The sequence below is a fragment of the Psychrobacter sp. YGAH215 genome (genome assembly GCF_007280595.1).
Classification (GTDB): Bacteria; Pseudomonadota; Gammaproteobacteria; order Pseudomonadales; family Moraxellaceae; genus Psychrobacter; species Psychrobacter faecalis.
This window is the reverse complement of the sequence record NZ_VKLR01000008.1, coordinates 1-57671: the sequence shown is the minus strand read 5'-3', so window position 1 is coordinate 57671 and position 57671 is coordinate 1. Positions and strand designations below refer to the sequence as shown.

Sequence of the window (57671 nt, the reverse complement as noted above, 5' to 3'; positions counted from 1 at the left end):
ACTTATTGAATGCTTGTAGTTTTTTATTTTTATATACAGACGAGGTTTGTATATTTATACATAGGGTTAAATGATGGCAATCGACGTAGTGGTCAATCAGCGGCATCTACAAATCCAGCTCAAACAGTTGGAAACAGTGTGGCATACGGTAATCAATGGCTATAATTTGAGTCAAGCAGCTACCGTGCTGCATACCAGCCAATCGAGTCTATCAAAGCATATCGCGGCACTTGAGAACCAGCTTAAAACCGAAGTGTTCGTGCGCCAAGGCAAACGTCTAACAGGGCTGACGACCATGGGCACGGCACTCATGCCGCATATCGAATCTATCTTTGCTGAAATCCGGACCATCGAAAACCTCAGTTTGGATTTTAATAATCCCAATATTGGCACACTGACCATTGCGACCACCCATACGCAAGCGCGTTATGTATTGCCAAAAGTGGTCAAAGAATTTAAAGATCGTTTCCCTAAAGTTAATTTAATCCTGCAACAAGCGGATCCCGAGACCATCGCGCAGATGGTTATTCGTGGGCAGGCGGATATCGGCATTGCGACCGAATCCTTGTTGCACAATGATTATCTACGCTGCTACCGTTATTACGACTGGACGCATCGGGTTATTGTACCGAGCGACCATGAGCTGGCGGGTTTAGAATCGATTGATTTGCCAACCCTTGCCAGCTACCCGATTGTCACTTATCACGGCGGCTTTACGGGACGCGGCGCGATTGACAAAACCTTTAGCGACGCAGGACTTGAGCCTGATATTGTACTCGCAGCTCTTGATGCCGACGTAATTAGCACTTATGTTGGACTGGGATTGGGCATTGGTATTATCGCTGAAATGGCATTTGAGCCAAGCCATTATCATAATTTAACCGCCATTCCTGTCGATCATTTTGGACGTTTTACCAGTTGGATGGCGGTACGTGATGATGCAGAAATCCGTCAATACGGACGCGCCTTTATGGAACTATGCCAAAAGCAATTTAGTCAGTAGCTTTGAATGTAGTGAGTAGCTTTTTAAAACTCAGCACTTAGGCAATGAATAATAACTTCAAGCATTCTGCTTAATCATGATTTCTTTGATAAATACAAATGGCACCGTTCTCAATAGATAGCGGTGTTTTTTTGCTCTTATACATGCTGCGAACTATTACGATTTGTTATTATTTTAAGGGCTGACCTTTATATTCTCTATAACTGCCTCATCATATGAGCTATTGAATCATCAGCCTGCTTTTTATTCCTGATATTTAAAAACTAACTATAAAAACGTCGTTGCAAGGCGACCGCATAAAAATAGGTGAATCATGAGCAACACAATTCCATTATCATTTTTAGACTTAGCACCCGTTCCCGAAGGCAAAACCATTGCTGAAGGCATTGCCCAAACCGTTGCTATCGCGCAGCAAGCAGAAAAATCTGGCTTCAACCGCTATTGGATGGCCGAGCATCACAATATGCCGGGTATCGCTAGTGCGGCGACGTCGGTGCTGTTATCGCACATCGGTAGCCAAACCAAGCGCATACGCATCGGGGCTGGTGGCGTTATGCTGCCCAACCATGCACCGCTTATCATTGCTGAGCAGTTTGGTACCTTGCAGGCGTTATACGGTGACCGTATCGATTTAGGTTTAGGCCGCGCACCAGGTACCGATGGTGCAACATTTCAGGCGCTGCGCCGTCAAATGCAAGATGCCGATCGTTTCCCGCAAGACGTCCAAGAGCTTATGTATTTCTTAGGTGATGGCACCGATGACAGTCCTGTGCAATCATTCCCAGGGGCGAAATCTAATATTCCTATTTGGATACTGGGCTCGTCTCTTTTTGGCGCCACTCTAGCAGCGCATTTAGGCCTACCCTATGTGTTTGCCTCGCATTTTGCGCCGCAGATGATGGCACAAGCGATTAATGCCTATCGCGAACAGTTTAAACCATCAGCGCATCTAGATAAGCCTTATGTAATGCTGGCGGCTAACCTGCTACTGGCTGACGACGATGCAACGGCGCATTATCACTTTACCTCAGCGCAGCAAAGCTTTGTCCGCTTGCGCCGTGGTGAGCGTGGACAAATGCCTATGCCAACTCATGATATGGACAGCATCTGGAGCCCTGCGGAAAAAATGATGGTAGACAACGCTTTATCGGTGTCATTTGTTGGTTCTGTCGAAACGGTCAAACCAAAACTGGCAGAATTTATCGCAAAGTATCAACCAGATGAGCTGATTGTCACTGCCAACGTTTACGATCAAGCAGCGCGTCTGCGTTCACTGGAACTTACATCTGAGTTAAACTTGTTTACTTTACAATAACCCGCGCCGCTTGCATAATTATTGATAAACCTTAAGGAGATTATGGTCATGGAACCTTCTGCCTTTATCGGCTCATCAATATTTTTATACATCGTCGCTTTTATTGTGGTCTTGATTATTGGCGGTTATTTGACGTATCGTGTTAGCCCTAAACGCAAACATCGCCGCGTGAATAATCATGATAAAGACAATGTGAGATAACGACAATAAATCTTAAAAGTCCCCTTTTCTAATTTAAAAAGGGGACTTTTTTATAACGACTGTTTTTATTTTTATTAAAAGCGAAAGCATTTCTCATATACCTAACATTATTATCGATGCTATATCCACCCTAATCCGCGTAATATCGCCGCACCAATCGCCATACCAAACATTGCCACCACGGTGGTAAATGCTAAAATATTGGCCGCCAATATATCATTACCGCCCATGGCTTTCGCCATCACATAACTGGCCGCCGCCGTCGGTGACGCCACCATCAAAAACAGCACACCCATATGCACGCCTGATAAGCCAAAACCCAATCCGACTGCGATAGCGATTATAGGCGCAATCACAATACGTCCAATACTGGCTTGCATGGATAAACCTGACGGATGCAACATCGACTTTAAATCAATACTTGCACCCGCGCAAATCAGCGCCAATGGCAATGCCACCGCAGCTAGTAAATCGCCAGTGGTATGAATGACGCCGCTAATAGGCGGCAGCGGCAGGGCTTTATAAGCAAAAGCTGCGACCAAGGCGATAATCAACGGATTGGTAAACAGTTTTTTGACAATCATTATGCTACGACTGACCCATGTATCGTCGGCGCTTTTGGACACCCGACTTAAGGTAATGACCGCTAAGATATTAAATAATATCGTCACCACGCCCATATAGACGGCACCAATACTTAAACCCTGCTCTCCATAAGCGTTGGCGACGGTTGCCAGACCGATAATCGCCATATTACTGCGAAAGATACCTTGTACAAACACCCCTTGGTCGGCAGGCTTATCGACAAAAGCCTTGGCATAAATCTCTGCGCCTATAAACAAAATAAAGGTCACAACAATACCAGCAATGATTAAAGTCATTTGTTTGGCATAATCGACCTCGCTATCAACCACGCTAAAAAACAGTAAGCACGGTAAACAATAATTAAAGACAAAGCTGGATGCTTGATCGATAAAAGCTTGGCTTGCCTCACCGCGCCTTTGCATAAAAAAACCCAACCACATCAAAACAAGGTTGGGCAATACGATGGTAATGGCAAAAATAATAGCAGCGGTCATAAATAAGCTCAGGTTATGAATATATCCAAAGCTATATTGTTAAATAAACAGCAATGGTGAGTAGGTATTTTAAAATGGGTTAGCTTGGATAACGGAAAGCTATTTTATTATAGTGTATATAACGCCGCTATTGCTGCTTTGAATACGAGGGCGTGTTCTCAATTCAATCGATATATATCTAAATGGGCTAAAAATGGTTAAAACTTTAAAATGAAAACACGCCTAATCAGACTTTTTCACCCACTTGCCGTCCGAGTTTTTCTCATAACTGTTTTCGACAGCGGCCCATGCGGTAGCAAACCAGCGTGATTCATCGTCATATTGTTTACTGGCGCTATTGAATGCGGCCAAAAAGATTTCTTGCGCGTGCTTAGGCAGATTATCTTTTACCGAATCGGGTAATTCAGACAATTTATCGTAAGGCATATCATTACTCCTTGCTAATTATTTTTCTTTTATCCTACTCTTAAACGAGCACGTCTTAAATTATCAAGTTTTAAATCAGGAAACTGTTTTGAAATTGTTAAGGTATTTGCCATAAAGAAGCCCGTAACGCTTTGTCATTACGGGCTTCTTTTATAAACACAGTTTAAAGCTTTAAGATTTGCTAAACCATTATTATGAGTTTAACGCTGCTTGGGCTTTTTTCTGCTTCTTGACGGTCATCGCCAATAGCTGAATGGCGGCAGGCGTGACCCCGCTGATGCGTCCCGCTTGGGCAAGCGTGGCAGGACGAATTTGCGCCAGCTTTTGCACAATCTCATTGGACAATCCCGACACCACACTATAATCAAAATCCATTGGCAAGGCAGTATTTTCCAAACGCTTCATCTGATCGATATCTTCTTGCTGACGGTCAATATAGCCGGCGTATTTAACAGAAATCTCAATCTGCTCACCGACTTGGCTATCAACCTCTGAACCAGTAATCGCCGCGATATCAGTAAAATGTATTTGCGGACGTTTTAATAAATCATACGCAGTCGATTCTTTAGACAGCACCTCGCCTGTCTGCGCCGTGACTTGCTGACCTAAAGCATTAGCAGGAGTTGCCCAAATATCTTTAAGACGCGAGGTTTCGGTAGCAACGGCTTCCATTTTTTCTTGATAAGCCTGCCAGCGCACATCATCTACCAAACCAAGCTTGCGACCAGTCTCAGTCAAACGCTGATCAGCATTGTCTTCACGCAGTAGCAAACGATATTCGGCGCGGCTGGTAAACATACGATATGGCTCAGTGGTACCATGCGTAATCAAGTCATCGACCAGTACGCCAAGATAGGCTTCATCGCGGCGCGGCGTCCAAATATCAAATTCACTGTTTTCACAGGTGATCAATGCCGCATTAGTGCCGGCTAATAAACCTTGGACGCCCGCCTCTTCGTAGCCTGTTGTACCATTGATTTGACCGGCAAAGTATAAGCGGTCGATTGACTTGGTCTCAAGCGTTGGTTTTAGGTTCTGCGGATCAAAATAATCATACTCAATCGCATAGCCGGGACGCGTGATGTGTGCGTTCTCTAGACCCTTCATACTATGGATAAAGTCTAATTGCACATCAAACGGCAAGCTGGTTGAGATACCGTTTGGATATAGCTCATGCGTGGTCAAACCTTCTGGCTCAATAAAGATTTGATGGCTGTCTTTATCGGCAAAACGGTGAATCTTGTCTTCAATTGATGGACAATAACGCGGCCCAACGCCTTCGATTTTGCCTGAGAACATCGGTGAGCGGTCTAGGTTTTCACGGATAATGTCATGGGTGCGCGCATTGGTATGGGTGATATAGCAATTGACCTGTTCAGGATGCATGGACACATCGCCCATATAGCTCATCACCGGCAGCGGTGTATCGCCTGGCTGCACTGTCATCACGCTAAAGTCAACGCTACGCGCATCAATACGTGCTGGTGTACCGGTCTTTAGGCGACCCACCGGTAATTTCAATTCGCGTAAACGATCTGCAAGCTTGATAGAAGGCTGATCGCCTGCGCGTCCGCCTTTTGAATTCTCCAAACCAATATGAATGACACCGCCTAAAAACGTTCCTGAAGTCAGCACCACAGTTTGGGTGTTAAAAACAATCCCCGTTGCCGTCACAACAGCGGTCGCGCGACCATTTTCGACTAAGATATCATCTGCTGCTTGTTGGAATATATCAAGATTTGGCTGATTTTCTAACGTATGACGAATGGCGGCTTTATAAAGAATGCGATCCGCTTGCGCACGCGTGGCACGCACGGCAGCACCTTTACGACTATTAAGCACTCGAAACTGGATACCAGATTTGTCAGTCGCCAGTGCCATCGCACCGCCAAGCGCATCAATCTCACGTACCAAATGCGACTTACCAATACCACCAATCGCAGGGTTACAGCTCATCTGCCCTAGCGTTTCAATGTTATGCGTCAAGAGTAACGTTTGCGCACCCATACGTGCGGCCGCCAAAGCTGCTTCTGTGCCAGCATGACCGCCGCCGATCACTACCACGCCGTAATTTTTTGGGTATTGCATGTATGCCTCACTTGACTCTCGACGCAACCGTGAGCGTGATGCTATGTCAAATAGCATGGCTGCCGGTCAATAAGCGTCAGTCGAATTTAAAAAAGAGATAACGACTCAGATGAGCCATTAAAGATAGGTAAAATAGCCGGTAATTATAACAATTTTTTACCGTTTAAAAAACGTTATACGAAAAACTATTTAAATTAACTGCTATTGCCATTAATCATAAAGGTGCATCAATAAAAGCTTGATAAACCTCGAATGGATTTATTTACCAGGGCTGAGCGGTACAATACGGTCAGCCTGCCCACTTGCCAGCATATGGTGGCTGCCGTAAGCTTCTGGGTTAATCTGCAAATAGGCATTCATCTGCCCAATAGCGTCGCCGTCATTGGTCGCCAAGATTTGCTCTTTAATCATCTCAACTGGCGGCAATGGCAAGTTTTTTAGCAAGGCCAAACGCTGAGCGTTATCACCCTTTAGCACAACCATCTCAATAAGTTGCCGCGCATCGATGGGTAAATCAGGGGTGTTTTGTGCCAATAATGCCAAATGATAAGCACCAGCTGCATCTTGATCCGCGACGATACGCTGCTCAATGGCAATATAAGTCGCTTCAGTTGCGCCGCCTGCTACGCTAAGCTGATGGATACATTTAAGGGCAGAATTTGGCTCATTGCCCGCCATATCGATTAAACGGGTTGATTCGTTTTTTAAATACTCGCGGCGTTTTTCGATAGCCGCTTGTTCAGCCGCCTCCTGCTGCTCCGTTAATTCTGTATTTGGTAATTCGGTGTTTGCTAAGTGATTACTCATATAACTCTCGCTTTTAGGCAAAATATATTTATCTTGGACACTATATGGGGCTAAAAGCGATAAAAACAATAAATTGCATAGACAATAAAAAACCCGAATAGCCTTTCTTCATGAAGAGAAATGGCTATTCAGGTTTACTTTGCTGCAATTTCTAAATGATTTATTGAGGCTTATTAACTGCCCAATAAAAACGCTTAACCATTAAGCAGCTGGGCTATTGGCTTCAACCAAAGGTTTTAGCTCGCCTGATTGGTACATTTGCAAAATGATGTCTGAACCGCCCATCAATTCACCGTCAATCCATAATTGCGGGAACGTTGGCCAATTAGCAATCTTCGGTAACGTAGCACGAATTTCTGGGTTTTCTAGAATATTAACATAAGCAAACGGGCGGCCAATTTGGGTCAAAACCTCAATCGACTTAGCAGAAAAACCACACTGTGGAAACTGCGGTGTGCCTTTCATATAAAGGATGACTTTATTGTCTTTGATTTGATCACGAATCAGCTGTTCAACATCGTTTGCAGCAGTATTTGGGGTTTGCTCACTCATAAAAGCTCCTATTTATTAAAACTATTATCAAAAAAAGATAGGTCACGCTAAATTTGGCCTGTGGCTGCTACATGGGGCGATTGCCGTTTATTGCAACCATCATGACTCACTACTAAGCCATTAGGGATTAAACATTAGGCATATTAGCATCTGAAACGTTAACATCAGAAATAGTATTGCTAGCCATATTGTCGTCAGACATCATCATATTTGGTACCAATAATACCACGGCATTGGCCATGATACCCTCTTGGCGACCGGTAAAGCCCAGTTTTTCAGTCGTTGTGGCTTTAATGCTGACATTACTCACAGCTGTTTGCAAGTCACTGGCGATATTTTCGCGCATCGCCAAATTATAGGGTGCCAATTTTGGGCGCTCACACATCACCGTGATATCAGCATTGCCTAAAGTATAACCGGCAGCTTGGACTTTACCATACACATAACGGAGTAGGACGCGCGAATCCAAGCCGGCGTGCGCCGCATCGGTATCTGGAAAATGCTGCCCAATATCCCCAAGTGCCAATGCGCCAAGCAGCGCGTCAGCAAGCGCATGGAGCACCACATCGCCATCAGAATGTGCCAGCAAACTATGGGTATGCTCTATCGGCACGCCCGCCAGTATCACGTATTGCTGCTGCTCGCCCGTATTATGAAACGCATGGACATCGATACCTTGACCAATTTTTATCATTATTATTCCAAGTGAATTACTAAGTGAATGAAGAGTGATTAAAATAATTTAGAACCGCTATCTAAATTTCTAAAGCGCTTTTAGACAACATGAGCGTGCATAGCTCGCCACCGCTTACGATTAACTGTTATAATATGACGCTTATTTTATCACAATACCCAGTCCAAAATACCCCGTCCAAAAAATGAGATGACCTTATCCGCTGACTAAGTCTATCACTCTTAGTCTTTTTATCGATGAATAGGGGCATTTTATACTTTGGGTAAGGTATAAATTGTTGAGCAATTCTATGTCAGCCACGCCAAACACCTCAAGTCTACCCGTTTCAGACGCTTTTAGCATCCATCGTCCTTTGACGCTTGCCAATATTGACAATCCTAGCAGCAAGCACGTCATCGTTGGTATGTCAGGCGGCGTCGACTCTTCCGTATCGGCCGTTTTGCTTCAGCAAGCAGGCTTTAAAGTGGAAGGTCTGTTTATGAAGAACTGGGAAGAAGATGACGGCACCGAATACTGTACGGCGATGGACGACCTAGCAGATGCGCAAGCGGTATGTGACAAAATCGGTATCAAGCTGCACACCGCCAACTTTGCAATGGAATATTGGGATCGCGTTTTTGAGCATTTCTTAGCAGAGTACAAAGCTGGACGCACCCCAAATCCAGATATTTTATGCAATAAAGAAATCAAATTTAAAGCGTTCTTAGATTATGCGTTGACCCTCGGTGCTGATTATATTGCCACTGGTCACTATACGCGCCGCAGCGTGAACTATGAAAATAACAACGGTGAAACCGTCGCCCAGCTCTTGTGTGGACTAGATAATAATAAAGACCAAAGCTACTTCTTACATGCGGTCGGCGGCGATAAAATCGCTAAGACGCTATTCCCGGTAGGCGAGCTTGAAAAACCAGTCGTGCGTCAAATCGCTGAAGAACATGACTTGGCGACGGCTAAAAAGAAAGATTCTACTGGTATTTGCTTCATTGGTGAGCGCCGTTTTAAAGACTTTTTACAACAGTACTTGCCAGCACAAAAAGGCGATATCGTCACCGACGACGGTCATGTGATAGGTCAGCATGATGGCTTGATGTATTATACTTTAGGTCAGCGCGGCGGCATCGGTATCGGTGGCGTCAAAGACCGTCCAGAAGAGCCTTGGTTTGTACTAGCAAAAGATTTGGCTAAAAACCGTTTGATCGTCGGTCAAGGTCATGAGCATCCGATGCTGATGAGTAATGAGCTACAAGCTTATAAGCTTGACTGGGTCGAAGGCTTGCCGCCTGCCAATATTTTTAGCACGGAAGGCTTACGCTGTATGGCAAAATCTCGCTATCGTCAGCCCGATCAGGCCTGCCGTGTTTACGCGCTAAATGATGATGGCAGTGAAGTCCGTGTGGTATTTGATGAGCCGCAACGAGCCGTTACGCCTGGTCAATCAGCGGTATTTTATATCGATGAGGTGTGTCTTGGTGGCGGTGTGATTGCCGCTATCGATGCGCCTTGTGGGTTTTGATTTTAAATAACTTTCAACCTTTCTTCATTTTTGCTTATTTTTAACACTTTTACTCCTGTTACTTTTGACAACTATTTGAGGCATCACTATGACTCCACTTACCGCACTCTCTCCAATCGATGGCCGTTACGCATCTAAAGCCGACAGCTTGCGTCCTTATCTATCTGAATTTGGTCTGATTAAAGCTCGCGTTACCGTCGAGATTCGCTGGTTACAGTCATTGGCAGATAATAGCGCAATTGGTGAGTTGGCAGCGTTTGATGCTGATACCAATGCCTTTTTAAACAGCATCGTTGACGACTTTAGCGAAGCGGACGCGCAAACGATTAAAGATATCGAAGCGACGACCAACCATGATGTCAAAGCGGTTGAATACTTTATCAAAGACAAATTCCGTGGTAATCAGCAGTTAGAAGACAGCTTGGAGTTTATTCATTTCGCTTGTACCAGTGAAGATATCAACAACTTGTCATACGCATTGATGCTAAAAGACAGCCGCGAGATTGTGGTTGCAAAAATGCAGCAAGTGACCGATAGCATTGTTGATTTGGCGATTACTCATGCTGACCAGCCAATGCTATCACGCACGCACGGTCAAACTGCAAGTCCAACGACTTTGGGCAAAGAGATGGCAAACGTCGCTTATCGCTTAGCCCGCCAAATCAAACAAATCGGTCAAGTTGAGCTACTCGGTAAAATCAATGGCGCGGTTGGTAACTATAACGCGCACTTTTCAGCCTATCCTGATGTTGATTGGCAAGCACACGCTGAGCAGTTTATTGACCAGCACCTAGAGCTAACCTTTAACCCTTACACCACTCAAATCGAGCCGCATGACTATATCGCTGAATTGTTCGATGCGGTCAAACGTTTTAATACTATATTAATCGATTTTAACCGTGATATTTGGCAATATATTAGCTTAGGCTATTTTAAACAGCGCCTAAAAGATGGTGAAGTCGGCTCTTCTACCATGCCGCATAAAGTCAACCCCATTGATTTTGAAAACTCAGAAGGTAACTTGGGTGTGGCGAATGCAATGCTCGCTCATTTGGGTGAAAAGCTACCGATTTCACGTATGCAGCGCGATTTATCAGACTCGACTGTACTGCGTAATATCGGTGTTGGCTTAGCGCAAAGTATGATTGCTTATGATGCGTGCCTAAAAGGCGTTGGTAAACTTGAATTGAATGCACAGCGTTTAAATGACGACTTAGATAACGCGCAAGAAGTATTGGCTGAGCCGATTCAAACGGTCATGCGTCGTTACCGCGTTGAGAACCCGTACGAAAAACTCAAAGCCTTAACCCGCGGCAATGCCATGACGCGTGAGGCCATGCTAACTTTCGTTGAAAGCGATGAATTATCTGCGGTTTCAGATAGCGATAAAGCGCGCCTACGTGAGCTGACGCCTGCGACTTATACTGGTAATGCCGCTGAGCAAGCTCGCACGATTAAAGACTGGATTGCTAAGCTTTAATCTCTGATCAAGCTTGAAGTAGCTAGCGGACATATTTTGAAATAGATATAAATGAGTAGGACTGCCTATTCATTTATATTAAGAAAAACATTAACCTTACCTAATATTACTTGTCTTAAAAGACAGTTAGTTAATGGGTAAGGTTTTATTTTTTATCTTTTTTATCATCGTCATCACTGTCGCCCGGTATGATGGCTTTACCGACCGCCACTGTGCCTTTGACCACGCCTTTGGTGGTTTTATAAGCGATTTTAGCTGGCACGGTCACAACCTTGTGCACACAAGCTTGTAATAAAAATACGCTGGCGATAATAACGATAAAATGTAATTTTTTCATAAACTTCCTACGATTGATGAGGTGTTCTGACAGCAACTATTCATACGGTAATACTCGCTATCAGCTAGGCGATAATCATAAACTATTAAAACTTTCCTATAAAGCATCTCTTGTTATTTCTCTTATACCCATTTTTAGACATGGATTTATCAATGACCACAATTCCTCTTTGCTTGCCCGACTCTATCACGCCTGAGCAATTTTTAAGTGAATATTGGCAAAAAAGACCGCTCCTTATTAAGCAAGGCTTACCGCAGCTAATTGGCATGTTTGAGCCAGACGATATGCTTGGTCTTGCTATTGAAGAAGACGCGGCTGCACGCCTGCTCACCCAAGCCGCTACTAAGCAAGACGGCCTAGCGCAATGGCAACTTAAAAAAAGTCCCTTAACTGAAAGCGATTTTGACAATTTACCTGAACAATGGACGGTACTGGTACAAAACCTTGAACAATGGTCGCCTGAGCTCGGACAATTGTGGCAAGCGTTTGATTTTATCCCGCAGTGGCAACGCGACGATATCATGGTGTCTTATGCGCCAAAAGGCGGCTCAGTCGGCAAGCATTATGATGATTACGATGTGTTTTTAGCGCAAGGCTACGGTCAGCGTCGTTGGCAGCTTGGCAAATTTTGTGATAAAAACACTGAGTTTGTCGCCGATGAGCCGATTAGATTGTTCGATGATATGGGCGAGATTATTTTTGATGAGATATTAGAAGCGGGCGACGTACTTTATGTGCCGCCGAAATTATCACACTTTGGCGTCGCGCAAAATGATTGCCTAACCTTCTCTTTTGGTTGTCGTCGTCCGAATTTGATGCAAATCATCGACAGTCTGGCTGATATTGCTACCAACGACAGCGATTTATTTATTCCAATGCTACTGCCACAAACACTACAAGCGTCGGGTGAATTGACAGCAAGCAGTATCGAGGCGATTAAAGACCAGCTCTTACAAATGCTCCAATCTGAGCGCGGCAACGATATCATTCGTCAAGCAGTATCCGAAGTTGTTAGTAAACGCCAGTATGATGCGCTGGTACCAGAAGAAACGCTAGATACTGATGAGTTGATGCAGGCCCTATCAGATGGCGCAACGCTACAAGCCGACTATAGCAATCGTTTGCTTTATAGCCAAACCAATGATGGCGTGACGCTATATGCCAACGGTCAGCGCCTTGATGGTTTGGATGCGGATGTGGCCGCTGTGCTAATGCGTTTGGCCAATGGTAAGCATTTACAAAGTCAAGATGTTAAAAATATTGACCCAGATGATTTAAGCGAATGGTTAGAGAATGGTTGGGTGTGGCTACAATATCCCGAATGATACGGTAGCCATAACCACTCAATAATTATGAGTGTTGTTGAAAAATTCACCTTGAAATAAGCTGGCTATTTGTCAGCTTATTTTATATTACCCCTTTTTTATACCACGCCTTTTTTATAACGGCTCATGCCAGCAATGACTGTTTCTTCAATCACTCTATCGTCGCCAAGCATCATCAGCACAAATAACTGCTCATCGTGTAATTTTGTCTGCATCATACGGCGCGCGAGTAGCTCTGTCGCGCCCATGTCTATTATTACAAAATCCGCTTCTTTATCAGGCATAAAGTTACCGATTTTATCGTCTAATAATAGCGACTGCGCGTTACCCAAAGTAATCTGATACAAGCCTTGATGCGCGGATAATGGGTTGTTTTGTAATTGTTGCACTTTATAAGCTTCCGATAACGTCGTCAGCATCGACAAACTGGTTCCTGCCCCTACATCGGTGGCGATACTAACGCCGGTATAACGTAAAGTCTTAGATAAATTAAACAAACCACTACCCAAAAATAAATTGGACGTTGGACAATGGGCAATTTGCGTCCCAGTATCACGCAGCACCTCATACTCTGATGCTTCAAGATAAATACCATGAGCTAAAGTAGTTCGCCTTCCCAGTAACCCCAAATCATGATAAACGTCGAGATAGCCCGTATGTTTGGGATAAAGCTCACGTACAAAGGCAATTTCAGCCAGGTTTTCGGCCAGATGCGTTTGCAGATATACACTCTCATAGCTGCGATATAACTCACCAGCCATTTGCAGCTGTTTTGGCGTCGATGTGATGGCAAATCTTGGCGTAATCGCCACATGTTGACGACCGTGCTCGTGCCATTTGTCAATAATATTTTGCGAATCGCGGATACCTTTCTCAGTCGGTACACACAAATGCTCGGGCGCATTTTGATCCATCAGTACATTACCGGTAATCATGCGCGTATTTAGGCGAGTACTTTCTTCAAAAAACGCTTCAACAGACTCAGGATGACTGGTCGAAAACACCAAAGCGCTGGTCGTACCATTGGCAAGCAGCTGGTTTAAAAAGAACTTTGAGGTATCATGCGCAACCTGTGGGTCACTAAAATTGGCTTCGGTGACAAAGGTGTAATTGTTGAGCCAATCAAGCAATTGCTCACCAAAGGCGGCAATCATATCTATCTGCGGATAATGCACATGAGTGTCAATAAAGCCTGGCATGATTAGCTTGTCTTGATAATCGTGAATCTCTACGGGCGCTTTGCTCTGTTGTGCGCTACTACTAGCATATCGCGCCATAATCACATTTTTACTGCCATAGTCTAGCACGTGACCGCTCACATCATCGACGACCAAAGCACCTTCGGCAATATACTCAGGATAAACATTAATACCTGCGATTACAGGGCGCAATATGACATTTTTATCAACCACTGGTAGTGTGGCATCATTGGCATGCGTATCATTAGTGCTTGTATCACTGCTGTTGGTGCTTTTTTCTCTCTTAGCCAGATTGTCTTCGGTTAGATAATGCAGCAGTCGTGCTTGATAAATATGTATGGTCATAAAGGCGTCTCACCTAAATAGAGTAAAAGGCAATAAAGTTTTACTGATAAATGTTAATTAGAAATAATATTTATGCTTGGTGATACAGCTGCAAAATTTGACTGGCGATAGATACCGCAACGGCCATTGGTTCTTTACCGCCAATCTCAAGGCCAATTGGCATCGTTACCTTATCAACGACTTTTTCGCTATAACCGCGCTGCAGCAACTTTTCTTTAAAGCGCTTGGCTTTGGTTGCCGAGCTGATACAGCCGACATAAGGCCGCGCACTGCTTTCCTTTAATGCAGTCTTTGAATCAGTAGCTAGCAAACAATCTAAAGCCGCGCGCACCAAGTCAAAATCAAGACTGTGATCATGAGTCATGACTAAAATAAAATATTGCGTACCTTTATTTGTAGATAGTCTGCGAGCGCCATTGGTCAAAAATGGACGGATAAAATCAACCGGATCGTCGTCAATATGCACACGAATATGCGCTGGTAATTGGTCATTTACCTGTCCGTCCACTGTGCCAGATTCAGCGCTCAGATAACGCTCAAACATCTCAGGACGACTGTCTATCCAGTCCACTTGGCAAGGCAGCTCAGCCAATATGCTCATTAATGCGGTAGCTACGTGTCCGCCCCCAAAAACCAATAGCGACATCGGTGGTGTTAAGTGAAAGCATTCAAACATCACCGTCACGCTACCACCGCAGCATTGTGCTAACTTAGCGCCCAATGGATAATGTTTGCTGTAAACTGCTTCACGGCGTACCGCTTGTGCTTTTGCAGACCTGCCTGCTTTTAATGGTTGAGAGGAAGCTTTCGAATTATTTGGCTCAAGCTCGCCATTTAATAGTTGCCGCGCTGTTAGCGTTACATCATGCTCTAAACTCCCACCGCCCAATGTATCGCAGCAGTCATCGAGCGTGACAATCATTTTAGATTGTAGATCGCGAGGTGCCGAACCATTGACGGCAACGACCGTCGCTAATACATGGGCAACCCCCTGCTGCTGATATTGCGCCAGTCCCTTATACCATTTCGTTGGTGGCATTGGCGTGATAAGTGACTTATTCACTATGAGCTGGTCCACGAGCCGTTGAGACGTTAGGGTTTTCTATCGCCTCAGGCTCTTCATCAAACAATTGACCTTCAGACGCAGGCGGTGTCGTGTCTGTCGCATGCGGTACTTGCTGCGGCAGTACGCGATCGTCATCAATGCCGCAGTCATCGTCAGCTGGCGTTAAGCTTTCAATAGTTTCGGTATCTGGTTTAGAAGCGATTTCCCACGCTTGCCCTTGTAGACGCATGACGGCTTTTAGTACGGCCTCTGGCGTCGCTGGCATGGTCAGCTCTGGATTTTTCTTATAATTACCCAAGCTTGCGATGGCATTATTAATCGCACACCAAACGCTCGCTGCTAACATAAACGGTGGCTCACCAACGGCTTTAGAATTATAAATAGTCTGCTCTTCATTTTTACGATCAAACAGTTTGACGCGCCATTGTTTAGGCAAATCATGTGCCGTAGGAATTTTATAATTAGCGGGGCTGTTAGAAGCAAGCTTGCCTTTTTTATCCCAAATAAGCTCCTCAGTGGTCAGCCAGCCCATACCTTGCACAAAGCCTCCTTCAATCTGACCAATATCAACTGCAGGATTAATCGATTGTCCGACATCGTGCAAGATATCGCAGCGCAGCACTTTGTACTCTCCTGTTAAAGTGTCAATCTCAACTTCTGCGCAGGCAGCGCCCAAGGCAAAGTAAAAAAATGGTCGACCCCACGCTTTTGAGCGGTCATAAAATATCTTGGGCGTTTTGTAATAGCCAGTCGAAGACAAACTAATACGGTGCTGATAAGCGAGCAAGACAAAATCTGCAAAGGTAAGCACTTCTTTAGTGCCGATATGAACGTGATTGCGCTCAAAACGGACATCTTCGGCATTGACTTTAAAATGCTCAGAGGCAAACTTAAGCAAACGATTTTTAATGGTTATACAGGCATTTTGCGCCGCTTTCCCATTCATATCCGTACCCGATGAGGCAGCCGTCGGCGAGGTGTTTGGCACTTTATCGGTACGGGTAGCGGTTGCTTTGACGGTATCCAAATCAACATCGAACTCGTTGGCGACGATTTGGGCAATTTTAATATATAACCCTTGACCCATCTCGGTGCCGCCATGATTGACTTGAATCGTGCCATCGGTATAAATAAGTACCAAAGCGCCAGCTTGATTGAGGGTTTGCACGGTAAATGAGATACCGAATTTCACTGGCGTTAACGCTAGACCCCAGCGTTTATCATTGCCTTCAGCTTCAGCCTTTTTATTTGCTTCGATAATTTGCTGACGGCGCTTATCGTAATCGCTATCCTGTGCGAGCGTCCGCATGATAGTCCCCAAATCAAAATGCTCAATCGGCTGACCGTAATGGGTGCTTTGACCGTTTTGATATAAGTTTGCTAGACGTACCTGCAACGGATCTCTGCCTAACGTATAAGCAATGTGATCCATCATATATTCAGCGGTTAGCAAACCTTGTGGCCCACCAAAACCGCGATAAGCAGTGTTAGATACCGTATGGGTCTTGCAGCGGTGACCTGCTATCTGCGCGGCCGGATAATAGTAAGCATTATCACAATGAAACATCGCCCGATCGACAATAGCATCGGACAAATCAGGCGAATAGCCACATAGTCCTGCTAGCTGCATATCGACTCCAAGTATCTGTCCGTCTTCATTGACGCCGACCTCATAGCGATTGGAAAACTCGTGCCGTTTACCAGTCACCACCATGTCATCTTGTCGATCTAAGCGCATACTGACTGGCATATTTTGGCGCTTAGCCACGATAGCGCACAGGCACGCCCACGCCGCAGCTTGGGTTTCTTTACCGCCAAAGCCGCCGCCCATTCTACGCACAATGGTAGTCACCGCATGAAATGGCAGGTCCACTACTTCAGCGACCAGTTGCTGCACTTCGCTTGGATGCTGCGACGACGTATAAACTTCAAGACCGCCATCATCACAAGGCACAACGTAAGATACCTGCCCCTCAAGATAAAAATGCTCTTGCCCAAGCATATGAATATGCCCTGCAATACGCGTCGGTGCTGATTTTAGCTCAGCTTGCGTATCACCGCGCTGCATAAAGTGGCTTGGCCGTACAAACTGCTCTTGCTCTAATGCGTCATCGATAGTCAATATGGCTGCTAATGGCTCATATTCTATTAGCGCATTCAGCACTGCCTTTTTGGCGGCACGGTGACTGGTTGCAACGACTGCAAATAAGGTTTGACCGACGTATTCGGTGACTTTATCTGCCATTAATGGATCGCCATCGAACACTGGGCCGATATCAGTCTTAGCAGGCAAATCCTGAAACGTAATGACATCGACCACCCCATCGGCCGCCCATACTGCACTCAAATCCATATGCACGATACGGGCATGGGCATGAGTGCTTTTACCAATCGCTAAATGCAGGGTGTTTTGCGGTTTTAGCATGTCATCGACGTAAGTGGCCGTTCCCATCACATGGCTGATAGCACTGTCATGTTTGACTCCCGTACCGATTTTATTTTTTGGCGGGCGCTGTCGGCGTATACTATAACTGTCAAATAGTGAAGAATGATGGCTCATAGTGTCTCTTCCTTGTATTCTTTACAAATGGCGATAAACGTTAAGCGCTCGCAGGTTGTATATCTGCGACCAATTGCTTACCGCATTTAATCATTAAGCGCTGCACGACATGCATACGATACTCACGACTGGCTCTAACGTCCGTCATAGGCGAGACATCTAACGCCAACTTTTGCGCTGCCGCCTCAAAACTGGCAACCTCAACAGATTGCCCAACCAGCATTTCCTGACAATTCGTCGCTAATAAAGGAATCGCCGCCATACCGCCCAGACCGAATTTTGCATTTTTAATCGTCAACCCATCTGCTACCAAATCGATTCTTGCTGCCAATAAACAAGCAGAAATGTCGTCTTCATAACGCTTACTTACCTTATGAACATATAAATACTGATGGTCTTGCAACAGCGGAATATGCAGGGCGACGATATAACTACCAGTGCGCAGTTTGGTCTTTTTATAATCCAAGAAAAATGCCTGTAAAGGTATAATCTCATCAATATAACCATTTTTATTAGCATCGCTACCATCAATAGCTGCGCAATGACGCAAATGAATTTGCGCATCTAGTGCCAATAAAACCGGGGGCAAATCGCCAATCGGTGAAGCATTAGCGACGTTACCGCCAATGGTGCCCATATTGCGAATTTGCGGCGAGGCAATGCGTTCAAATAAATGAGCAAAACTTGGAAAATACTCTTCAAGGACAGGTAGCAGTTGCTGATAACTCATGCCCGCGCCCAATATTAAAGATGGTACTGCCGATTTCATTTCGCTATTAACCTTGTCGCTGTTAACTTTATCGACATTAACTCTAGATTTCTCATCAGTATGTTGATGTAAGTCTTGTAGCGACCAAGTTTTTAGCGCCTCAACCGCTGACAGTTGCACAATCACTTCATGATCGACCAGGTGCTGGGTCACGCTTAACCCCAAATCAGTACCACCTGCCCAAATGGTTGCGTTTGGATACGCGGCTAACACCTGATTGAGCTCGTCAATGGACTGCGGAATAAAAAGTTTACGTGATGCTTGAGTGAGTGCAGGCGTGATAGTATTGCTAGCAGCGTGTTTGCTGTTTGCCATTGCATCGGTTGCCAGCTTTATCGTTAAATCTTTAGCAATGATTTGCCCAGCATCGCGCTGTTTGCCAATTTTGCCCATCGCTAAACCCGCATCGATAATAGGACGATAACCGGTACAGCGGCACAGATTTCCGGATATAGCAGCGACAATATCATCGTAACTAAGATCGTCCGACGCCGAACCTGCTGCCAGTTGCAGACGATGGTTTTCATAAGTACTCGCAAGCGTCATGACAAATCCAGGCGTACAAAAGCCGCACTGCGAGCCGTGACAATCAACCATGGCTTGCTGAGCTGGGTGCAATAAGGCGCGATCTGGGTGATTGGCGGGATTATCGGCGATATAAGCGGCCGTCATCAGATGATGACCATCCATCAATGACAGTAGCGTGATACAAGCATTAAGGGTATAAAAAGGTGCTTGCATAGATTGGTCTGCGTCATGAGCAGGCAAGCGCTGCGCCATGATGGTACACGCGCCGCAGTCGCCACTCGCGCAGCCTTCTTTGGTATCGGTTTGCTTTTCGTGCAGACGCAGATACTCAAGAACGGTGGTGTTCGGGTTTAGATCAGTGACTTGTTTGTACTGACCGTTCAAATAAAAACGAATCATAGCAACGCTCGGCTGTCAGAATAAAAGGCAGATAAAAACCATAGTTTTATCTGAATCGAATATAAAATGTTAACAATCAATATCTGCAAAGGTCAGGCGTCACTACGACACCGCCCTAAGGTAGTATTCAATTATCATGTTAATAAAATTTATACGATGACGATCATCATACCTACATCAATACTGATAGTTATACGGGTATTGAATAAGCTGACTGCCTATCTGACTACTGACTTGCTCAGGCTTAATCGGTTTGCGGTTTGAACTTTTTAATTCACCAATCATCTATGCGTCAATTAAAAAGCGGTCATAAAGGTCGGGTATAGGTAAAGGTAAAGCTAACTACCCTATCGAAAAAACGGAGAATATAAGCATGGGTCACACTCCTTTTTAGCTTAAAGTACCTCAACATTCCGTGTTGAAGCTGTCTATTAGCATTCAATGAATAAATGCTGACTAAACGGTTAACTTATACTAGCATTAACTTTATTTAACTTACAACTCAAAAAAGCACATTATTTTGTTTAATAATTCAAAAACTTTTTAATACTATATATTTTTAGCCAACCTTTTTGATTAATTTTATCCTTAATTTTTCATAAAACAATAAAAAACGGTCAGTAATCATTTCCCAAATTGCTTGGAAAATGGCTACTGACCGCCGCTTATACAATACTAGTTTTTTTATTTAGCTTTACAGCACTTACTCAGTGCCAAGCTCGAGCAAGCTGGCATTACCGCCAATCGCTGTGGTATTAATGGTCCTTACCCGCTCAGTGACAAAGCGGTACAGATAATCGGGCGTTAGCATCTCTGACATCCCCTCCATATCAGTGACTGCAATAACTTGCGTCAAGATACCATCGGTCTTAGCAAGCTCTTGGCTGATGGCTTGCACTTCGCTTTGGTTACCAGCGACCGCGACTTGCGCCAATCGATCGATATATAGCAGTGTAATGGTTTGCGAATCATTGGCAACGCTTAATACATCATCACTGATGCCAGTGTCATGCAATATTTTTGCCGCTTCAATACACATCTCGCTCTGACTTGGACAATGCAGTATCACCTCGTTGCCAGTCAGTAAAGCTGCGACCAGCTGACCAAGTACCGCCATCGCGCGAGCAGATTCGCCGCCGATAACCATGGTTTTGCCGCGAGCAGTCACGTACAAGTCATTGGACTCACCTGTTGCGCCCGTCATACGCTGCACGTCATCGAGCATCGGCGCGGCATTTAATAAATGGGTAAATAAACGCTTGGCTTTATTGGCGTCACCAGTAAGCAAAGCCAATTTAGCAACAGCTGCTTGCAGATAAGTTGCTCGCTCTACCGCGCTTAATAACCGCCAAGCTTCACAAACTTGGGCATGATTCTTTTTAAATTCATTCGCCATCTTGCTACTCCTTATGCGATTTGGGTTTGGGTTTCAGTGCTATTATTTTCTACCGCCGTGTTCGACTCAGTACACAGCTGCATCAGACGCGCAACGTAATGCGGCCCGCCAGCTTTTGGACCCGTGCCAGACAGACCACAACCACCAAACGGCTGCACGTTAACGACGGCACCGATTTGGTTGCGGTTAATGTAAGTGTTGCCGACAAAGGCACGGCGCTCGATATGCTCGGCGATATTTTCAATACGGCTGTGGATACCCAAGGTCAAACCAAAACCTGTGCTATTAATCGCATCAATAAGCTTATTCAAGTCGCGCGCTTGATAACGTAGCACATGCAATATCGGACCAAAGTGCTCACCGCCAATCACATCGATACTTTTCACCTCAATCGCGGTTGGCAAAACAAAGGTAGAGCGCTCTTCGCTAACCACTGAGCTTGCGCTCATCGGCGTCTGCGCCAAGATCGTCGCCGTTGGTTCAGCCGCCATACGTTCGATATGCGCGTCCAGACTTTGCTTGGCATCAGCATCAATTACTGGGCCGACGTCGGTTGCGGCATACAATGGATTGCCGACGACCAATTCAGCCATCGTTCCTTGTAACAGCTCGATTAAATTGTCCGCCACTTCTTCTTGCACACATAAAATACGACACGCAGAACAGCGTTGACCTGCCGAACCAAAGGCAGATAATACCGCATCTTTAACCACTTGCTCGGGCAATGCGGTTGAATCGACAACCATGGCATTCTGACCGCCGGTTTCGGCTATCAATACTGGCAACTCACCACTGATTTGCTGATGCAGGCTCTGATTGATATGCTGCGCCGTTTGGGTTGAACCGGTGAAAATAACGCCTGCAATATTATCGGCAGCGGTCAACGTGCCGCCAACTTCGCCAGCGCCAACAACAAACTGCAAAGCGTCTACCGGCACGCCAGCTTGATACATCAGCTGCACAGCAAAATGCGCGATTAAGCTGGTTTGCTCGGCAGGCTTGGCGACTACAGTATTACCTGCGGCAAGCGCCGCCATGATTTGACCAGTATAAATTGCCAAAGGAAAATTCCACGGGCTGATACAAACAAAGGTGCCCCGCGGCTTATACACTTGACGTGATTGCTTGCCTGCTAAGTCGGTAAACTCATAAACCTTGGCGTCGAGACGTTCTGCTTCATCGGCATAAAAACGGCAAAAATCAACCGCTTCTTTGATTTCATCAATGCCGTCTTGCATGGTTTTACCCGCTTCGATTTGGCAAAGCGCCATCAATTCGGCATAATTTTCTTCATACAAGTCCGCCACTTTACGCAAAATAGCCGCGCGCTTGGCAGCAGGTACGGCTCGCCATACGCTTTGACCTGCAATGGCAGCATCAATGGCTTGCTGCGCAATATCAGCATTGGCGTAGGCGACTTCACCGGCGATGACTTCATGGTTCCAAGGCGCGCGTACGGTTTGCGACTCAAGTTTTTCAGAATTGCCATCGACTTTATCTGCATCAACTGCTTTGCCGTTAATGATAGAAGTTGCCGACCAAGTTTTATGCAAATGGCTATCGATAGCGGCTTTAAATAGTAGCCACTGCGACTCTACAAAGATATTAGGGCCAAAACTGGCTCGGCGCGCGCCATAGATATCTAATGGCAACGGAATATCAGGATTGTGCAAAGTAGCATTGCTCAATAACTTATCGTATGGGTGCACGGTGAGCTTATCAATGGGATAAGACTTATCTAACAGCTGATGCACAAACGAGCTATTGGCACCGTTTTCTAGTAAGCGGCGTACCAAGTACGGTAGCAAGTCTTTATGAGCGCCAACAGGTGCATAAATACGCACGGGGATTTTGTAAGCTTGCAGAATATGGTCATAAAGCGCATCGCCCATGCCATGAAGACGCTGGAACTCAAACTCTCTGTGCGCGCTCATGGTCATCACTGAAGCAAGCGTGTGCGCATTATGGGTAGCAAACTGTGGCCAAATCAAACCGCGCAAATGCTCTGACAATAAGAAGCGCGCACAGGCAAGATAAGCGGTGTCTGTGCCTTCTTTACGGGTCCAGACCGGATAGCCGGACAGTCCCTTTTGCTGGGCCAGTTTGATTTCAGTATCCCAATACGCGCCTTTGACCAGACGTACTGGAATACGGTCACCGACTTCAGTTGCCAAACGCGCAAGCCACGTCAAAACGGCAATCGCACGTTTAGAGTAACCTTGTACCACCAACCCTAAGCCATCCCAACCGGCGGTTAAGTTATCACGGTAAAGAGACTCAAACAGCTTTAAAGAAATCTCAAGGCGGTCTGCTTCTTCAGCATCGATACTGATATCGACATTGACCTCACGGGCCGCTTCAATCAATAACAAGCAACGCTGACGCAGTAGTCCCATCACTTGCGCTTCTTGCGTCGCTTCATAACGCGGGTGCAATGCCGATAGCTTAATAGACACTGACGGCTTTGGCATACCTTCTTTTACCTTAATGTTAGCCGTCGCTTTAATCGCATGCAGGTAATCGTTAAAGTATTTTTCCGCATCTTTATGGGTAATCGCCGCCTCACCTAGCATATCAAACGAATAGGTATAGCCTTTATTACGATAAGGCTGGCTGTTTTTGTTGGCGCCCTCGATGTTGGCGCCAAGTACAAACTGATGCCCCATAATGCGCATGGCTTTTTGCATGGCACTACGAATGACCGGCTCGCCCATTTTTTTGGTCATACGGTCCAAAAACCCAGCAGCGGTAGTATCACGATCAATACTGACAACGCGGCCCGTCATCATCATGCCCCACGTCGAGGCATTGACCATAAAACCGTTGTCATTTTTGATGTGTTTTTTCCAGTCAGCGACGCTCATTTTGTCGTGGATAAGCGCATCAGCGGTATAATTGTCTGGCACTCGAATCAAGGCTTCTGCCAAACTCATGAGCAAAATACCTTCTTGGGTATCAAGGCTATATTCAAGCAATAATGAATCAACCATTTTTACGGCTTTGCCATCATTACGCACATGCTCGACCAATTGACGAGTTTGCGTAGCAGCCCCTTCACGCTCGGCATCTGTTGGTTTGGCGAGCGGCAACAAGTCCGTCAACCAGCGCTCCTCGTCCACACTATATAAAGGAGAAATACGGGAGAAAAGCTCGTTCGACGATTGACTGAGATAAGCGGGCTTCAATATATCGAGCGGATTAAATAAAATCGGCTCTTGCGGGGTAAATTGGTCTACTGGGTTCATAACAACTCCATAACTATCGTCTAAAAACCATAATAAATGGTGCGGTGGGAGCTTTGATTGCTAAAGATATAGCGGCAATTATTGTCAAACGTTCTTAAAACTTCACCCCTACTATTCTTGATAACAAACATTTTTGCTATCGAATAGTGGATAAATAATGACAACTATAGAAATAAGCCAATTAGCAATAAACAAAAGACCAAACAGCGCCATTATAAAACGAGAAAATCCAGCATAGGCTGGAAACGGTCAAGTAGGTCGTTTTAGTGTTAAACGGGCTACGTTAACAATATAAAGGCAACAACAAACAGCTAAGCGGCATTAGTGCCTTCTTCTTGTTAGTAGTGAAAGGAGGTGATGCTCAAAGACAAGTGACGTTTCATAGAGGTTTGCGTTCATAAAATCTAACATTTATAACATCTGAGTTTTATGGAAACTTAAAGCCTAATAAACACTTATCTGTCATCTTATAGAGTACTAATTCACTGTAAGAAAAACCTCTACGGCGTTGATTGAGGTGATGCGCTTAACCTCGACATGGTAGCATGAAAAAAATTTTCCAACTAACGAATTTACCTATTTTAACCAAACAAAATACTGTTTAAAAACAAATGGTTATTAACCACTTATTAGAAATGACGCTTTAGTTATAAATTTATATTTACTATGGCTAATTAATCGTTTTTGAATCAATGGCTTGTCTTTATTTATTTCAGCCATTTAATTTAAACCCATACAGAATATGAGCGAATCAATAACGTAATCATTTTATTTAGTGCTGAAGATAGCGGTTTATAGTATTTATTTTTACGCATAAAAAACCCTTCTCATTTAAAATAAGAAGGGTTTAATGAGCAAAGCTGAGCATTTATCAAATGACTAAAAATGACTGCAATTTAAATTACAATCTTAGATAAACACAATCTTCGCAAGTAACACGGCCGTTAATATCCAAACAGGAATACTCACGTCAGAGAACTTACCGGCGACGACTTTAATAGCAGCAAAGGTAATAAATCCAAGCGCGATACCATCAGCGATTGAGTAAGTTAATGGCGTAAACAACAACACAACGACAACGGGCGCCGCCTCTGTTAGATCTAACCAATCAACATCTTTTAGAGTACCCATCATCAGTACAGCGACATAAAAAATAGCGCCTGCTGTTGCATAGCCTGGAATCATACCAGCAAGTGGAGCAAAAAACATACTTAATAAGAATAGCACCCCGACCGTCACAGCGACTAATCCAGTACGTCCTCCGGCTGCAATACCTGACACACTCTCAACAAAGCTGGTGGTCGATGAAGTACCTAGTAGCGTACCCGCAACCGTGGCGCTCGAATCTGCCAGTAGCGCTTTGCCCATATTAGGTATTTTGCCATCCTTACCAATTAAGCCTGCTTGACTGGTCGTTGCAATCAACGTACCAGCGGTATCGAATAAATCGACGAATAAAAAAGCAAAAATAACACTAATCATCGCTACGTCAAATGCACCAGCAATATCAAGCTGCATCAGCGTTGGCGCTATCGGTGGCGGTGCCGATATAATGCCAGTAAATTGTGTGTTCCCAGTAATTAAGCTGATAAGCGCTACCAATAAAATCCCTATCGTTACTGCGCCGGGTATTTTTTTATGCGACAAGCCAACGATAACAATAAAGCCCAATGCCGCCATCGCAGGTGAGAACGCGGTCATATCGCCCAGTCCCACTAACGTCGCGTCATTATTGACGATGACGCCTGCGGTTTGTAAGGAGATAAAGGCTAAAAACGCACCGATACCAGCAACTACGCCTTGTTTAATACTGTCCGGAATAGAGTTGATAATCAATTCACGAATTTTAAAAAGGCTTAATAATATAAATATACAACCGGACAAAAATACCGCGCCAAGTGCGGTTTGCCACGAGTAGCCCATTCCTAAAACCACGCCGTACGTAAAGAAGGCGTTAAGTCCCATACCGGGAGCTAGCGCGACTGGCAGGCGAGCATAAATCCCCATAATAAAACACCCAACTGCGGCGGCAAGACAGGTGGCGACAAACACCGCACCTTTATCCATACCAGCGTCAGCAAGGACGTTAGGGTTGACAAAAATAATGTAAGCCATCGTTAAAAACGTGGTGACACCGGCTAAAATCTCTGTTTTGATCGTGGTGTTTTCACCATTAATACCAAAATAGCGTTCGATTGCGTTCATAAGAGTCGCTTCCAAATTGCAGTAAGTAAATTATCATTATTTAACTGTATTGATAAGTGTCGCTTCCAAATTGCGACGCTCGATGCTGCGTTTAAATCAAACATATAAAATACACCCAAATTGCGACGATAAATGACGCTTCCAGATTGCGACTGTAAATGACGCTGATACACTAAGGTTAAAGACGATGTTTTTAATCCGTTATCCACACATAATTTGGTAAATACGAACCATCATGAAAAATGACAGCAACAAACCATAACATTCTAGTGAAATTCGCTCAAAATTTCAATGAATGGCGACATCTTCTTAGTATAAGAGTGCAAATTAGTTGACCATATGGACAATATTATGAAATGCTCATGCTGTCATTATTTTTTTCATATATTTATTGAGAGCGATTTATGCACTGCCATTAACATATTATTAATGATATTTGCGTGATTTAGCAGTACACTAACGGTTGATATAAAACCCCTTATTAGATTAACTATTATTCATTATCCATGAGCCGCTTACATGCCTGAATCCTTAAATATTATCGACCTAATCACCCAAGCCAGTTTATTGGTACAGATTGTGATGGCATTATTGTTATTAGCGTCATTGCTCAGCTGGGTGATTATTTTTCGTATGAGTGCGCGTCTTGGTACCGCCAGAAATTTTGACCAGCAGTTTGAAACCTGGTTTTGGTCAGGGGAAGATTTGGCAAAGCTGTATCAAGGCGTCCAAGGCTCGCCTGAGCGCCAAGGGCTTGAGCAGATTTTTTATGTTGGGTTCTCTGAATACCTAAGAATGCATAAAAAACGTCAGCCTAAAGACGACATTATCGACGGCGTTGAGCGTAAGCTGCGGGTTGGATTGGGTCGTCAGCAGCAATTATTAGAGTCTGGGCTAACGACGCTGGCAAGTATTGGTTCGGTGGCGCCTTATGTCGGTTTATTCGGTACCGTTTGGGGTATTATGAATGCCTTTTTGGGGCTGTCACAAAGCGAGCAAGCGACCTTAGCGACTGTCGCACCGGGTATTGCCGAAGCCTTGATTGCTACGGCTATGGGTTTATTCGCCGCGATTCCTGCGGTATTGGCGTATAACCATTTTACCGCCAAAGCGAGCCGCTTATACGACTCTCGTGCCTTGTTTTGTGACGAGATGACAGGCATGCTACAGCGCGAAACCAGTATCGAGATTCCGCAAGCGGGTACGCAAGTAAGCCAAACCAATCAAAGCGTTCAAAATAGCCAAGGTTCTCAGGTAACTGGTCTATGAAACAAAGCCCTTATCGCCGTGAGAAAAAAGCGCTAAATGCGGAGATGAACGTCGTTCCTTATATCGACGTCATGCTCGTGCTGCTAGTGATATTTATGGTCACCGCGCCAATGCTGATAACGGGCGTCGATGTTGATTTGCCAAAAGAACAAACCAATACCATCAGTCAAAGCCAGCTACCTGTGATTGTCTCCTTGACCGATAGCGGCGAGATTTTTATCAGTTATGAAAATAACATCGACCTGCCGATTAGTGAGCCGGAACTGATTGATACCTTAACCAACTTACAAAATCAAAATACCGATGCTGGCGATCAGCCTTTACAAGTGATGATTAACGCTGATAAAAACAATCAGTACGGCGCTATCATGACGCTGATGGCAACCTTGCAACAAGCAGGCATCCAAAAGGTAGGACTATTGACGGGTGCACCGTTACCCGCCCCTTCTTTATAATCTGTCTACCCTGCTCTTAGATTAACTTTGATTGGCTCAGCTGGTTATAATAAAGTCGTTCATTTGATAAATATCGTATTTGAGTATCCCAACTATGCGTAATGCGCCCACCGTTTATGTACCGACCGAACCTGAAGGTAACGGGCTGACTTTACCGACACTTTTAAGCTTGTTGGCACACGGTCTTGTGATTGGCATACTGGCTTATACGTATCAAAACATGGAAGTCGAGACCGCAGGTAGCATCGAAACCGTGATGATATCTCCTGAGCAATTGGCTGAGATGCAAGGCGAGATACTGGCCAATCGTGCCGCAGCGGCGAGCGCGATGCCAGCCGATAGCGGTGCAAGTGGCTCAGCAACTAATATGCCAGAAACTAGCTTTGATGACAGCGTCAGCTACGACAATCCAAACGAGCCGATTTCACAGCGCGTGCCTGTTTTTACTCGTTCTGACGAGGCGGTGAACCCTCGCCCGATGCTGATGAGCGAAGAGCAACACCAGCGCCTACTTGAGCAAAATCAAGAATATGAGCGCAATATGGCTGAGTGGGCAGCGCAGTTGGACGAATCTGTACTAGATGAGCATGATCAGGTTGAACAAGAAAGAAGAGCGCAGCTGATAGAAGAGCAAAAAAGGCTGCGAGATTTTCGTAATAAACAAAACAATCCGCCTAAGATTAAACGCCCTACTGCCAATGACAAAAATATAGAAATCAATACGGGCGGCTCAGGTAGCGCAGGACAGACCCTTAGCTTAGGAGATGATGGACAATCAACACTGTCTGGTGACGCCATCACTTCCAGCACTGCAAAAGGTAGCAGTCGCTCGGCATCAACAAGCGGTAGTCGCGGCACCAGTAATAGTGAAATCATCAATTTAATCAAACGCAACTATAATCCGCCGACAGCAGCAAAAGGCTCGACGCAGCGTGCTACCTTGACCATCACAGTCAATGCCAGTGGCGCTGTCGTGAATGTCTCAGCGTCAGGACCTGATAGCGCGGTCAATGAAGCCGCTAAACAAGCGGTGCTCAATACCGGCAGCTTGCCAATTGATGCTGATGACCCCAAATATCCCACTTTTACCATACAGTTTAAAGGCAGTAATTAAGCAGTTGCCCATACACGATATTATTGCTAACGTTACCTTAAGCAACTTGCACCCGCGGCGATATCATTTTAACGTTATCATTGATTTAGCATTTATAAAAACAATTATCCCCATCTAGGAGTTTGACTTAGTTATGCGCATTCATAAAAAACTATGCCTTTCTTTACTTGCCACTACCTCAAGCTTATTGCTTGCTCCTAGCGTCTTGGCGGCGCCTGTCGTTTTAGAATTGGATTATGAGATTCCGGTACAACAAAGCCAAGTGGCTTTTGTCTCCTTTGCTGGCGATTCTACCTTATCACCGATTATATTAAATGATTTGAGCAAAACTGAGCTAAAAGTAACCAGTCAAAACCTACCGCAGCAGCCGCACAGCAGTAGCGAGTTAGCAGGTACTTTGCCCGTTTGGCAAAGTATGGGCATTCCTTACCTTGTCATCGGTAGCACGCGCAGCAATCGCGGTAAAGTGGTCACCGATTATGAAGTCGTTGAGGTTAAAACCGGACGCGTGCTAGAAGGCAAGCAAACGTTAACCGCTGATAATAATAAAGAAAGCATGCGTTACGCCGCCCACGTGATTTCGGACAAAGTATATGAGCTGATCACCGGTATTCCTGGTGACTTCTCAGGACGCATTGCTTATATCGAAGAAATAGGCATTGGCAAAGAGAAAATCTCGCGCTTAAAGGTCATGGATGCTGACGGCGAAAACGCCAAAACCATCACAGAAGTGGCAGGCTCTATCTTTTCGCCAACTTGGTCACCTGATGGCAATCGCATTGCTTATTCAGTGCAACGCGATAAATCTCACCCTGTTATTTATATTCAAAACGTAAGCGGGGGCGGAGCTACACCATTGACGCCATTCCCAGGTAGCAACCTTAGTCCGTCATTTTCGCCCGATGGTAGCAAAATATTGTTTTCTAGTAGCTTTGAGGGTAGCGCCGATATTTATGAGATGAGCGCTAGTGGCGGTCAACCACGACGTCTGACCAATTGGCCAAGCAGTGAAGTACAACCAAGTTATGCCCCTGATGGCAAATCTTTTGTCTTTGTTAGTGACCGTGCAGGGTTTAACAAACCACGCATTTATCGTTATGAGTTTGGTTCAGGCCGTACCACGCAAGTATCGAATAGTGGCTATGCGACCAGCCCGCAGTTTAGTAGCGATGGCTCGCAAATCGCCTTTTTAAGTGGTCGTTCAGCTGCCATTATGAACAGTAGCGGCGCCATTACTGCGAACTTAGGCGCTACAGGTATCGATGAAGCACCAAGTTTTTCACCGAACGGTAAGCGTGTGGTTTTTGCTTCAAAGCAGGGCGGTAAAGGCGTACTGACTATTAAGTCATTGAACGGCGGCGATGCATTCGGTAAATCTGGTCAAGGTACTATCCGCTCCCCAGTTTGGTCATCTAGTCCTAGATAACTTAGATAACTTAGCCATCTTTATTACGTAAAATAAGGTTAGACAGGACTGAATGCTCAAAAATAAAAAAGCGCTCGATAAACATATTGGGCGCTTTTTTATTTTACCAAGAATGATAACTTGATTCTTATATCAGCAATCCACTTTTAAAAGTTATGAGCTGGAATAATAAAAAGCATTATTCATCCCTATTCATCACTTGGATCACTAGCCGGCGGCACAGCGTGTCTCAATTGTTCAACATCTGCGGCGGTGACCGTATCCGTATAACCATTTAAATCAGTGACCACGTACTGCGTGACCGCGGCCATCTGTTCATCGTTCATCATGTGATGGAACGATGGCATACCGCGAAAGCCATTAATTAAGATATCAATGATGTAATACTTTGACTGCATTTTGCTGTTATTGGCAAGTGGTGGATAATAACCAGCACCATAAGCGCCCTCGCCTTTGTGCATATGACAAGCAGCACAAGAGTCATGGTAGAGTTTTTTGCCATCTGTTGTCACAAAGGCATTTGTCCCCTCGAACTTGGTTTCCCACTCAGCAATACTTGGATCATTATCCATAGTAGGAAGCGAGCTGTGATCAACGATATTGACGGCTGGTGCAGTAAGCTCCTCACGACTCATGTAAACGCCGCCCCAGCTACCGGTATTACGGCTTGCTTGATAATCGTCCGTTACGATGGGGTCTTGCTCATGTAGAGTTGCCACCGTTTGTACATCGTCTGATTGTTGACTACAGCCTAAAAGTGCTGCACTACCGGTCGCACCCAACAACATCACAGTCAGCAGTTTAGGGGTCATTTCTCTCATGACTTTTTTATTCACGATTGCCTTCTTTACGATTGCATTGTCCATGATAGCCTCTGAATTTTTATAGTTATTCATATTAACCCAGCATTTTTGCTTTTTTATGTAGGCGCTTGGCGGCATCCATGCCAGATAAAATAGCGCCTTCTTGCCATGCTGGAATGTGTGAGCAATGCTCGCCTGTGAGTACAATACGGTTATCGATACTGCATAAGGTGTCATAATGCTGACGGCGGGTCGACTCATTCCAAATACCATAACAACCCAGTGTCCAAGGAATGCGATGCCAGACCACTGACGTACCCGCGCGGAACTCTTTTGGATACTGCGGGTGAATATACTTACCATAAGCAAGCGCAACATTAATACGCTCTTGCGGGGTTAACGTATTAAATTTATATGAGGTTGGTCCATAACCATAGGCCCCTAATAATACCCCAGTACCGTCTTTAAACATATTTTCTGAAGGATAAGCAATCTGGGCAATCGGCATATCGGTATAGGTCAAGCCGCCATAGATCCACTCGTCTTCTTCCCAAAAGCGGCGATTAAACTCTAAACCTACTTTATAAGAAGTCTCATAAGGTACCGCTGCCATCGCTTGTTTCATCGGTTTTGAGACATTAATATCAAGCTGGGTCAGTACAGTTAGTGGAATATTACAGACACACCAGTCGGCACGGATGGTCTTAGTCGCGCCATCTGGACTGTTGCTGTCGACATAATTGACCGTAACGCCGCTTTCATCTTGATGAATCTTAGTCACTTTGGCATTAAACTCAATCATATCGCGGCATTCGCGGGTGAAGGCATCACCAATTTTACCCATACCGCCGACAGGCTGAAACATCGTTGGCTGATGCGCATAGGTCATATGGTTACCATAAATATCGGCCCACATGCCCGAATCCAAAATTTCACTGATCGGTAAAGGCTTTGATGGGGTTTCATCAGGCATCAAGCCACCACCCGGCAGGACACTATAACCACGATGCTTACTGGTCGCATTGCTGGCGCGGTAGCGGTAGTCTTTATCGAGCACGCCCCAACCTTTTAAGCCTTCAAGTAGTTTTTCTTTATCTTCTTTATTGACCGAACGATCCAAACCGCCAACATTCACCGCTTTTGACAATAATTCTGCTACGTGTCCTTGGATGTCGTTTTTTACATCACCTAAGCGCTGCGGCACACCATTGAAATGAGTACTACGGTGCAAATAAGCGCGGTCGTTGGTTTGAATAAAGGGTTGCATCTCAACACCAAACTGTTTGCAGTAATGGAAAACGGCATAGTGATGACTTGGCAAACGCCACGGCCCGCCATTAAAATAGTTGCCCTCTTCAAAATCACAAGTAACTTCTTCGCCGCCAAGCTCAGTATACCTATCGCCACTATTCAGCGTCCAACTACGACCGCCGCCACGGTTTTGGAACTCAAGGACTTTGACGTTATAGCCCGCTTTACGCAGCTCATACGCTGCGGTTAGTCCGCCAAGACCGGCACCCAAAACGATGATACTAGCACCAGGAGGCGCCCCTTTTAAATCCATCGTTTCTTTAAAGCTTGATTCTGAGGCAAATCCTAACGTCGTCATCGCCTGATACATGGCGGTCGCGCCCGCTGTTTTACCAATCATCGAGAGCAGTTGGCGCCGCGTTGGTGATTGAAGCATGTCTTTCATAATAATATCCTTAAAGTAGACGTTCGTACATAACAGTAGGCACTTGTTCTATGTGTAGTAGTAGACGCTTATTTCATTTATAAGTGCTTGTAATATAAGTGTCTGTAATTTAACGGCTTGGCTTAATTCTGCATTTATTTGCCAAGCTGTCATGCCCTACCGTTTTGCCGTTAATCCTTGTCTGGTAATAAATTCTAAACCCGTTGCAACTGATAAACTATGATTAACGGCGGCGTCTAGAACGTAAAATGGCTCGCACAATAAATATAATAATCAGTATCGCCACAATGATGCCGACAATCGCTAATAAGCCTGCGTACTTAATTAAAAAAGGCTTTTCGACGCCTATAGACGCGATGCGCTCAATATCAGCGGCACTGACCTCGCTGTTTGCATGACCGCCAAAGCTAGTACGGACGTAGTTAGTGATACCCGCAATCTGCTCACTGCTGAGCTCTTCTGAAAATCCTGGCATGATAGGCGAAGTATTGGTCGCACTCTCTACCCCATGCAAAATCATATTAACGAGAGCGTCAGGCTTTTCGCGGCGCAGACTGCTCAGTCCAACGATAGGCGCGTAACGCGCGTCAGGCTGACCATAACCATCAACACCATGACAGCTACCACAAACGGCTAAATATAACGCTTCTGGTGAGTTACTACCGTTACTTACTTCTGACTTTGCTTGCGCCAAGTAGTCTTTTTGCGCCAGTAAGTCATGCGTGATAGATTCGTTCACAGGCGTTGGCAGGCGCGCCACATTGACGCTATTGACCTTGTCTTCTGTTTGGATAGCGGGTATGGCTTTTAGATAAGAGGCAATCGCGCTCAAATCTTCATTTTTCAGATAACGCGTACTGTGCGCAACTGCTTCACCCATTGGCCCACCTGCATAGGCGCGTTGGTCAAGCTCACCGGTGCGTAGATACGTGATAATATCTTGCTCGCTCCAACTGCCAATACCGCTCGACTCGTCAGGCGTGATGTTCGGCGCATGCCAATTACCAAGCGACGCGCCTGATAAATACATTTTTTTATCAAAGCCCATGGTGCTGTTACGCGGCGTATGACAAGTGCCGCAATGCTCGAGATTATTGACCAGATACTCGCCACGTTTTTTTACAAAAGTTAAAAAACCTCTTAAGAGATTTAATTTATATTTAATCACTATATATTTTCATATTATGAATTTGGGCAAGATAATTAATCCTTTAAAAAACAATTACTAAACCTAGAAATCTTATGAAATCCATTATTAAAGCGTGGAAATAAATCGCTATATATAATAAAAAAGGACTTCTGTACTTGTTATTACAGGTTTTAAGCGTACATAATGGATACATAGCGGCCGTTTGTCATCGACCTTACATTCCAAATAAGCGTTGCCATACTCGCAAAAACCCTTTTGACTGATGCAGCATTTTATTTATGATAAGTGTTGTTTAATATCGCCAACCATTGCCATGTTGCCAATAACGCTCGAGATGTCCTTATGAAATCACTCTTCTTTATATTTACGTTGGCAGCGACAATCCCTGTGACAGGTTGCCAATCTTTTCAGTTTGTCGAAAGTCCGATACCTGTTAAAACTGTTTCTTCTAAAAGGGTGTCTTCTAAAACGCTTATTGTGGAAAATTTATCCAACGCGCGCCGACCCTCTAACGCTGTTCCCCCTCAAATCCCTTCTACTACAAATAATGGCCAATAAAAAAAGCAGCTATCGGTTTGATAGCTGCTTTTTTTATTATGAATCGAGAACACGCCTTAGTTAATTCTAATCTTCTGCAATCACTATCTGCTGTTTAGGTTGACGCTTGATAATAGTCTTAGCCAAATGATCGCCAAACCAAATGGCGGTATCAATATCGCCTGCGCCAGGCGTGACGTCAGGCGGTCCATCTAGCGACTGCGTCATCAAGCCCAAAAAGCTCGAAAGACGATTTAAATCATGCGCTTCATGTCCTGTTGGCATCAGTGGTAAACCGATCCAATTCATCCCATGCTGCATGGCATAAAGACAAATCTGTTGCAGGACGGCAAGCTTATCACCGCTCAGGCCGCCCGAATTGGCAAAACCTGCAGCCCACTTGCCTTCCCATTTACGGTGATACCAACGCTTAGAAGTCTCATCCATAAAAGTCTTAAAGCCTGCGGTCACGCTGCCCATATACACGGCACTACCGAACACCAATAAATCCGCCTGATCGACAAAATCCCAATCAACGTCATGCACATCGACCGCTTTAACCTGCGAATCTGGTAATTGTTGACGCGCGCCCGTCACCACTGCTTCGGCAACGCGTTTGGTATGCCCATAATTACTATGATAAATGACCGCCATTGAGACGCTAGTGAGATTGTTCTCATGCTCTAAAATGGCAGGCTGTGTGTCAGGTGTATTCATACGAACTCTAATAGTGACAATTAAAAATGAAATAAAAATAGAAGCTCAAGAGCTGAATCAAGCCAACTCTCTAGAAGCACTACGCGTAATAATCAATGCCATACGTCCGGTTGCAGACTGGCCAAGATGCGTTTGACGCCTATAAGAATAATAATGCGAATCCGCATAGCTGCAAGGTATTTCGGATTGACTGCTAACGGTAATGCCTGCTGCACTTAATTGGTCAGCGGCAAGCTTTGGTAGGTTCAGTTTAATCTTGTCCGCTACAGATGCTAAGACATAACGCTGTTCAAAGCTCTCAAGATGCTGTGATGACAAGGCTTGATTATCTATACAGCCTGCCAGCAGCTTATTTCGTACTTGGCTGCCGACTTCATAATTTTCTTGACTGATACAGACGCCAATCCATGCCGTGATTGGTTTATCATGATCAAAGCGCTCGGCGGTTGCCTTTATGACGCCGCACGCCAGCCCTTGCCAGCCTGCATGGATAGCAGCTATCTGTCCCGTTGCGGGCTGGTATAAAACAATCGGTACACAATCGGCGGTCATAATCGCAAGACCTAAGCCCATTTGTTGACTGACCATGGCATCGGCATCTAGCGGGCGTATAGGTAGCGCCGTCGCATCGACATCATAAACCTGCTGCCCATGAACTTGATTGAGCCAGTGTAAGCTATTAACTGGCGCACGCTGCCCCGCCGCTAATTGCTCATTAATCGCCGTTAATAGACGCATGCGATTGTTTAAGACTGTTTTGGCGTTATCATTGACATGCAAGCCTAAATTTAGCACACCATAATTTGCCTGATTATCTACCTCATTAGCCGCTTCACTATCATCGCTGCTAAAAGCTGCCGTTTGAAAAACCGTCACGTCATCAAGCTGAGCAACTAAGGTGACAGGCAGATTGTTTGTTATGTTAGGCATAGTCAGTGCACCAGTCTTATCGTTATTATTAGAGCATTACAGCCAGATTGTTACCAGACGAATATCATTATTTAATAGAGCTCATCAGATTTTATTCTTCGTCATAACCTTCGCTTAGTACCGCCATCAATTGCTGCATGTCTTCAGGAATTGGCGTGGTGACTTCAATATCTTCGCCAGTCGTTGGATGCACGAAACCTAAAGTATAAGCATGCAATGCTTGACGCGGGAAATTATTAATCGCTTGACGCTGCGCTTCTGTCAAACCCGCTCGCAATTGACGACGCCCACCGTAGACGCGGTCACCGACTATCGGATAGGTAATGTGGCTTAGATGCACACGAATCTGATGGGTACGTCCTGTTTCAAGACCGACATCTAATAAACAGTAGTTATCGTTCAGCGGTGTGACATTCAATAAATGCGTCACCGCTTCACGCCCTGCCGTCATCACCGTCATTTTGGTACGCTGATTGCGATGGCGACCAATCGGCGCATCGATACGGCGATGACGCAGTAAACTTGCCGCATCCCCTGCGACCACACACTGGTAATGACGATAGACAGACTTGTCCTTTAACTGCTCCATTAAAGCCATTTGCGCAGGCTTGGTTTTACCAATTAACAGCAGTCCTGAGGTGTCTTTGTCAATGCGGTGTACCAATCCAGCACGCGGCAAGTGGTGCTGCTGCGGATAATGATAGAGAAGCGCATTGACCAAAGTGCCCGTCTGATTGCCAGCGCCCGGATGGACAACCATACCGACAGGTTTGTTAATCACTAAGACATCATCATCTTCATAGACAACTTCGATATCGATATTTTCTGGCTGATCTTCGCTATGCTGCTGCAGTGTCGTCGATAAATGCAAGACATCACCAGCTTTGACACGGATTTTCGGTTTTTGTACCGTCCCGTTATACAGTAAGCTGCCATCAGTAATCCAGCCTTGCAGCTGGGCACGCGAGAAATCGGCAAATACTTTTGATGCCAGTTTATCAATACGTAAGCCCGCTTCGTCTTCTATGACGGTATGCGTGACATCAATAACGACCGGAACCGCTTGCCCAGCGACTACGACTGAATCCTCACTGTCTTCGTATTCATCTTCATCGTCGACAATATCGTCAGCGACCAACTCATCAAACTCATCATTGGACATATCCGGCGTTTGCTCATCAAGCGCACGCTGATGGTCATTTAATAATTCATTTGGCATTGGTAACTCTTGTGCTGACATATCGGTATCTAACGGTTGTTTCTTAGGGAAATTGGTCGTCATAGCATCATTATTCATAGCGGATTGATATAGGGTAAAGTCGCTTACAGCTTTATAAGCCGACTTCATAAGGAAACGAGATAAGAAAGTGGACTGGCGTTCACAGACCAGCAAAAATAAGGACGGTCGAAAAAAGCAGCAGTCATATCGTCATAGTGTAACATGCCAAGCGCTTATGCCCTACAGAAGCTGCGCGTTATCTGCGTTTTTATCGTTACCATTTTTCCAAAGGTAGTGAGCCGTGATGAAAATTAAGTCGCTAGCCGATGGTGACTATTTAGCAGATTAACTCTCTAAAATATGACATGGCTGTAATTTACTGTATATTTGTCCTTGTCAGCCATATTCAATATCGCTCGTGACGACGGCTCATGCTAAACTACAGACCGAAGCCAACATACATAAAGCATTAGCCCTTTAACTACAAAATAGATAACGAAAAAATAGACGAAGCAGGCGTTATTCTATAAAGTAAGCGTTGTTTTGCTGTATGCTATGGCACTGATTTTTAAAATAAGAACTTTTAAAATAATTTATTTTATTAATATGAGCAAAACGGCATTCGATAAAAATGATGTTAATAATGAGTGCGTTTACTGCTAGCGCCTATTTAGTAGCAGACCCTTAATGGATGCCGCCAGCATTGTTTTTTATTATTACCCTTATTACCCTTTTATAATTTAGCCTAATAGCGTCGCTGCTATTACGCGTCTTGTGTCGGAGAAGAAGTATGCAAGCTGTTGGCAATACGTTTATCAAACTGTCCTCAATCACCTTACTGGCGTTAAGCGTCAACTTGGTGGGTTGTCAATCGTTTAAAAACCTAACTGGCGGTAAAGACGTGGATGCGGTTGCCACTGCTGAGAAGTCTGAGCAAGGTTATTATAACGACGCCATCGCTCAGATTGATAAGGGTCGCTATACACAAGCTATCGAAGATTTGAACAATCTGCGCACTTTTTATCCAACGGGACAATATGCCGAACAAGCCTTGCTTGACGTGATGTACGCCCAATATGAAAGTGGAAAGTTCGAGGCGGCTGCGGCCAGTGCGGAGCAATTTATCAGCCTATATCCTTCTAATCCGCAAGTCAGCTATGCTTACTACGTGCGCGGCGTGGCCAATATGCAAGGCTCATCAGAAGGTCTAAAATTGTTTAAGCTCAATCAAGCTGAGCGTGATACTGCGTATTTGCGTATTGCCTTTGCTAACTTCCAAGAGCTTATCAATAAATACCCAAACAGCCCGTACGCACCCGACGCCGCTCAGCGTATGACCTTTATCTATAATCAGTTTGCTGAAAGCGAGATGAGTGCAGCCAACTGGTATGTCGAGCGCGAAGCCTATGTCGCTGCGGTCAACCGTGCTAAATGGGTGTTCCAATATTATCCATTAAGTGAATCTGTGCCTGATGCCCTCGCCGTATTGGCTTATAGCCATGAAAAGCTCGGTCTTAATGACTTAGCAAATGAGTATAAGACGCTATTGCAAATCAACTATCCAAATATGCTTAGCGCTGATGGACGCGTCAAGCTCAATACCAAACGTGAGCGTACTTTATTTAATAAACTCACCTTTGGACAATTAAACCGCTTTAATAAAGATACCTCGGTTGCGTCAGGTAACTACAATGGCGCCACCAAAACCCAAGTGATTCGCAATGCCAATCAATTAAGATTACCAAGTGATAATGCGGCAGCAGCGAATGCTAACGCCCCGTTAAATATGTCTCCTAAGCGTGCCAATAGCGGTATCAATGTAGGCTTAGGTTTGCCTGAAGCATCGACTGAGCGCGTGACGAGCCAATCGAGCACTGGCGATACTGCTAGAGAAGCCGAGGTCGACCCACAAAATATAAACCCTGTACGCCGTACCACGTTACCTGCTGAGTAAATTGATACGGCTCGCGTCTATTTTAGACGCTTAGTACCTATCATCAAAAATAAGGCCAACATTCTGTTGGCCTTATTTTTCTGTTTTTACTTATTATAATTTTTATCTACTGTCAGTTTTTTGTAGCTGATTGTCGATGCTTAATGTAATTGACCTATGGTAAACTGTTTTTTGTATGAGCATTCCTAACCATATTCTCGAACAATTAAATAGCCAAGCTGACTTAATCAGTATCATTGGGCGTCATACCACGCTCAAACGTGCGGGCAGTGAATACAAAGGCTGCTGCCCGTTCCATGGTGAAAAGTCACCATCGTTTTATGTCAATCCACAAAAAAACATCTACCACTGCTTTGGCTGTAGCGTTGGTGGTAATGCCATCAGTTTTTTACGTGACTATGAAAACCTAACCTTTATCGAAGCGGTTAATGAGCTGTCCAAACAAACGGGCATTGAAGTCCCAAAAGACGAGCAGCAAAACGTTAGCTATCAGCGCGCGCCCGTTAAACCAAAAGCTAAGCCGGCAACCAAGCCAAGACTCGCTATTCAGCCAACAACATCGGCAGCGGCAACGCAACCGCAAGCGTTTCATAGCCAGCCCGTAGCTGACAATTTAACGTCCACAAACTTGCCAACTGCTGATATGCAGCCGCCAACTTATAATGATAATTATGAAAATTATTCGCCATTAGACGCGTATGATTCGATGCCTTATACAGCCGATGACTATAATACCCATTATCAAGGTGCTAACGATCAAGACGATAATAGTTATCCGCCTGCATGGTTGACTGGTGGTAGTGGCGCTGCTGATACAACTTCTCTTTATGATGAAACTAGTGTCTCTGATAAAGACGGCAACTTGTACGAGCTATTAGAGCAAATCCAGCAGTTTTATCAGCATAATCTCACCACTCATCCGCATGCCAAGCATTACTTTTTATCACGCGGTATCACCGAAGATATTTTTGAGGCTTTTGGTCTCGGCTATGCGCCCTTTGGTTGGCAGCACCTTGAGCATCAATTCCCGCAAGATATCGAGGGGCTTAAAGCGCTAGGCTTGGTACGCCAATCAGAGTCAGGGCGCGATTACGACCTACTGCGTGACAGAGTGATTTTCCCAATTCGCGATAACCAAGGTCGCACCATTGGTTTTGGCGGTCGCGCGCTTGATGACGAGGTAAAACCTAAATATATTAACTCCTCTGACTCACCCGTTTTTCATAAGCAGCACGTCTTATACGGCTACTATGAATCTCGCCAGCAGCGCGCTGATAACTGGTTAGTGGTCGAAGGCTATATGGATGTCATTGCCTTGTATCAAGCGGGCATTTATGGTGCGGTGGCGTCGATGGGTACGGCGATTAATGAGAGCCAGATATCACGGCTGTTGACATTAAACCCTACCCTGACATTGAGTTTCGATGGGGATAGCGCAGGGCAAAAAGCCGCTTGGCGTACGCTTGAAGTGGCGCTGCCTGTGCTTGGTGATGATAAAGAGCTGCGGTTTTTAACCTTACCAAATAATCATGATCCTGATACTTTTATCAAAAGTCAGGGCGCGGACGCCATGCGCGAGCAAATTGCCAATGCCATGCCGCTATCGCAGTATATATTTGCTTATTTGAGTGAGCGTTATGATCTAAGTCTGGTCGAAGGCAAAGCCAAGCTGATGTCACAAGTGCGCGCCTTGACCACTGCCCTGCCGAAAGGTAGCAGCTTTCGTTATTTGCTCAATAATGACATTTATCAAAAGCTTGGCGGCAGGCGCAATCAAAACAAAGACGCAAGAGATGCGCTGTTAGATTTCGATGGTGAGATGACCATCAGTCAGCAGCTGCAGCTGTGTTTTTTATTCCAGCCGCGCACCTTAATCGATGACCCTATCGAAGCCATTTGGCAGCAGGCAGGTATTCATGAGCTGCTGCTACCAGCGCATATTAAACAAAAAGCCTCGGCCGATATTCTGCGCCCGCTAGCATGGGAAGATTTGCAAGATAATGCCTTGCTCGATATCGTCAGCACCATTAAGCGCTGTCTTAATTATCTACCAAAAGACGCTAATGCTGCGGCGCACTTTATTTTATCGAATGTCAAACCGAGCACCCAAGAAACGCTTAGCGGTGATTGGGGCGCTTTTTATAAAGCCCTTACTGCTCGTAATATCTTAAGTTTAGATGGCTTGGTCGAAGAGCTGGTCAGTCAACTTCTTGAACGCCACATGATGAAAAAAATTCAAGACTTGGTAAAAAACCCAGACAACATAAAACTGGCAATTGTCCGTAAGCAATCACAGTTATTGAATGATTGGCTACGCGAACAGCACGCGGAACGCTCAGCACAAATGGCCACGGTGAAATCTTAATAGCTAGGCAAAACTTTATTTATCATCGGTAGCCCTTTAAAAGTACAGCCATTGCCCCCACTATTAATGATTATGCCCAGTTGCATATTGAGCGCCAAAGCAAGCGCTGGTTAAAAAATGATAAAAACGTCATGGCTAAGAAATAATCATCAATACAGATAATAAATGCCTGCGAGATTCACTAGCTTGTGCTTGATGAGCCTGGTCTGTGTTAAACTGTGTCGCTGTATATTTCTAGCCCGATTTAATAGATGACAATACGCCCATATTATTGAGTAGCATTTTTGGTGCAAGCGCAATTTTAGCGAACAACTTTTAAAGCGTTTTTTAGACTATTCATTTTAAATGCTTTTAGATTTTAAACCGCCATTTTAAGCAAGTTTAAGTAACGGTATTTTTTAGGTAAGCGTGTTTTGACGTATTTATGCAGGAACCATTTTTAGCGGTTTTTTAGCATTGTAATTGTCGTATTTTGAGCCTTTATTCATATCCACTCATTTTTGTTATTATTGACAACCTTTACGCCATATTTTGATGAATCGATTGATTATATCAACGCACCCCGTAAGCGTTAGCGAGTCACAATATAAAAATGTCCGATACAAGCAAGCGAGTATTTATGAACGATAAGTCAGTTTCTAAGTCCACATCTCAACTGGCCACCTTAATCCAAATGGGTAAAGAGCAAGGGTATTTAACCTATGCCGAGGTGAATGACCAACTGCCCGACTCTATTACTGAAAGTGATCAGATTGAAGATATCGTGCAAATGCTAACGGACGTTGGCATTAAAATTTTTGAATCTGCGCCCGACGCCGATGACATCTTGATGAACGATGATTCAAGCGATGATGACATGGCAGCCGATGAGGCCGCAGCAGTATTGGCTTCGGTTGAGACCGAACCGGGACGCACCACTGACCCTGTACGTATGTATATGCGCGAGATGGGTACGGTTGACCTTTTGACCCGCGAAGGCGAGATTGCCATTGCTAAGCGTATCGAAGAAGGTATTCGTGATGTGCAACATGCCATGGCCTACTGGCCGGGTACGGTACAGTTTGTCCTTGATGAGTACGAAAAAGTACAAGATGGCGAGAAAAAACTGTCTGACGTTATCACAGGATTTTTAGACCCTGAAACCGAAGAAGATAAAATCGCCGCACAAGAAGCCAAAGATGCTGCTAAAGAAGAGCGCGAGCGTATCAAAGAAGAAAAAGAAAATCCGCCTGTCATCAAAGCAAAAGCCAATGCCAAATTGGCGCTTGACGATGATGATGAAGACGAAGAAGAGGTTGAAGAAGAAGCCGAAGAAGAAACCGGCGGTATCGACCCAGAAGAAGTTCGTCTGCGTTTAGAAGAAATTGAACATCTATTTATCAAAGCCAAGCAAGCCTTGCTTGATTATGGTCGTGGTAGCGTAGAAGCTGAAGCGGCTTACGCCCTACTTGCTGAGCGCTTTATGATGCTCAAACTCAATAATCGCTTGTCAGACCAAGTCATGGCAATCATGCATGATGTCTATGATGATGTGCGTAAGCATGAGCGTCAAATCATGCGTTTGGTAATTCGCCGTGGCCGTATGCCGCGTGACGAGTTCCGTAAGACATTCCCAAGCAATGAAACCAACGTCGATTGGCTGATTGAACGTATTAAAGGTAAGCCTGCGTTTGCCGGTACGCTAGAAAAAGTCGCCGACGATGTGATTTTATTGCAGCGCCGCATTCGTGACTACGAGCAGCAGCTCGATATGAAAATCCACGATATGAAAGACGTCGCACGCCGTATGGCTGTCGGTGAAGCTAAAGCACGCCGCGCCAAAAAAGAAATGGTCGAAGCTAACTTACGTCTTGTTATCTCTATCGCTAAAAAATATACCAACCGTGGTCTGCAATTTTTGGACTTAATCCAAGAAGGTAATATCGGTCTGATGAAAGCGGTCGATAAATTTGAATATCGCCGTGGTTATAAGTTCTCAACTTATGCGACATGGTGGATTCGTCAGGCAATCACCCGCTCTATCGCTGACCAAGCGCGCACCATTCGTATCCCTGTGCATATGATTGAGACTATTAATAAGATAAACCGTGTCTCTCGTCAGTTGCTACAAGAAATGGGACGTGAGCCTACACCTGAGGAATTGGGCGAACGCTTAGAGATGGACGAAGTCAAAGTCCGCAAAGTGCTCAAAATTGCCAAAGAGCCTATCTCAATGGAAACGCCAATCGGTGATGATGAAGATTCGCACCTAGGTGATTTCATCGAAGATGGTACAATTTCAAGCCCAGTTGACGATGCGACGGCGGCTGGTCTACAAGAAGCCACGCGTGATGTCTTGAGCAATCTGACTGAGCGTGAAGCACGCGTGCTTAAAATGCGCTTTGGTATCGATATGCCAACCGATCATACACTAGAGGAAGTCGGTAAGCAGTTTGATGTCACGCGTGAGCGTATCCGTCAGATCGAAGCAAAAGCGCTACGTAAATTGCGTCATCCTTCACGTTCTGAGCATCTGCGCTCGTTCTTAGAAAATGACTAATTTATCTAGACATGCTTCATTGTCTAAAAGTTTCTTAAAATTACATCAAAAAAGCTGAGCATGTCTCAGCTTTTTTGTGCCTATTATTTGATGGCGGTTATTTAATAGCTATTAGCTTATGCTATTAACTTATCTAATCAAAATATCCTAAAAACGCTGCGTTATTGCTGATATCAATTTTTTATAGCCTCTGTCTGCGCAGGCACAGCAAGCAAGCAAGAAAAATTGCTATCAGCAGCAGTATACTTAGAATTACTACAAGATGCGCTCGAGTCAGAATGTGCATTTATTGAATCATGCTTTGCGACGACTGGTGAATTTCCTGCTCCCGGTGAAGCGTATTGCCGAGCGTTTGGAGTACGTTATAAAAGCGTAATTACCCTACGGTTTTTAATTCGCATGGCCTATGCCGCACCTGTGCATTTGACTAATACCAGCGCGGCGACTTTTAATGTCTATATAAAGGTGTTGACTGAGCACATACAGCTGGCTCTGAAGCCTTATGAGCTCGACTCTGCGCAACTGGCGCTTTATACCGATGCTTATCTAGGCATTATCGATAGCTTAAGTGTGGAGTTGCTGTATGCAGAAGGGTTATATGAGCGCCGTTTTAAAGCCATGCTAATGCTCTATCATACAGCTATTGCACAGCTTAATAAAAAATAGCTTTTTAAATGTAAAACAATTTTATTAATGGTTATTTGAGCATCACTTGCTAATGATGACTGATCTCGCCTATCATAGGGACGCTCGGTTGTCTTATAACCATAAAGACCAACATTTGAATCATAAGAACCTTGTCGGGGTGCTTTGATTTTTGATGATTTAATTACCATCAAAATCATGGCTGAGAGAGTCCCGCGAACCTGATGCAGTTAGCACTGACGTAGGAAACAAGCGTGTCGATATACAAGTCACAATTACTTTATGTTTTGCCAATCTATTTAACCTAGACTGGCAAATTTATTGTGCCTTATTATCTCTTTTTTTCTGCCATTTTCTTACTGCACTTTATAACAGTAAGTGAAAACTATGGATTACCAAACACTACGCAATAACTGTCCGACTTGGGATGCTTATATTGGACATGATTTTGTCAATCAACTGGCAGCAGGAACGCTCGCCCCTGACAGCTTTCGCCATTACCTTGTGCAAGACTATTTATACTTAATTCACTATACCCGCGTGATGGCGCTGAGCGTATATAAGAGCGACACGCTGGCACAAATGCGCGTCGGTCAAGCCGGTATCAACGCCATGCTTGATTTAGAAATTGGCATGTATTTAGACTTTTGTCAGCAGTGGGGAATCGCGCTTGAGGAAGTTGAAAACGCTCCTGAATCGCCAGCCACCATTGCCTACAGCCGTTATATCTTAGATGCGGCAATGTCAGACTCGCTAGCTGAACTGTATGCTGCAATTGCACCTTGCTTGATGGGCTATGGAGAGATCGGCAAACGTATCAAAGATGAGGGTTTTATCGCGGGTAACCCTTATCAGCCATGGATTGATGTATTTTCAAGCGATGACTTTCAAGCGATTACTGCACAAAATGAAGCGCATATTAATAAGCTGCTGACAGACGCTAGCGCTACTCAAGCAGACAAATTTCAACGCTTATTTAACACCGCATCTCGAATGGAAGTCAATTTTTGGCAGCAGGCGTTAGATTTGTCTTAATTTATAAACAATCTGACTTGGTTCTAAAAAAGCCCTCTAGAATCAAAAACAATGATCAATAATAACGATCCACAAGGAAAAACATCATGGCAGCATTCGATGAACACGCAAGCGCGTATGACAGTTGGTTTTTTGACAATCAAAACTTGCTCACCAGCGAACTAAAACTGGTCGCACACTTCTTAGATAAAGACCGTGAGATATTGTCGGTCGGCTGTGGTAGCGGACTATTTGAGTCTTTACTGGCAAAAGACTATGACATTCATATCAAATATGGTATCGAGCCGTCAAAAGACATGGCCGAAGTCGCTGAAAAGCGCGGCTTACAAGTAGATATCAGCCCAGCCGAAACCTGCGAGATTGAGCCCAATAAGTTTGACATCATCATGTTTAACGGCAGCGTCAGCTATATCAGCGATTTAGATATCTGTATCAAAAAAGCCTTTGACGCTCTAAAAACGGGCGGCAAACTTATTCTGATTGATGTACCAAAAGAAAGTGGCTTTGCCAGCTTATATAACCTTGCCAGCGCGGTAGATACGTGGGAGCATCCACTACTTGCGCACATCTCGCCTGCTGATCCTTATCCTATCGAGCTGGTGAAGTCAGCTAACTGGCGTACCTCTGATGAAAAAATCGCCTTAATGCAAGCCAATGGTTTCGTTGATTTTGAATATGCGCAGACTTTATTGACCCATCCTATGTATGCCAACGACAAAGTCCAAGAGGTCATCGAAGGCTATGATCGCGGCGACTACGTGGCAATTTGTGGTTATAAAAAATAACGGTTTTAATGTGCGTTATCGCTGGCTGACACTTGAATAATACGCCGAACGCCCTTATAAATGGTGCATAAAGCGCTTATCATATTTCAATAAAAAATAAGGACCACATCATGACTGATGATCCAAAAGACACCACTACTCCAAACACTGACAACTCGAGCACCGAAAGTCAAGGCAGCAATGCTAGTCCAACGTCGAAAAGAGAAGTTAAAGTGACAGAATTGGTCGCTAATGACGGTATCTTAAAAGGCAAAAAAACTGACGTGCAAAACCCTGAGCTGTGGGAGTTCCCAATGAACTATCCAATGAGCATCATCGGTCATGAAGGTGAGCACGAAAGCTTGCTTAATGAAGTGAAGCTTATCTTGGGTAGCCAATTCCCTGAGTTTGATTTGGCCTCTATGGAAGTCAAACCCTCAAAAACAGGACGCTTCCATTCGGTACGTGCCAATTTATACTTAACCACCGTTGAGCAAGTGAACACGCTTTATGCGGCGCTTGATAATGCAAAAACCGTACGTATGGTGGTTTAACGGTAGTTTTGCTAATTTTATAAAATCTAGCCCGTTTTTCATCCGAATCGTCACTCATATGGGTGGCGATTTTTTATTGTCTGCGGTACAATCTCCACCCGAAATATAACTGCCATTTAGACAATTTGCCCTTATAAATTTAACCAACAATAAAAAGTAAATCCGCGCCATTTTTTACAAAACTTTTATTATTTTTCTTATCGGCGTCTAACCCTTATCCCATCGTCCTTTGCCAAAATTTGGACACGCTTTACCCTCGCATCAACATAGTTTGCCCTTAAAATCAATATAGCATTTTCAAAATTTTCCCGCTATATTGTGTCCACCTACTAACAAATACGCTATATGTAGTGCTCAGTGATTTGAACCGTCACTATGAGCCGCGGCATCGTTTTGCCTAAAAAAAACACCTGCCATGACAGGATGTCTTGTCTTAAAACAGATAGCGTAAAAGATAGCGTGACAAAGCATGTCTGCCAGATTTAACCGCGCAGCAGCCTATAAAGCAACATTATAAATAACTACCTAGCAATCAACTTACGAGGTCAGCATGACACATATCGATAATATCAAAGTAACCAAACGTGATGGACGTTTAGAGCCCATTGATTTAGACAAGATTCACAAGGTTATCGAGTGGGCAGCTCATGATTTAGATAATGTGTCGGTATCGCAAGTTGAGCTAAAGTCGCATATTCAGTTTTATGACGGCATCAGAACGCGTGATATTCACGAAACCATCATCAAGTCAGCCGCTGACCTTATTTCTGAAACCACACCTGACTATCAGTATTTAGCCGCGCGCTTGGCAATCTTCCATTTACGTAAAATTGCTTATAATAAATTCACCCCGCCGCATCTGTATGACCATGTCAAAACGTTGACCGATGCTGGTAAATACGACGAACATATTCTAAAAGACTATAGCCGCGCAGAATTTGATGAATTAGAAGCATACCTCGACCACTGGCGCGATATGAATTTGGCTTATGCCGCCGTTGAGCAAATGGCGGGCAAATACCTTGTCCAAGACCGCGTGACCAAAACCGTTTACGAGAGTCCGCAGTTCTTATATATGCTCGTTGGCATGTGTTTGTTTGCCAACTATGAAAAGAGCGAGCGCTTAAGCTATGTCAAACGCTTTTATGATGCGACCTCACAATTTAAAATCTCGCTACCAACGCCTATCATGTCAGGTGTACGTACGCCGTCGCGCCAGTTTAGCTCGTGCGTCCTAATCGAATGTGGTGATAGCCTAGACTCTATCAACGCCACCACCAGTGCCATCGTCCGTTATGTGTCGCAGCGCGCTGGTATCGGCATCAACGCTGGTCGTATCCGCGCCCTTGGTAGCCCTATCCGTGGCGGCGAAGCACAGCATACTGGCTGTATTCCATTTTACAAACTGTTCCAAACGGCGGTGAAATGCTGCTCACAAGGCGGCGTGCGTGGTGGAGCGGCGACGTTATTCTACCCATTATGGCATTTAGAAGTTGAGTCATTATTGGTGCTAAAAAACAACCGCGGCGTCGAAGACAACCGTGTCCGTCATATGGATTACGGCGTCCAGTTAAATAAAACCATGTATACCCGTTTGATTAAAGGTCAAGATATCTCGCTGTTTTCACCGTCTGATGTTCCGGGTTTGTATGATGCATTTTTTGAAGATCAAGACACCTTTGAAGAACTATATACCAAGTATGAAAACGACCCTAATATCCGTAGCCGTCAAATTCCAGCAACAGAATTGTTTAGCCTGATGATGCAAGAGCGCGCCAGCACTGGTCGTATCTATATCCAAAACGTCGACCATTGCAACACGCATAGCCCATTTGACCCGACAGTTGCACCGATTCGCCAGTCAAACCTATGTATGGAAATCGCCCTGCCAACAAAGCCACTTGATAATATCAATGACGAAACTGGTGAGATTGCCCTTTGTACCCTATCAGCAGTCAACTTAGGTAAAGTCGAAAACGTGAGCGATATCGAAGAGCCAGCCGAACTCATCGTCCGTGCGCTTGATGCCCTGCTCGACTATCAAGACTATCCGGTCAAAGCCGCTGAAAACGGTAGTATGCGTCGCCGTACCTTAGGTGTTGGCGTGATTAACTATGCGTATTACTTAGCGAAGAATGGCGTACGCTATTCAGACGGCAGCGCGCATGGTCTAACCCATCAAACCTTTGAAGCGTTGCAATTTTATCTCTTGAAAGCGTCAAACAAATTGGCAAAAGAGCAAGGCGCTTGCCCTGCGTTTAATGAGACTACTTACTCGCAAGGTATCCTACCGATTGATACCTATAAAAAAGACTTGGATCAAATCTGCCAAGAGCCGCTACATCTCGATTGGGAAACGCTACGTAGCGAGATTACCACTCACGGTCTGCGCAACTCTACCCTAACTGCTTTGATGCCGTCTGAGACTTCTAGTCAAATTGCCAACGCCACCAATGGTATCGAGCCACCACGCGGTCTGGTGTCTATCAAAGCGTCAAAAGATGGTATCTTAAAGCAAGTAGTACCTGAGATTGACAAGCTAAAAGGTCAGTACGAGCTACTATGGCAAATGCCGAACAATGACGGTTACCTAAAGCTGGTTGCCATTATGCAAAAATTCGTCGATCAAAGTATCTCTGCCAATACCAACTACGATCCGGTTCGTTATGAAGGTGGCCGTGTACCAATGAAGATATTGCTAAAAGATCTGCTAAACGCGTATAAGCTTGGCGTGAAGACGTTGTACTACCATAACACTCGTGATGGTGCGAACGATGCGCAAGCGGATATGGAAGATGATTGCGCAGGCGGTGCTTGTAAGATTTAGGTTTTACGATTAGGGAAGAGCTTTAACCTAAAAGTTATCTGAAGAGAGAGAAATATACATGTCATGGATAATTTATCTTACAAACTATCCATGACTCGTTTCTCGTTAAAGAGCGAGTAAATTTATTTTTATAAAAAGATTCTTCACATATGGATATAGTTACTCTAGCACCTTATGCTACGTTCGCAATTCTGCTCCTAGCTTTATTGAACTTCCTATTAAATATGAAGGACAGGAGGAATAAACAAGAAATTGAAACAAGGAAAAACTTTCTTAATCATACTGCATGGACTAACGAAGGCGATATAAATTCTCAAGATTTCAACTTTATCACCCTTAGAGTTCACGACATTTCATCTTATATTTTTAATGGTACTATTGAGTATCATACATTTGAAGATGATCACATTAAAAATAAAAACTTAGTTTTCTATTTTAGAAAATCTAGTGGTAATTCTATTTATATAACAGTTAGAGAAACGAATGGTTATCAGGAGTTTGGAGAACATAAGGCGAAGTTAAAACGTATAAACCCTGAACTTTTCCACCTTAACTTTAAAAGTAGTATTTTCCGTAGAAAAGCCAATTTTGATTTTCAACTCCCAAGCGAGCTTAAAATCCATCCAGTTGATGGCTATAAAGTAAATGATGATTCAAATAGTAATCATGATAAGAAACTTCTTACTAACGATATTATCAATGCTATATCGCCTGAGAGAAATTATGATAAGGTCAAAGAGTTATTAGGCATACCAGATAAGACCATTGAGGACCACTCTGTATTCGAAGATGACGACATTCGAAAAGATGATAAACAAATTACTTCAGACCTATATTTTTTAAAAAATGCGTATCTCAAAGTCACTACTCTTGATAAGGTATCGATATATTCTCTGACAGTGTTTGGGTACGGTTCAGATATAAGTCTACCTGATATACATTACATTGGAGAAATCTCTAGAAACGAATCTAGCGTAGCTATAGTTGATGAAGAAATGCTCAATGGAGCTCGTTTTGCCTCAATTAGGACAATGAGAGATAGTGCAGCTGCTATACAACATCGCATTGGACCGCCCTTCTATAAGTGTTTAACATATTTTGTACATGGGTATATTGATGACGATGAAGACTACAATAGTTTGATAGGTAGAGAAATTATTGGTTTTTGTATATCTGATGGAGACATGTCATTTTATATATATGACTATGAGATGAGATGATTAGCAAGCGGTAGCTTAGTTGGATCTTGCGACACCCAACTCTTTCAACACTTGAATTATTGGGTCTCGTTCTTTAACACCAACCTACTTACAACTTTGAAATTCAAAATAAAAAAATAAGACCTAATTTTCGTGCTAATATTAGCCCTATATTTAGAACATAATTTTAGCGGGAGAATAAATCATGCAACCCATATTTGCCACACAAACAGCCAGTATCTCAGAGCTTAAGACCAACCCTTCGGCACTGATTAAACAATCAGACGGTGAGTCTATTGCTATTTTAAACCACAATAAACCTGTCGCTTACTTAGTTTCCACAGACATGTATGAGCGCATGATGGAAGCGATGGACGATATGGCATTAAGCCAAACTGTCAGCGCAAGAATGAATGACGGCCAAACACCTATAAAGGTAAGTTTGGATGACTTATAATCTTGAATTTCATCCTTTAGCATTAAAAGAATGGAAAAAGTTAGCGCCCAGTATTCAGCAGCAGTTTAAGAAAAAATTACAGCAGCGATTATCAAACCCTCGTGTGCCTGCGTCGAAACTTTCAGGACATACAGACGCCTATAAAATCAAACTACGCACCATAGGCTATCATTTGGTTTATACCATCAAAGATGACGTAGTGGTGGTTTACGTGCTAGCCGTAGGCAAAAGAGAAAATAACAAAGTATATGAGGCGCTTGCGACTCGCCAGCCATAATTAAAACACAGAAAGAATAAAAATGACGGAGGTCATAGACGTGCAATATACCGCAATCATCAAAGACGGTGGTTTGTTTATCCCTAATGTATTTTCCGATCTAAACGATGGTAACTCGCATATCGTGCAGGTAGCAGTCGATATCGATGACGTTCGTCAGCAATTAGATAGTAGCGCAGTAGAAAAGATGGACGCGCCAAGACCAGCAAAAAAACCCGTTAAAAAGCAGACAAAAAAAGAAGTTCAGAAAGCCGTAGACGTGGAGTTAAGTACACTGCGTAAAAGTGCTATCGATGAGCTAGAAGGCTTAGACGATAGTGAGCTTAGCGAGATATTTAAAGCCTATATGAATGATGGTCAAGAACAGACGCAAATATCTTTAGAGAACCTATAACACCGTTTTGCCCGTATTCTTTAGACGGTATTTTAAAACTTTTGATTCACAACTGTAGCACTTATAAAGGTGGAACTATGACTTACTCGATTTTTTCTCAAACGCCAAACAATGCGCTAACAGAGCCGATGTTTTTTGGTCAGCCGGTCAACGTGGCGCGTTATGACCAACAAAAACACCCTATCTTTGAGCAGTTGATTGAAAAGCAGCTGTCATTCTTTTGGCGTCCAGAAGAAGTCGACGTTTCAAAAGACCGTATCGATTATGGCAACCTGTCGTCGCATGAGCAGCACATCTTTATCAGTAATCTAAAATATCAGACCCTACTCGACTCTATCCAAGGTCGTAGTCCAAACGTGGTGCTATTGCCGCTGGTGTCAATTCCTGAGCTTGAGACGTGGATTGAGACTTGGACGTTTTCTGAGACCATTCACTCGCGCAGCTACACCCATATCATTCGTAATATCGTCAATGATCCCGGCGTGGTCTTCGATGACATTATGCAAAACGAGCACATCTTAGAGCGTGCCTCTGATATCGCCAAGTACTACGATGATTTGTACTACGACTCTCAGCTTTACAATATGTATGGCGCAGGCACGCATACCGTCAATGGCAAAGAAGTGACGGTTAGCTTAAAATCGCTGAAAAAGCAGCTGTATTTGTGCTTGATGGCGGTTAACGTCCTAGAAGCCATTCGTTTTTATGTGTCATTTGCCTGCTCGTTTGCCTTTGCTGAGCGTAAGCTGATGGAAGGTAACGCTAAGATTATTAAATTAATCGCCCGTGATGAGGCGCTGCATTTAACCGGTACGCAGCATATCCTAAACTTGATGCGTAATGGTCGTGACGATCCAGAAATGGTTGAGATTGCCAATGAATGCTATGCAGAAAGCATCGAAATCTTTACCAAAGCGGCGCAGCAAGAAAAAGAATGGGCGGGTTATCTGTTTAAAGACGGCTCAATGATCGGCTTAAATAAAGATATCCTTTGCCAATATATCGAATATATCACCAATTTACGAATGGAAGCGGTTGGCTTGCCAGTCGCGTTCCCGAACTCAAAATCAAACCCTATTCCATGGATTAATACTTGGTTGTCGTCTGATAACGTGCAAGTTGCGCCGCAAGAAACGGAAATCAGCTCGTACCTGGTCGGTCAAATTGATTCAGATTTATCCAATAGCGACTTTGACGATTTTGAACTTTAAACGTTTAACTTTACACACATTATTGTCATGGCTTAATCTTACTATTTTAAGGTTAGGCCGCTATCGTTTTAGTAAGATTTTATGATTAAAAAGTACCATTAAAGACAACTTTACATGCGATGGGAAAATTAAGATAAGGTTGAATTATGACTTGGGTAATGACGAGTAAGAAGCAATTCTACTTGCATGATGACGAAAGTCTGCTCGATGGATTGCTACGCACCGGACACGATATCAATTATCAGTGTAAGGAAGGCTATTGTGGCAGTTGCCGCATCAAGCGCATCGCCAGCTCACACGTTATTGATTATCCGTTTGAGCCGCTTGCTATGATTGAAGAAGACGAAATATTGCCCTGCTGCTGCCGCGTGCAAGGCGTCATTTATATCAATCACGAGCTAATAGAAAAGTAGCTGCCAAATTTATAGAGTTATGATTAAAAAAACATGCTAATAAAAAAGCGCGCTATCTTCAAAATAGCGCGCTTTTTTTATTTTTTAAATTCCACAGTAATATGTGTAAACCATACTTTTATAAAGGTGCGCCATCTCTTTCAAATAACTGCAATAGCTCTTCGCGCATACGGTCACGCTCCGCTTCTGACATCATTGGCACTTCTTCTCCATCATTTTGTAGACTAGGATCGCCCATACCACCTAGCGTTTCATCGTGAATGATAACAGGGCGCGCCATTGGCTCTTGCGCTGGACGCTCTTCTAGCAGGATTTTTACTTGCTTGTTTTTGCCTTGGCGCAGGACTTGAGCGTTAAGCGTGGTATTTGGTGCTTTACGAGCGACATACTGGATTAAGGTATTGGCATCGGTCATCTCAATACCGTCGATTGACAAAATGATATCGCCAATGCGTAAGCCACTCTTAGCTGCTGGACTTTTAGGCACGACATTAAATACTTCGACCCCAGTTGAAGTTTCAAGCTGGGTTGGGTCGCGTAGCTGCGATTGGATTTCGATACCGAGCCAACCACGGCTAACCTTTCCATCTTTAATAATCGCATTCATCACTTGCTCAACGATGGCAGTAGGAATGGCAAAACCAATACCCATCGAACCACCAGAGCGCGAGTAAATAGCGGTATTAATACCAATAAGCTCGCCGTAAGCATCAACCAGCGCGCCACCTGAGTTACCCGGATTGATCGCCGCATCGGTTTGGATAAAGTCTTCAAACTTATTAACGCCCAGTCCTGTTCGCCCTGTCGCCGAGATAATACCTTGCGTCACCGTCTGACCAACCCCGAATGGATTACCAATCGCCAATGCCACATCGCCAACACGGATAGGGTCTTTACGGAAACCAAGGGGCGTCAAATCAGTCATATCAACTTTAATCACTGCCAAATCACTGTCTGGATCGGTACCAATCAATTTCGCACGACTCTTGCGCCCATCATTAAAGGCCACCGTAATTTCATCAGCTTTTTCAAGGACATGAGCGTTGGTCACGATATAACCATCTTCTGAAACAATGACCCCAGAACCCAAGTTGGTATTGCCCTGCTCTTGGGACGGCCCACCATGAAACTCAAAAAATCGGCGCAATACTGGATCGTTCATATAAGGGTGTTCGGCCATCGTCTGCGTAGTATAGATATTGACGACAGATTGTGACGCGCGAGCAACGCTATTATGATAAGAGGCAATCGGTGCTGGTGTATCGGACGCCGGCGCTGACGCTTGCTGCTCGGCAGGCGTCGTTCTAGGCGGCTCCCATGCTTGCTCTGATGCCGTCTTCATACTCGTAAACAACCAAATAAACGCTGCAAACACTATCAGCAACAAAACCCAAGGCAACCACGTTAACGCGCCGGCCTTGTTATTGGTATTCCTAGATGACGACATATAAAAACCTCTCTATTTTAAAAATAGTTTTGTGAAAACAGTTTGGTAAAAACAGTGAATGAATGATGACTATACGCAAACGCTTCTCGTTGGGCAATGATGCCTAATAATACCTAAGACAAGATTGAACGCACGACAGATCATATAGATTCAGGTATGCAAATTATAACTGGCAACATCGATAAATAGTAACGTATCGTGTACCGTTTCAGTTATCCGCGTTATCTACTCTTTTACAGCGCCATGCTAAAATGGCGCTATTAAACACCCTAACGACTTAGAGCAAAGTTAATTATAAACAGATATTTTGCTTATTTAGCGGCAATACTTACTGCATTGAACGCTTGAAATTTGTAAATAACAAACAATCAAGAACCGTCCGTAACGGCAACAATTATAAGGAAAGACCATGACCGAACACAATAGCTCGACCGAAACCTTAAACCAGCTTTCAAATCAGTTCTCAAGTCAGTTTTCAAGCCAAACGCCAAATAAGACGATTAGCGCACAAGCTTTGACGGATTTTTGTGACGACTACTTATCAGCAGCAGCCTTTAAAGACTATGCACCAAATGGCTTGCAAGTAGATGGCGGGCGACCTATCGGTCGTATTGTCACCGGTGTCACCGCCTGTGAGGCGTTGATTGATGCCGCGATTGCTGATAACGCCGATGCTATCGTGGTGCATCATGGCTATTTTTGGAAAGGCGAGCCTGAGACCATCACAGGCATGAAAGGTCAACGTATCCGCAAACTGATGCAGCATGGCATTTCTTTGATTGGCTACCACCTGCCACTCGATGCCCATCCTATTATTGGCAATAATGCCAAACTCGCTGAGTTACTCGATATGAATATCATCGGCGCGCTTTATCCTCATGAGTCGTATCCGGTTGGCAATATTGCCAGCTGCCAGCCGCAAAGCGCTCAAAGCCTTATTACCCAGATTACCGCTGCCCTCGGACGAATACCGTTACACATTCCCGCTGCCTATAACGCCGCACCCAACGCTGAGCCTACGCAAGCGGACAGCAGATTAATTGAACGCGTGGGTATCTGTACAGGCGGCGCGCAAGATATGATTGAGCAAGCAGCGCTGATGGGCTGTGATGCTTATATTTCTGGTGAAATATCAGAGCGCACTACCCATAGCGCCCGCGAGCTTGGCATTGATTATTTTGCCTGCGGTCACCATGCGACCGAGCGCGGCGGTATTCAAGCGTTGGGCGAACTACTGGCTGAGCAATTTGGCTTGCCCGTGACTTTTATTGACATTGATAACCCAGCCTAACCATTAAGCTCCGCTTGATAATCAAACAGTTTTATTTACCTACAATTGTTTTTTCTCAGTTGAAGCACTAAGTTTATTAAGCGTTAATATTAATATTTTGCGTCAAATACAGAAAATGCTGCTTAGGCGCAATCTTTTCTTATAGCACTTTTTGTCACTGGGTCAGCCAAAACAAAGGCGTTTTTTACCGTTTATAGTGCTATTGTTAAGTTTTATCGCTAATTTATTAACTCCACTTGAATAATATAATGAATATCCGCATATTAGTTCCTGAAGAAAGAATGTCTTGTCATGAGACTTCCCATTTTTATAGCTTCCGGTTATGGCGCTAAAATTTTTTTCATCGATTAAAGCTCTATTTTTTAATAAATTAGGGCGTGTTGAACATTCATAATTTGAGCCAGATATAAGCACAAGCAAGAGCGACTGTATTTTCATAACTCTGCTT

46 protein-coding genes, 1 pseudogene and 1 riboswitch are annotated in these 57671 nt (G+C 44.3%); of the genes and pseudogenes, 25 read left to right on the top strand and 22 right to left on the bottom strand.

The window, feature by feature from the left end:
• Positions 1-73 precede the first annotated feature (73 nt).
• From FOR85_RS04565 to FOR85_RS12615, 3 genes are all read left to right on the top strand, one after another.
• Complete coding sequence (locus tag FOR85_RS04565) at positions 74-1003, top strand: LysR substrate-binding domain-containing protein (protein WP_068408688.1); 930 nt, start codon at positions 74-76, stop codon at positions 1001-1003.
• 313 nt (positions 1004-1316) lie between these two features.
• Positions 1317-2318: an LLM class flavin-dependent oxidoreductase gene (locus FOR85_RS04560; RefSeq protein ID WP_144296907.1), complete on the top strand. Its 1002-nt coding sequence runs from the start codon at positions 1317-1319 to the stop codon at positions 2316-2318.
• A gap of 48 nt (positions 2319-2366) precedes the next feature.
• A complete protein-coding gene (locus FOR85_RS12615; RefSeq protein ID WP_190295496.1) occupies positions 2367-2519 on the top strand; it encodes a hypothetical protein in 153 nt (50 codons plus the stop codon).
• A gap of 119 nt (positions 2520-2638) precedes the next feature.
• On the opposite strand, the gene FOR85_RS04555 is transcribed toward FOR85_RS12615, so the two are convergent.
• The 6 genes and pseudogenes from FOR85_RS04555 to ispF form a co-directional block, all read right to left on the bottom strand.
• Complete coding sequence (locus FOR85_RS04555; protein WP_144296906.1) at positions 2639-3598, bottom strand: AEC family transporter; 960 nt, start codon at positions 3596-3598, stop codon at positions 2639-2641.
• A gap of 222 nt (positions 3599-3820) precedes the next feature.
• Positions 3821-4024: a ChaB family protein gene (locus FOR85_RS04550; RefSeq protein ID WP_068408683.1), complete on the bottom strand. Its 204-nt coding sequence runs from the start codon at positions 4022-4024 to the stop codon at positions 3821-3823.
• A gap of 192 nt (positions 4025-4216) precedes the next feature.
• Complete coding sequence (mnmG, locus tag FOR85_RS04545; protein ID WP_144296905.1) at positions 4217-6112, bottom strand: tRNA uridine-5-carboxymethylaminomethyl(34) synthesis enzyme MnmG; 1896 nt, start codon at positions 6110-6112, stop codon at positions 4217-4219.
• Positions 6113-6370: 258 nt separating this feature from the next.
• The gene (locus FOR85_RS04540) at positions 6371-6919 is read right to left on the bottom strand and encodes a hypothetical protein (RefSeq protein WP_144296904.1); all 549 of its coding nucleotides are present in this window, start codon (positions 6917-6919) and stop codon (positions 6371-6373) included.
• Between the two features lie 201 nt (positions 6920-7120).
• The gene (gene grxD, locus FOR85_RS04535) at positions 7121-7471 is read right to left on the bottom strand and encodes a Grx4 family monothiol glutaredoxin (RefSeq protein WP_068408679.1); all 351 of its coding nucleotides are present in this window, start codon (positions 7469-7471) and stop codon (positions 7121-7123) included.
• Between the two features lie 217 nt (positions 7472-7688).
• Positions 7689-8165, bottom strand: a pseudogene (gene ispF / locus FOR85_RS04530) (2-C-methyl-D-erythritol 2,4-cyclodiphosphate synthase); the annotation flags it as partial.
• A 289-nt stretch (positions 8166-8454) separates the two neighbouring features.
• Between ispF and mnmA the strand changes: the two are divergent.
• Both mnmA and purB read left to right on the top strand, forming a co-directional pair.
• Positions 8455-9681: a tRNA 2-thiouridine(34) synthase MnmA gene (gene mnmA / locus FOR85_RS04525; RefSeq protein ID WP_144296903.1), complete on the top strand. Its 1227-nt coding sequence runs from the start codon at positions 8455-8457 to the stop codon at positions 9679-9681.
• 88 nt (positions 9682-9769) lie between these two features.
• On the top strand, positions 9770-11161 hold the full coding sequence (purB, locus tag FOR85_RS04520; RefSeq protein WP_144296902.1) for an adenylosuccinate lyase: 1392 nt from the start codon (positions 9770-9772) through the stop codon (positions 11159-11161).
• 145 nt (positions 11162-11306) lie between these two features.
• Here the strand turns inward: purB and FOR85_RS04515 are convergent, their stop codons facing one another.
• Positions 11307-11498 carry an NF038104 family lipoprotein gene (locus FOR85_RS04515; protein WP_068408670.1) on the bottom strand — a complete coding sequence of 64 codons (192 nt, stop codon included), beginning with the start codon at positions 11496-11498 and terminating at the stop codon, positions 11307-11309.
• Positions 11499-11650: 152 nt separating this feature from the next.
• On the opposite strand from FOR85_RS04515, the gene FOR85_RS04510 reads away from it, so the two are divergent.
• Complete coding sequence (locus FOR85_RS04510) at positions 11651-12823, top strand: cupin domain-containing protein (RefSeq protein WP_144296901.1); 1173 nt, start codon at positions 11651-11653, stop codon at positions 12821-12823.
• Positions 12824-12921: 98 nt separating this feature from the next.
• Here the strand turns inward: FOR85_RS04510 and guaD are convergent, their stop codons facing one another.
• From guaD to FOR85_RS04475, 7 genes are all read right to left on the bottom strand, one after another.
• Positions 12922-14367 (bottom strand): guanine deaminase, encoded by a 1446-nt coding sequence (gene guaD / locus FOR85_RS04505; protein ID WP_144296900.1) that lies wholly within the window; start codon positions 14365-14367, stop codon positions 12922-12924.
• A gap of 70 nt (positions 14368-14437) precedes the next feature.
• Positions 14438-15430 (bottom strand): XdhC family protein, encoded by a 993-nt coding sequence (locus tag FOR85_RS04500; RefSeq protein ID WP_223808506.1) that lies wholly within the window; start codon positions 15428-15430, stop codon positions 14438-14440.
• Positions 15423-17993, bottom strand: a complete 2571-nt coding sequence (gene xdhB / locus FOR85_RS04495) for a xanthine dehydrogenase molybdopterin binding subunit (RefSeq protein WP_144296899.1) — start codon at positions 17991-17993, stop codon at positions 15423-15425. Before xdhB ends, FOR85_RS04500 begins: the two co-directional genes overlap by 8 nt.
• A 40-nt stretch (positions 17994-18033) precedes the next feature.
• Positions 18034-19689, bottom strand: a complete 1656-nt coding sequence (locus FOR85_RS04490) for a xanthine dehydrogenase small subunit (protein ID WP_144296898.1) — start codon at positions 19687-19689, stop codon at positions 18034-18036.
• A 703-nt stretch (positions 19690-20392) separates the two neighbouring features.
• The gene (locus FOR85_RS04485) at positions 20393-21085 is read right to left on the bottom strand and encodes a 1-pyrroline-5-carboxylate dehydrogenase (RefSeq protein WP_144296897.1); all 693 of its coding nucleotides are present in this window, start codon (positions 21083-21085) and stop codon (positions 20393-20395) included.
• 11 nt (positions 21086-21096) lie between these two features.
• On the bottom strand, positions 21097-24330 hold the full coding sequence (gene putA / locus FOR85_RS04480; RefSeq protein ID WP_144296896.1) for a bifunctional proline dehydrogenase/L-glutamate gamma-semialdehyde dehydrogenase PutA: 3234 nt from the start codon (positions 24328-24330) through the stop codon (positions 21097-21099).
• Positions 24331-25239: 909 nt separating this feature from the next.
• Positions 25240-26535 (bottom strand): NCS2 family permease, encoded by a 1296-nt coding sequence (locus tag FOR85_RS04475; RefSeq protein ID WP_144296895.1) that lies wholly within the window; start codon positions 26533-26535, stop codon positions 25240-25242.
• 519 nt (positions 26536-27054) lie between these two features.
• Between FOR85_RS04475 and tolQ the strand changes: the two genes are divergently transcribed.
• The 4 genes from tolQ to FOR85_RS04455 all read left to right on the top strand — a co-directional run bounded on the left by tolQ (position 27055) and on the right by FOR85_RS04455 (position 30799).
• On the top strand, positions 27055-27804 hold the full coding sequence (gene tolQ / locus FOR85_RS04470; protein WP_144296894.1) for a protein TolQ: 750 nt from the start codon (positions 27055-27057) through the stop codon (positions 27802-27804).
• Entirely contained in the window at positions 27801-28259 is a 459-nt protein-coding gene (tolR, locus tag FOR85_RS04465) for a protein TolR (protein ID WP_144296893.1), read from the top strand. The genes tolQ and tolR overlap by 4 nt, the downstream gene beginning before the upstream one ends.
• A gap of 94 nt (positions 28260-28353) precedes the next feature.
• Positions 28354-29373 carry a cell envelope integrity protein TolA gene (locus FOR85_RS04460; RefSeq protein WP_144296892.1) on the top strand — a complete coding sequence of 340 codons (1020 nt, stop codon included), beginning with the start codon at positions 28354-28356 and terminating at the stop codon, positions 29371-29373.
• A 133-nt stretch (positions 29374-29506) separates the two neighbouring features.
• Positions 29507-30799 carry a PD40 domain-containing protein gene (locus FOR85_RS04455; protein WP_144296891.1) on the top strand — a complete coding sequence of 431 codons (1293 nt, stop codon included), beginning with the start codon at positions 29507-29509 and terminating at the stop codon, positions 30797-30799.
• Between the two features lie 188 nt (positions 30800-30987).
• Here FOR85_RS04455 and FOR85_RS04450 read toward each other — a convergent pair whose 3' ends face one another.
• From FOR85_RS04450 to FOR85_RS04425, 6 genes are all read right to left on the bottom strand, one after another.
• A complete protein-coding gene (locus FOR85_RS04450) occupies positions 30988-31620 on the bottom strand; it encodes a cytochrome c (protein ID WP_144296975.1) in 633 nt (210 codons plus the stop codon).
• Positions 31621-31696: 76 nt separating this feature from the next.
• On the bottom strand, positions 31697-33298 hold the full coding sequence (locus FOR85_RS04445) for a flavin monoamine oxidase family protein (RefSeq protein WP_144296890.1): 1602 nt from the start codon (positions 33296-33298) through the stop codon (positions 31697-31699).
• Between the two features lie 223 nt (positions 33299-33521).
• Complete coding sequence (locus FOR85_RS04440; protein WP_223808505.1) at positions 33522-34466, bottom strand: cytochrome c; 945 nt, start codon at positions 34464-34466, stop codon at positions 33522-33524.
• A 606-nt stretch (positions 34467-35072) separates the two neighbouring features.
• Positions 35073-35702 (bottom strand): flavodoxin family protein, encoded by a 630-nt coding sequence (locus FOR85_RS04435; protein ID WP_144296889.1) that lies wholly within the window; start codon positions 35700-35702, stop codon positions 35073-35075.
• A 57-nt stretch (positions 35703-35759) separates the two neighbouring features.
• Positions 35760-36632, bottom strand: coding sequence for a polyphenol oxidase family protein (locus FOR85_RS04430; protein ID WP_223808504.1), 873 nt, complete (start codon positions 36630-36632; stop codon positions 35760-35762).
• 91 nt (positions 36633-36723) lie between these two features.
• Entirely contained in the window at positions 36724-37794 is a 1071-nt protein-coding gene (locus FOR85_RS04425) for an RluA family pseudouridine synthase (RefSeq protein ID WP_373681938.1), read from the bottom strand.
• Between the two features lie 847 nt (positions 37795-38641).
• On the opposite strand from FOR85_RS04425, the gene FOR85_RS04420 reads away from it, so the two are divergent.
• From FOR85_RS04420 to yfaE, 14 genes are all read left to right on the top strand, one after another.
• Positions 38642-39805: an outer membrane protein assembly factor BamD gene (locus FOR85_RS04420; RefSeq protein WP_144296888.1), complete on the top strand. Its 1164-nt coding sequence runs from the start codon at positions 38642-38644 to the stop codon at positions 39803-39805.
• Between the two features lie 175 nt (positions 39806-39980).
• On the top strand, positions 39981-42170 hold the full coding sequence (locus FOR85_RS04415) for a DNA primase (RefSeq protein WP_144296887.1): 2190 nt from the start codon (positions 39981-39983) through the stop codon (positions 42168-42170).
• Positions 42171-42789: 619 nt separating this feature from the next.
• Positions 42790-44709 (top strand): RNA polymerase sigma factor RpoD, encoded by a 1920-nt coding sequence (rpoD, locus tag FOR85_RS04410; protein WP_144296886.1) that lies wholly within the window; start codon positions 42790-42792, stop codon positions 44707-44709.
• 225 nt (positions 44710-44934) lie between these two features.
• Positions 44935-45375 carry a hypothetical protein gene (locus tag FOR85_RS04405; RefSeq protein ID WP_144296885.1) on the top strand — a complete coding sequence of 147 codons (441 nt, stop codon included), beginning with the start codon at positions 44935-44937 and terminating at the stop codon, positions 45373-45375.
• A gap of 125 nt (positions 45376-45500) precedes the next feature.
• Positions 45501-45619, top strand: a riboswitch (TPP riboswitch).
• A 122-nt stretch (positions 45620-45741) separates the two neighbouring features.
• Positions 45742-46389: a thiaminase II gene (gene tenA / locus FOR85_RS04400; RefSeq protein WP_144296884.1), complete on the top strand. Its 648-nt coding sequence runs from the start codon at positions 45742-45744 to the stop codon at positions 46387-46389.
• Positions 46390-46475: 86 nt separating this feature from the next.
• Entirely contained in the window at positions 46476-47174 is a 699-nt protein-coding gene (locus tag FOR85_RS04395) for a class I SAM-dependent methyltransferase (protein ID WP_144296883.1), read from the top strand.
• 221 nt (positions 47175-47395) lie between these two features.
• A complete protein-coding gene (locus FOR85_RS04390) occupies positions 47396-47707 on the top strand; it encodes a DUF493 domain-containing protein (RefSeq protein ID WP_342343299.1) in 312 nt (103 codons plus the stop codon).
• A gap of 550 nt (positions 47708-48257) precedes the next feature.
• Positions 48258-50534, top strand: coding sequence for a class 1a ribonucleoside-diphosphate reductase subunit alpha (nrdA, locus tag FOR85_RS04385; protein WP_144296881.1), 2277 nt, complete (start codon positions 48258-48260; stop codon positions 50532-50534).
• A 149-nt stretch (positions 50535-50683) separates the two neighbouring features.
• A complete protein-coding gene (locus FOR85_RS04380; RefSeq protein WP_144296880.1) occupies positions 50684-51754 on the top strand; it encodes a hypothetical protein in 1071 nt (356 codons plus the stop codon).
• A gap of 184 nt (positions 51755-51938) precedes the next feature.
• Positions 51939-52190, top strand: coding sequence for a type II toxin-antitoxin system Phd/YefM family antitoxin (locus FOR85_RS04375; RefSeq protein WP_144296879.1), 252 nt, complete (start codon positions 51939-51941; stop codon positions 52188-52190).
• Positions 52180-52467, top strand: a complete 288-nt coding sequence (locus FOR85_RS04370; protein ID WP_144296878.1) for a type II toxin-antitoxin system RelE/ParE family toxin — start codon at positions 52180-52182, stop codon at positions 52465-52467. The genes FOR85_RS04375 and FOR85_RS04370 overlap by 11 nt, the downstream gene beginning before the upstream one ends.
• A gap of 22 nt (positions 52468-52489) precedes the next feature.
• Positions 52490-52861, top strand: coding sequence for a hypothetical protein (locus FOR85_RS04365; RefSeq protein WP_223808503.1), 372 nt, complete (start codon positions 52490-52492; stop codon positions 52859-52861).
• A 77-nt stretch (positions 52862-52938) separates the two neighbouring features.
• Positions 52939-54072 (top strand): class Ia ribonucleoside-diphosphate reductase subunit beta, encoded by a 1134-nt coding sequence (gene nrdB / locus FOR85_RS04360; protein ID WP_144296877.1) that lies wholly within the window; start codon positions 52939-52941, stop codon positions 54070-54072.
• A gap of 146 nt (positions 54073-54218) precedes the next feature.
• On the top strand, positions 54219-54485 hold the full coding sequence (gene yfaE, locus FOR85_RS04355; protein WP_068408173.1) for a class I ribonucleotide reductase maintenance protein YfaE: 267 nt from the start codon (positions 54219-54221) through the stop codon (positions 54483-54485).
• 118 nt (positions 54486-54603) lie between these two features.
• Here the strand turns inward: yfaE and FOR85_RS04350 are convergent, their stop codons facing one another.
• On the bottom strand, positions 54604-55932 hold the full coding sequence (locus tag FOR85_RS04350) for a S1C family serine protease (RefSeq protein ID WP_144296876.1): 1329 nt from the start codon (positions 55930-55932) through the stop codon (positions 54604-54606).
• 409 nt (positions 55933-56341) lie between these two features.
• Here FOR85_RS04350 and FOR85_RS04345 point away from each other — a divergent pair, with 409 nt between their 5' ends.
• Complete coding sequence (locus FOR85_RS04345; RefSeq protein WP_144296875.1) at positions 56342-57223, top strand: Nif3-like dinuclear metal center hexameric protein; 882 nt, start codon at positions 56342-56344, stop codon at positions 57221-57223.
• A gap of 162 nt (positions 57224-57385) precedes the next feature.
• Here FOR85_RS04345 and FOR85_RS12750 read toward each other — a convergent pair.
• Positions 57386-57671: hypothetical protein (locus FOR85_RS12750; RefSeq protein ID WP_223808502.1), on the bottom strand; the 286-nt coding region annotated here is incomplete at its 5' end.

What these genes read in the sequence shown, in the direction of transcription:
- FOR85_RS04565 (WP_068408688.1), top strand. Translation starts at nt 74, where the DNA reads ATGGCAATCGACGTAGTGGTCAATCAGCGGCATCTACAAATCCAGCTC.
- FOR85_RS04560 (WP_144296907.1), top strand. Translation starts at nt 1,317, where the DNA reads ATGAGCAACACAATTCCATTATCATTTTTAGACTTAGCACCCGTTCCC.
- FOR85_RS12615 (WP_190295496.1), top strand. Translation starts at nt 2,367, where the DNA reads ATGGAACCTTCTGCCTTTATCGGCTCATCAATATTTTTATACATCGTC.
- FOR85_RS04555 (WP_144296906.1), bottom strand. Translation starts at nt 3,598, where the DNA reads ATGACCGCTGCTATTATTTTTGCCATTACCATCGTATTGCCCAACCTT.
- FOR85_RS04550 (WP_068408683.1), bottom strand. Translation starts at nt 4,024, where the DNA reads ATGCCTTACGATAAATTGTCTGAATTACCCGATTCGGTAAAAGATAAT.
- mnmG (WP_144296905.1), bottom strand. Translation starts at nt 6,112, where the DNA reads ATGCAATACCCAAAAAATTACGGCGTGGTAGTGATCGGCGGCGGTCAT.
- FOR85_RS04540 (WP_144296904.1), bottom strand. Translation starts at nt 6,919, where the DNA reads ATGAGTAATCACTTAGCAAACACCGAATTACCAAATACAGAATTAACG.
- grxD (WP_068408679.1), bottom strand. Translation starts at nt 7,471, where the DNA reads ATGAGTGAGCAAACCCCAAATACTGCTGCAAACGATGTTGAACAGCTG.
- mnmA (WP_144296903.1), top strand. Translation starts at nt 8,455, where the DNA reads ATGTCAGCCACGCCAAACACCTCAAGTCTACCCGTTTCAGACGCTTTT.
- purB (WP_144296902.1), top strand. Translation starts at nt 9,770, where the DNA reads ATGACTCCACTTACCGCACTCTCTCCAATCGATGGCCGTTACGCATCT.
- FOR85_RS04515 (WP_068408670.1), bottom strand. Translation starts at nt 11,498, where the DNA reads ATGAAAAAATTACATTTTATCGTTATTATCGCCAGCGTATTTTTATTA.
- FOR85_RS04510 (WP_144296901.1), top strand. Translation starts at nt 11,651, where the DNA reads ATGACCACAATTCCTCTTTGCTTGCCCGACTCTATCACGCCTGAGCAA.
- guaD (WP_144296900.1), bottom strand. Translation starts at nt 14,367, where the DNA reads ATGACCATACATATTTATCAAGCACGACTGCTGCATTATCTAACCGAA.
- xdhB (WP_144296899.1), bottom strand. Translation starts at nt 17,993, where the DNA reads ATGAGCCATCATTCTTCACTATTTGACAGTTATAGTATACGCCGACAG.
- FOR85_RS04490 (WP_144296898.1), bottom strand. Translation starts at nt 19,689, where the DNA reads ATGATTCGTTTTTATTTGAACGGTCAGTACAAACAAGTCACTGATCTA.
- FOR85_RS04485 (WP_144296897.1), bottom strand. Translation starts at nt 21,085, where the DNA reads ATGGCGAATGAATTTAAAAAGAATCATGCCCAAGTTTGTGAAGCTTGG.
- putA (WP_144296896.1), bottom strand. Translation starts at nt 24,330, where the DNA reads ATGAACCCAGTAGACCAATTTACCCCGCAAGAGCCGATTTTATTTAAT.
- FOR85_RS04475 (WP_144296895.1), bottom strand. Translation starts at nt 26,535, where the DNA reads ATGAACGCAATCGAACGCTATTTTGGTATTAATGGTGAAAACACCACG.
- tolQ (WP_144296894.1), top strand. Translation starts at nt 27,055, where the DNA reads ATGCCTGAATCCTTAAATATTATCGACCTAATCACCCAAGCCAGTTTA.
- tolR (WP_144296893.1), top strand. Translation starts at nt 27,801, where the DNA reads ATGAAACAAAGCCCTTATCGCCGTGAGAAAAAAGCGCTAAATGCGGAG.
- FOR85_RS04460 (WP_144296892.1), top strand. Translation starts at nt 28,354, where the DNA reads ATGCGTAATGCGCCCACCGTTTATGTACCGACCGAACCTGAAGGTAAC.
- FOR85_RS04455 (WP_144296891.1), top strand. Translation starts at nt 29,507, where the DNA reads ATGCGCATTCATAAAAAACTATGCCTTTCTTTACTTGCCACTACCTCA.
- FOR85_RS04450 (WP_144296975.1), bottom strand. Translation starts at nt 31,620, where the DNA reads ATGAGAGAAATGACCCCTAAACTGCTGACTGTGATGTTGTTGGGTGCG.
- FOR85_RS04445 (WP_144296890.1), bottom strand. Translation starts at nt 33,298, where the DNA reads ATGAAAGACATGCTTCAATCACCAACGCGGCGCCAACTGCTCTCGATG.
- FOR85_RS04435 (WP_144296889.1), bottom strand. Translation starts at nt 35,702, where the DNA reads ATGAATACACCTGACACACAGCCTGCCATTTTAGAGCATGAGAACAAT.
- FOR85_RS04430 (WP_223808504.1), bottom strand. Translation starts at nt 36,632, where the DNA reads ATGCCTAACATAACAAACAATCTGCCTGTCACCTTAGTTGCTCAGCTT.
- FOR85_RS04425 (WP_373681938.1), bottom strand. Translation starts at nt 37,794, where the DNA reads ATGTCCAATGATGAGTTTGATGAGTTGGTCGCTGACGATATTGTCGAC.
- FOR85_RS04420 (WP_144296888.1), top strand. Translation starts at nt 38,642, where the DNA reads ATGCAAGCTGTTGGCAATACGTTTATCAAACTGTCCTCAATCACCTTA.
- FOR85_RS04415 (WP_144296887.1), top strand. Translation starts at nt 39,981, where the DNA reads ATGAGCATTCCTAACCATATTCTCGAACAATTAAATAGCCAAGCTGAC.
- rpoD (WP_144296886.1), top strand. Translation starts at nt 42,790, where the DNA reads ATGAACGATAAGTCAGTTTCTAAGTCCACATCTCAACTGGCCACCTTA.
- tenA (WP_144296884.1), top strand. Translation starts at nt 45,742, where the DNA reads ATGGATTACCAAACACTACGCAATAACTGTCCGACTTGGGATGCTTAT.
- FOR85_RS04395 (WP_144296883.1), top strand. Translation starts at nt 46,476, where the DNA reads ATGGCAGCATTCGATGAACACGCAAGCGCGTATGACAGTTGGTTTTTT.
- nrdA (WP_144296881.1), top strand. Translation starts at nt 48,258, where the DNA reads ATGACACATATCGATAATATCAAAGTAACCAAACGTGATGGACGTTTA.
- FOR85_RS04380 (WP_144296880.1), top strand. Translation starts at nt 50,684, where the DNA reads ATGGATATAGTTACTCTAGCACCTTATGCTACGTTCGCAATTCTGCTC.
- FOR85_RS04375 (WP_144296879.1), top strand. Translation starts at nt 51,939, where the DNA reads ATGCAACCCATATTTGCCACACAAACAGCCAGTATCTCAGAGCTTAAG.
- FOR85_RS04370 (WP_144296878.1), top strand. Translation starts at nt 52,180, where the DNA reads ATGACTTATAATCTTGAATTTCATCCTTTAGCATTAAAAGAATGGAAA.
- FOR85_RS04365 (WP_223808503.1), top strand. Translation starts at nt 52,490, where the DNA reads ATGACGGAGGTCATAGACGTGCAATATACCGCAATCATCAAAGACGGT.
- nrdB (WP_144296877.1), top strand. Translation starts at nt 52,939, where the DNA reads ATGACTTACTCGATTTTTTCTCAAACGCCAAACAATGCGCTAACAGAG.
- yfaE (WP_068408173.1), top strand. Translation starts at nt 54,219, where the DNA reads ATGACTTGGGTAATGACGAGTAAGAAGCAATTCTACTTGCATGATGAC.
- FOR85_RS04350 (WP_144296876.1), bottom strand. Translation starts at nt 55,932, where the DNA reads ATGTCGTCATCTAGGAATACCAATAACAAGGCCGGCGCGTTAACGTGG.
- FOR85_RS04345 (WP_144296875.1), top strand. Translation starts at nt 56,342, where the DNA reads ATGACCGAACACAATAGCTCGACCGAAACCTTAAACCAGCTTTCAAAT.